The organism is Candidatus Kryptonium thompsonii, from assembly GCF_001535985.1.
Classification (GTDB): Bacteria; Bacteroidota; Ignavibacteria; order Kryptoniales; family Kryptoniaceae; genus Kryptonium; species Kryptonium thompsonii.
In genome coordinates, this window is the sequence record NZ_CZVS01000002.1 from 1 (window position 1) to 49,854 (window position 49,854).

The window sequence follows — 49,854 nt, forward strand, 5'->3', positions numbered from 1 at the left end:
GTTTATCTTCAAATATTTTGCGAAATCGAATTCCTCAGCATTTCTTTGACTTCAAGTTTGAGACTCTTGCACTACTATCCCTACTTTTGTTAGCCGTTTATTTTATCTTCACACTTTTAAAAATTGAATTACTAAAATTCCTCTCAATTTATTCTCTCGTCTTAATCGTCGGCGCCTTGAAATATACATCTGATACCAAATTTCAACCTAAAGATTCAATTGTTAATTTCACAGATGACACAGCGATTGTAAAAATTCAAGGTAAACTCATCTCGCTACCTGAAGTTAAAAATGGTAGAACAAATTTAGTCATCTCTACAAGCAAAGTTTTCAAACAGAACAAGGTGATTGATGTTTCAGGTGATGTGTTTGTTTCAATAAGAAAAGGGAAATCGCCATTTGATAGTTTACCCAAAATTGGATATGGAGATGAGATACAAATCATAGGGATTTTAAAAGAGCCGATAAAATCAAGAAATCCTGAGGAATTCGATTTCGCAAAATATTTGAAGATAAACGACATTGATGCAGTTTTACTTTCCTACATGTTCAGCCATATCAAAATCACGCAAAGATTTAATTTTGACATTCTCAGCCCTCTTGAATTCCTTCAAAGAATCACATTTACAGTTAGAAGTTATGGTTTACAAATTTTTGATAAACTTCTACCCCTTGAAGAAGCATCCTTTGTTAAAGGTTTAGTTCTCGGCTACAGGGGTGAAATTTCAAAAGATGTTCAGCAATACTTTATCAACACTGGAACATATCACATCCTTGCTGTTTCAGGGTTGCATGTCGGCATAATAACTTCAATGTTTTTCGCCTTAACAGGTTTTCTAAAGGTCAACCTTACATTCCGAGTTCTTTTGACCATATTCGGTCTAATTTTTTATGCCTTTACCGTTGGCTTACCACCATCGGTTGTAAGGGCGACTTTGATGGCTTCAATCTTTTTGCTCGGAATGGCAATTGAAAGAAGGGTTGATATCTTTAATCTTCTCGGTTTTTCAGCAATCATAATTTTACTTTTTGATTCAAAACAAATTTTTCATCCCGGTTTTCAACTTTCATTTTCAGCGGTTGCCTCGCTTGTTTATTTCTATCCCAAAATCTTCAAATTCCTTTCCAAAGCTTTTCCGTTCGTCGCTCGAAAATACATCCTTCCGGTTGCGACACTACTTGTGGTCTCGATGAGTGCACAAATTTTAACATTGCCCTTTACAATTTCATACTTCAACAAAATTTCCATTATCTCAATCGTTGCAAATGTTTTCATTGTCCCTCTCGTTGGACTTGCTGTACCACTTGGTTTCGCGGTGCTTTTATTTTACCCTCTATCAAATTTCGTTGCCCAGATATTTGCTAACAGTCTTTGGTTAGTTTTGAAGTTAACCCTTGCCATTGCGAAATTTTTTGCTCAATTTCCATTCGCTTATATTGAAGTAGATGAAACATTGACGATTTATCTTTTTTTACTTATCTGCTTTTTCATTTTCTTACTGACAATAAAATTTCAAAGCACCATGAAAAGAATAATTTTTGCATTTCTAATCCTGGCGAACATTTATATTTACTTTGCCCCGAACGGTGTTATCTCAACCTTAACAGATAAGTTTATACCTGAAAATTCAAACCTTGAGATCACAGTTTTAGATGTTGGTCAAGGCGATGCCATCTTTGTTCAATTTCCCGATGGGAAAAATCTTTTAATTGACGGCGGAAATAAAACCTTCAATTTTGACCCTGGACAAAGAATAATTGAACCATTCTTAAAGAAAAAAGGAGTTAAAAAAATTGATGCAATACTTGTAACACACCCGCACAACGATCACATTGGTGGAATTCCATACATCCTTGAAAAATTTGATGTCGGAGCTGTAATTGACAATGGTATGGATTACAATTCTTCAATTTACAAAAAATATATCGAGATCATCCAAAGCAAAGGAATAACTCACATGACAGCAAGGGCAGGCAATAGAATTGAAATAACAGAGCAAGCAAGAATTTATGTTCTTCATCCGATAGAGCCATTTATCAGAAATTTTGATAAAGAAGATAGATACGGAGCGGGACATGATGTGAATAATTCATCGGTCGTAATAAAAATCCAATACCGTGATAAATCATTTCTTTTTACAGGGGACGCAGAAAAGGAGGCGGAGGAGTCGATGATAAAAATTTATGATACATTTTTAAAAAGCGACTGGATAAAGGTTGGACATCATGGAAGCGAGACAAGTAGCTCACCTGCGTTTGTTTTAAAAGTAAAACCAGAATGGGCTGTAATTTCGGTTGGAAAGTATAACAAATATAATCATCCATCTGATATAGTTTTGAGAAGATATAAATTAATTGGCACAAAAATTCACAGAACCGACGAAGAAGGGGCTGGCGTTTTTAGGTCAAATGGAAAGGATATTGAGAAAATCCAATGGAGAAATTGATAAATCAAAGGTTAATTGTTATATTTACTTATGAAAACAAAAATTAACTTGGAACTCTTATGGCAGTTAGAATTACGGGCCATCATGTTGAAATGACAGAACAAATCAAAAATTATATTGAAAAAGAGGTAACACGACTTGATAAATTCTTCAATGGAATTATCGATGTCGAGGTAATACTCAGGCAGGACACAAAGCACAACCATTTAAAAGAAGTTGGGATAATGGTTAAGGTCTACGAGCATAAACTTACGGCAAAAGCTACCGACCAAGACATACTCAAAGCTTTTGATAAATCTTTAACAAAGGTTGAAAAACAACTCATAAAGTTCAAGGATAAACTAAAATCACACAGATAGAAAAATGTTCAATAAAGAATTCAAAGAAATCCAAAAGACGCATATAACTGTTGGTTTCTTTTACGAATCGGGGAAAGAACTATTTAAACTTAAATCGCTTAATGGTGAGGTTGGTTTTGATAGAAAAATCACAGATAAAAACATTCATCGCCCTGGGCTTGCGCTTGCTGGTTATGTCGAGCTATTTACATACAATCGAATTCAAGTGTTTGGAAATACAGAAATAAAATATCTTCAAAGTTTATCACCTGAGGAGAGAATCAAATCGATCAAAAACATTTTACAGTTTGAAATTCCTTGCGTCGTCATAACTAATGATAATCTCTTACCAGACAACTTGCTCGACCTTTTCACAGAAAAACAGGTAGCGGTTTTTCAAACGCCTCTTGAGACAACGAAACTTGTTTACTTCATCAGCGATTTTCTGGATGACCAATTCGCCCCTCAAACCGTCGTTCACGGCGACCTCGTTGATGTCTACGGCATAGGCCTTCTCTTCGTAGGTCGCTCTGGAATTGGAAAAAGCGAAATAGCGCTTGATCTCGTTGAAAGAGGACATAGACTCGTCGCAGATGATGTAGTCCTCATAACGAAAAAAGGCGAAAACATTTTAATTGGGACTTGCAATTCGGTGACCAAACATTTTATGGAAATAAGAGGACTTGGCATAATCGATGTGAAAAATATGTTTGGGATAAGGGCGATCCGTTACCAAAAAAGGGTTGAAGTCGTTGTTGAGCTCCTTGACTGGGATCCTAAGGAAGAATACACACGAACAGGGCTTGATGAAGAACATATTTCAATACTTGGCGTTGAAATCCCCCTCATTAAACTCCCCATTTTCCCAGGGAAAAACATCACTGTAATTGCAGAGGTTATAGCGCTTAATCATCTTTTAAAACATTACGGATATGATTCCGCAAAAGAATTTAACAAAAATCTTGAAACCATTTTAAGGCAAAAAGCGTCAACTATAAAAACCGCCGATATCCCGATTGAAAGAATAACAAGATATTTTGAACATGACTTTGAATAATAAAAAGATAAATTAAATGCGGATTAATCATCTTCTGTTCTTTTTATCATTGATCACACTAATTACCCTTGCAAGTTGCACAAAGGAAATTGAGAAAAATTACATAATAATAGGAAGTACGATTGATATTGATTCATTCAACCCTTATCTTAGCACTTCGCTTTTCACGCAAGACTTGCTTGATAGAGTATATTTGCGCCTCGCGACTGAACAAGAGGATTATAAGACATTTACCCCACTCCTTGCAAAGCGTTGGGAATGGTCAAAGGATTCAACACAAATAACCTTTTATCTTCGAAACGACGTTTACTGGACCGACGGGGTCAAAACAACTGCCTATGATGTTGAATTCAGTTTTAAAGTGGCAACATCACCTGAAGTCGCCTGGCTGAACGCTGAAGACATAATTAGAAACATCGAATTTGTAAAAGCCTTGAATGAAACAACTTTGATCGTTAAATATCGCTATGTCTACCCATATCAACTGACCGATATAAACGATGTTTGGATAATTCCAAGACATATTTATGAAAAAGTTCCTTTTTCTGAATGGAGAAGAAATGGTTATTTTGATGAAAAGCCAGTTACAAATGGACCATATAAAGTTGCCCGCTGGGAAAGAGGACAAGTAATTGAGCTTATAAAAAACGAAAATTACTTTGACAAAAATTATCCCAAAATTCCAAGGATTTTTGTTAAAATAGTTCCAAATGAATCAAATTTGCTTCTTCAATTCTTAAATGGTGAAATTGATGTTTTACCGTCAATCCCCCCAGCAGTTGCGGAAAAATACGAAAACAATCCAAATGTTAAATTCATAAAATATCCCTTCCTTGCCTATGAATATATCGGATGGAATCAAAGAAATCAGATTTTCGCTGATAAAAGAGTTCGACAGGCGTTATCCTATGGTATAAATGTTGACGAAATAATTAAAGTTATATTGAGGGGAAATGCAGTTCGTGCTACTTCACCATTTCCATCAATTTTTTGGGCTCACAATGAGAAATTGAAACCATATCCATATAACCCCGAAAAAGCCAAAAAACTTTTATCCGAAGCTGGTTGGAAAGACAGCGATGGCGATGGAATCCTTGACAAAATAATAAATAACAAGAAAGTCGACTTCAAATTTACACTGATAACAAATGCGGAAAATCTAACGAGGAAAGAAGTTGCAACTGCCATCCAAAATGATTTATTAAAACTTGGCATAAAAATGGAAATTCAAGTTTTCGAATTCAACACATTTATGCGTCATATACTAAACAGAAACTTTGATGCGGTTCTTTCAGGGTGGAGAGTTGCTACAAAACCAGACTTGGCAACCCTATTCCACTCCGAGGCAATAAAAACAGGGCATAATATCGTATCATATTCAAATCCATACTTCGATAAATTGAACGATTCAGCTGCGGTTTTGAACAATCTTTCACAAGCAAAGATATTATGGGATAAGGTTCAAGAGATAATTTACGATGATCAGCCTTACACCTTTCTCTATGAGCCAGTGCGAATAAATGGTATAAGCAAGCGGATAGATTTAAAAACAGTGCGGATGAACAGCATAAGTTTTCTCTATAACCTACACGAGTGGGAATTAAAATAACAAATACCCATGGGCTTCATTTTAAAACGGCTTATAAATTCCATATTTTTATCATTCGGAATTGCTATTGTCGTTTTTTTACTGTTAAGAATTTTACCATCTGTATCTTTCTCGGATATTTATCTTAACCCCAGATTATCCGAAGAGATGATCCGAAGGATAAAATCTGCATATGGACTTGATGAGCCCATCTCCATTCAATTTTTAAACTGGCTTAAAGAAATTATAACTGGAAATCTAGGCTTCTCGTTCATCTATCGCAAGCCCGTCATAAATTGCATTATGGAATCTTTAAGCTCAACTTTGACGATAGGAATTCCAGCTTTAGTTTTTAGCTTTGGGGTAGGAATTTTAATTGGGATTCAATCTGCTCGCAACCGTGGCAAATTAATTGACCGCATCACTACCTCATCACTTCTCGTTTTATATTCAATTCCGTCGTTCTGGCTTGGGATAATTTTAATTCTTCTGTTTAGTTACACATTTAGATTATTTCCGCCGTCGGGACTTCACTCTTTCAATTTCAACGAGCTGAATTTCTTTGAAAAAATTTTTGATCTTCTCAGACATATATTTCTACCAGCTTTAACATTGGGAACCCCACCAATGGCAGCAATTGCAAGATTCACAAGAAATACAATGCTAAAAGTTTTATCCCAAACATACATAAAAACAGCTATAGCAAAAGGTCTTGACCAGAAAACAATTTTTTACAGACATATTTTGCCTAACGCTCTTCTACCGGTCATAACCCTTTTTGGGCTTTATCTTCCAATTTTCTTTGCAGGTTCAATAGTGATTGAGGAAATCTTCTCAATCCCGGGAATTGGTAAATCAACGGTTGATTCCATCCTTCAAAGAGATTATCCCTTAACCGTTGGGATAACACTATTTGTTTCATTTATCGTAATCTTGGGAAACCTAATTTCAGATATTTTATATTCAATTTTTGATCCAAGAATAAGGTTGAAATGAAAACACAAAGAAAAATACTTGCGATTGCAATTTCAATTATTTTGTACCTATCTTTCGCCGATATAATAATTCCATTTGATCCAATCGCCTCACCTGATAAGCAAAACCTTTCAAACCTGCCCCCTTTTTCAAAAGCATATGAATTAACATTTGAAACCGGAGAAAAAATATTCGTTCTCAACTATAGAATTTACGATGGCTTTATATACTATGATCAAAAATTTTCATCTGGAAAGATTGAGATTAAGAAACTTAAAAAGATCAAAACGCTTTTGTTTATCTTTGGCACAGATAACCTTGGGAGAGATGTTCTCAGCAGAACAATTTATGGTGGCAAATTTTCATTGATAATTGGAATTCTTTCATCTTTGTTCGCTTTTTTGATGGGCACTTTTGTTGGAACTATTTCAGGGTATTTCGGTGGAATCATTGATAAAATTTTGATGCGGGCAACAGATGTGTTTCTTGCCTTCCCGAAATTATTTTTAATTTTAGTTATTGTTGCATTTATCCCCAATCAAACAATTTTCTCGCTCATACTCATACTTTCATTGCTAAATTGGATGTCAATTGCACGATTTGTAAGAGCTGAATTTCTAAGACTTAAAGAAATGGAATTTATACTTGCCCTTGAATCAATCGGTTTGCCTGGATTAAGAATAGCGATGAAACATATCCTTCCCAATGCTATTGCCCCAGCCCTAATAAATATTCCATTAATGGTAGGAGATATTATACTCACAGAATCAATTTTAAGTTTTCTCGGTTTTGGAATTCAACCGCCAACTCCAACCTGGGGAAACATGATAAGCGAAGCGGAGAAAAGCTTGATTTCAACTTGGTGGTTGCCAATTTTGCCTGGAATTTTAATTTCTGGAACTGTTTTGATAATGAATTGGATTTCAGACATAACTTTTGAATCAAGAACTTGATGTACCCTCCAAGCCAACCCCAGAATCAGATTACCTTTTGATTTTTTAACTTCTCTTTTTTAAACTTAATTAAATAAAAGATTCGTCCAAGAGCTATGAAATTTAACATGCTTATAGCAATTATATTTATAGCGTTTATAATCGTTGGATGCAGTTCGCTTGAAGCACCTGAAGATGAATATATTTACAGCAAGATTTCCATTGAAAAAGTCTTAATTAAAGATGAAACTGGTAAAATTACGGATACAATAAAAATTAATCATAGGTTCACAACTGAAATACATGGTTGGCTCCCAAACACATGTTGGGAAGTTTACAAAATTGATGTTCAAGAGTTTGAAAATGAATTTAAGATAACTCCCATGTCAAGAATGAAAAAATCTAGCGTTTGCCTCCAGATTATAGTCGCATGTTCAGCATCCGTTGACCTTATTGCCAGAACTACTGCTGATACGCTTAGAATTTCAGCTATCGGCGTTGATAAAACAATTACCAAAACAATTAAGGTCATACAAGAGTAAACATGCCACCTAATATTGAAATTGAAAAGCCTGATGAATTTTACCCTACAAGATGCGTTCAGCTTGCACTAAAAGGTATCAGCTCGGATTCACTGGTTGAACACATAATTGTAAAAACAATAGAAATTCACTCAAACTATAAAAATTTAACATGAACACAGCAATTATTTTCTTTACATCGTGCATAATCATCGGATATGCTTTAACAGAGGCGCAAGGCAATCAATATATTTACGATAAAATTTTAGATATTGAAAAAATCGTAATTAAAGATAAAACTGGCGAAATTATTGACACGATAAAAATCAATCACAAGTTCACACTTGAAATATATGGTTACCTTCCAGACCCATGCTGGGAAGTTTACAAAACCGATCTTAAAGAACTTAAAAATGAATTTAAAATAAACCCGATGGCGAGAAGGCAAAAAGCTAAAGTTTGCATTCAAGTTATACAACCATGCACTGTATCTGTAGATCTTATCGCAAAAAGCACATCTGATACGCTTAAAATTTCAGTTATCAGCAAAATTAAAACAGTTACTAAAACAATTAAAATCATACAAGAGTAACCATGCCTTCTCAAATTGAAAAGCGAGATGAATTTTACCTCGCAAGATGTATTCAACTTGCGTTGAAAGGTAAAGGTTATGTCAGCCCTAATCCAATGGTTGGATGCGTAATTGTCAAAGATAACAAAATCATCGGTGAAGGGTATCACGCAAAATATGGGGAAGAACATGCCGAAGTAAATGCGATAAAGAACGCCACTGAAAGCGTTGAAGGTGCAACTTTATATGTCAACCTTGAGCCATGCGTCCATTACGGAAAGACACCACCTTGTGTTGACTTGATCATCGAATCAAAAATTAAGAAAGTTGTAATTGGAACTCTTGATCCAAATCCACTCGTAAACGGAAAGGGGGTTGAAAAGCTTAAGAAAGCGGGGATTGAAGTTAAGGTTGGAGTTTTTGAAGAGGAATCAAAAAAATTAAACGAAGCATTTTTCAAATATATAACTCAAAAGATTCCATTTGTAGCTCTTAAAATTGCCCAAACAATAGATGGAAAAATCGCTGATATCGAAGGAAACTCAAAATGGATAACATGTGAACAATCACTTCACTTTGTTCATCAATTAAGAAGTGAATATGACGCCGTTTTAATAGGCAGTCGCACCGCAAGGCTTGACAATCCAAATCTCACCGTTAGACTCGTTGAAGGCAGAAATCCCTACAGAGTTATACTTGACTCCGCCCTTAGCTTACCACTTGAGTTAAATGTATTCTCGGATAAGTTCACAGATAAAACCATCGTCTTTACTTCGGTAAATTCGCTTAAAGCAAAAAAGGAAAAAATCGAAAAACTCAATTCACTTGGGATAGAAGTTTTAACCGCAAAATCAATGAGAAGAAAACTTGATTTAAAAGATGTGCTTGAAAAACTTGCACAGAAAGGAATAACTTCAGTTCTTGTTGAAGGTGGTGGGAAAATTTTCACTGAGTTTATAAAACAAAAACTTGCTGATAAGGTCTTTGTTTTCATCGCTCCCAAAATTCTTGGTAAAGGGATCCAAAGTATAAGCGATGTTGGAATAAAGTCAATTCGAGATATAATAACCTTGAAGGAAATCTCGGTTCAAAGCTTCGGGGATGATGTTTTAATAACAGGCTATCTTTAATGTTGTTTATGAGCATTAACAATATAAACTCCCGTAAAATATCCAATAGCAGAGCCAAGGAAAACATCCGAAAACCAATGCTGATTGTTATAGACACGAGCAAGCGCAGTCAAAACAGCTGGGGTATAAATTAAAAATTTGATAAATTTACTCTCAAATTTTGAAGCTATTACCGTTGAAACAGCAAAGCTCAAGGTTGCATGTCCTGACGGTAATGAATAAAATTTATTCCCACCGAAACTAAATGGATGAAATTTAAATTTTTCTCCGCTTACATATGGTCTCTCTCTACCAAAAGCAATTTTTAAACATGTCGTCACAAACCCAGATAAAGCACCAGCTTCAAAAACCATAAGCCCTGTTTCCCTGATTTTGTCATTTCCCGATAAAATTCCCGAAGAGTATAATGTTCCCCCTATTAAACCCCACATCCATACAGTTCCATAATAATTATCGATCTTCATCGCAGTTTTAAATGTGGCATTGTCAATTTTTTGAAAGTCTTTGTTAAAATGGTCGAAATTAAAAAGAAAAATTGTCCCAGCTCCTACAATGGATACACGAATGATATCCTTATTATCAAATCTTAACGGAGAAGATAGATAATTCACAGAATTCTTTGCGAAAATCTTAACATCATAATTCAATTTATCAAGCAAATTTTGAGATGAAGAAATCCCAAGCAAAAGTTGAAGATGTAAAATTAACGAAAAAATCAAAATTAAAATTTTTCTCAGCCTCATTTTTTACCTGCCTTTATTTGACTTTTACCTTCACCGAGTTTAAATTTTATCAAAAAACAAAAGCACAAAGAGATGAAAATTAAGAACCTTATCTTAGTCGTCCTTCTGCTCCTAACAAGTTGCAGTAAAAAAGAAGACATATCCTTGCTTGAAAGAGCCGACAAGGAATATCAAAAGAAGAACTTAAAAACAGCAATTGAGCTTTACAATAACTTCGTCCAAAAATATCCTCAAAATTTAAAATCAGCCGAAGCGCTTTTCAAACTTTCACAGATTTATTTAAGCGAACTTCGCATGCCAAAAGAAGCGATAAAATTCTTAGAACAAATCATTCAAAATTATCCGAACACGAAGGAAGCGATGAACGCCCTCTTCATGCTTGGTTTCATCCATGCCAATGAAATCCACAATTACGAAAAGGCAAAGGAATACTATCAAAAATTCCTTGAGTTATATCCGAACTCCGAGCTTGCAGTGTCTGCGAAATTTGAACTTGAAAATCTTGGCAAAGAACCGCAAAAAATCATAACCAAGTAAACCTCACAGATAAAGTATCTGGTGATTAAACTCGAACATCTCAAGATCATCAAACAGTCTATTTATTAAACTTGGTCCATATTTGTTGAGAAAATAGGTTATATTTAAAACTCTTTCTTGGAGTTCATCCTCAGGGAGCAAGTTAAGTTTTAGCTTTTCAATCTGCTTTGCTACAATTTCGTTTCGTTTTTGATTCATGTTTATCGTTTTTTCATAGATGCTATTTATGTGATAAAGAATTTTACTGCTCGAGTTATCAACGGCTCCACCAAGCGATGGTTCTATATTAGAAACGAAATCTTTGATCTCCCCAAGAAGTGATTCAATCCTCGATCTTACGGTATGGAAAAATCCATCGATGTCAACATCTAAACTCTCAGCCGTAATCTTCTTCGCAACAGACGGAAAATCGGAAAAAATCTCATGAATATTAATGTTGTATTTCTCTAAAACCTTTCTAACCTTTGGTTCAATTAGAGTTGCACTTATCCTTGGGAAAATGACAGGCATTGGAACTCCGAAGTAAACATAGGCAGGTTTAAGTTGTGCGAAGTAAGCAATTTCAGATGGACCCGCAATGTAAGAAATCGTCGGTAAAAGCGTATCTTGACATATTGGCCTTAAGATTACATTGGGGCTCAACGCCTGCGGATTTGTCTCAAGTATATGTTTAAGTTCCCCCTTGCTAAATTTAAACCTCACACCCTTCAATCTGAACATTCCTTCTTCATCGGCTGGTTCAATTGGATACCGCCCACCCCTGTAAAGTAAAAATAAATTAATAGCTCTGGGTTTAGCTTGAGCATGATAATTTCTTTTCTCAAGTTCAGCGCTTACATCAATTATTCGATTGGAAAGTTTCGGGTGCTCATCTATCTCTTTTTCAAAAACGGGTGTGAGAAGTTTCTTTAAATTAGCATCGTTTGGGTTCAAAAAGATCAGACCGAAATTTTTGAAAAGCTCACCAACATATCTTGCGAACGCCTCAACAAAGCTAATATCTTTTTGATACGCCGAGTTAACAAGGCTTAAAACAGCTTCTTTAAACTCGCTGTCTTGAAGTTCATCTTTAAGTTTTTGTAAAACATTTTCGATCCCGTCATCAAATTTGATTTCTCCAACAGGACCATAATTTTCCTTAAACCCATCGGCAGGGACAAATTCAACCTTAATTAGTTCGTTATTTGCATTAAAAATTTTAGCATGGTTTGCTTCAAAGAAATCATGATCTTCACTTTCAAGATAAAAAACTGGCACAAAATTATAATCGGGAAATTTTTCGGACAAAAAGTGAGAAAGTTTTATCGCCGTTATAATCTTATAAATCGTGTAAAGTGGACCTGAGAGAAATCCAACTTGTTGCCCTGTGACCACCGCAAGGGTGTTATCACGAGAAAGAAGTTCAAGATTTTCACTGGCGTAATGATTTCCATAAGAGAAGTTTTGCCTCTTTAAAACTTGGACAACTTCCCCCCCTATTTTTGTAATTCTTCAAAACCGTTTCAATTAAACTAGGCAAATTATCAAAATCGTTAAAATCATGGTTGTAAAACTCTTTAACGCTCTTAAAGTTATAGATATAATCAATGAACAAAAGCGTCAATCCGCCATAATTTGGAAAAAGATAGCGAAAATTTACAGGTTGCATTGTTTTAAATTTATATTTGATTTCAAATTTCCTCGACAATTATTTCAGGTTTAACAAGCTCCTTTGGTATCAGCGTTGGCCAATACGCAATGACTTCGCTTGGATGTGGGCGACCACCACCAAAACCAGTCACGCCAGGAGGACCTGTCAATATCAAAGCTGGCACCTCACGACCAAATCTATCAACAGCTTCAAAACTTTTACCACGAACAGCAATTCTTAACACAACTTCGTTTGGTTCTTCAATCTTATGCGCAAGAGGACCATGGCATGAATTATAACCAAGAAATTCTGTATGTATCTCTTCAAACTCAAGTCCGAGATCCTTCAACCTCGCCCTTATTATTTCATCCGCCTTTTTTGCCTTCTCGAGGGCATCAGGCCATGAATATGTCAAAGTTCCAACAGCCATGTAACCATCGAAATAAGACATCGAAACTTTATAAAATTTGGTTGGTGGTTTTCCCTTAACACCGTAAACTCTAACTCTATCTTTCCCTACCTGTTCAAGTTTTATCGTTGTAAAATCAGCAATAACTTCGGGGGTTATGTAGTTCGTCGGGTCGCCAATTTCATATACAAGCTGTTCTGTGACACTTTGAACGGTTACAAGTCCACCTGTGTTTTCATGCTTCGTTATGATGATCTCCCCGTTCGGATAAGCCTCGGCGATTGGAAAACCAATATGAGCCATATCCGGGACGGAGCGCCAATCATATGAAAAATTACCACCGGTTGCTTGAGCTCCACACTCAAGTATATGACCTGCGACTATTCCACTGGCAAGCTTGTCATAGTCAGTTTCGCTCCACCCGAATTCATAAATCATCGGTGCAAGCGTGATACCTGTATCAGTTACCCTTCCAGTAATTACAATTTGAGCGCCCTGTTTTAAAGCCTCAGCGACCGGAAAAGCGCCGAAATAAACATTTGCGCTTGTTATTCTGTCACGGATCTTTTCAATTGGTTCACCCGTGTCCATATTTTTGAAGTCAACGCCCATCTTGATGAAATCATCAATTTTATCAAGTATGTCATCCCCAAACACAACTCCTATTTTTAAGCCCCTTATCCCAAGCTTTTGTGCAACTTTAAAAATTACATCTCTACATGCGATTGGGTTAACACCTCCGCCGTTCGTTATAACCTTAATGTTTTTCTCAACAATTATCGGCAAAATTCTTTCCATCAAATTTACAAAATCACGAGCATAGCCAAGGTTTGGATCTTTTTTCTTTTGCTTCTGCAAGATCGACATTGTGACCTCAGCAAGATAATCCATCACAAGATAATCCACAGGTCCTTTTGTGACCTGATGGACTGGGGCTTCAAGCCAATCCCCCCAAAATCCCTGCCCCGATGCGATTCTTATTTTTTCCTTCATTTCACCAATGTTAATTTCTTTAAAATTCTATCCCCAAAAATTTAAGGATCTGCCAACGGTAAATTATGACTATGCAAGCAATAAGCCACAGAAAGATGTTAGCAATTATGCCAATATCGCCCAAAATCACATCTGTTGGATTTTCCCCGCTTTTCTTTTGGTAAATTAAATACATATATCTGAAAATCCCGTAAAGAACGAAAACAGTTGTATATATCAACGCTTCGGTTTTAAAAAGGGAAACTGTTCTTTCTGAAATGGTGTAAAGAGCGTAAGAGATAACCGCACCACCTGCAGCTATGCCAAGCATTTGATCAGTAAACTTTATGTTGTATTCATCGAGAACTTTCCTTTGCTCAGTTAAGCCTGAATTTGGATTTTGAATTGAAAAATAAAGTTCCATTCTTCTTTTTGAAATAGCAAGGAAAAGTGAAAGGAAAAGCGTCGTTATAAAAAGCCACTTTGAAACGACCACATTAATTGCATATGCTACCACAAGAACTCTAAACATAAAACCAATCGCTATGACAAAAACATCAACAAGAACGATCTGCTTTAATTTGAAAGAGTAAAGGAGCATAAGCAAAAAATAGAGAATGATCAAAAGTCCCGCCTTTAATGGAAGTTGCAAAACTAAAGCGAAACCAACGACAAAAAGCGAAATTGAAAATAGCAAACCCTGCCATACCTTAACACGACCAGAAGCAATCGGCCGATTTCTTTTTACGGGATGAGCCCTGTCCGATTCCCTATCAGCGATGTCATTTATCACATAAATTGATGAAGCTACCAAAGAAAAGGAAAGAAAGGCTATAAATTCAATTTTTACCTTTTCAAAATCTAACAAATGATGCGAAAAAATAAGCGGAGCAAAGATAAAGAAATTTTTTAGCCATTGCTTTATCCTTGCAAGCCTAACATAATCAAAAAACAAATCTTTTCCACTCTTTGGTTTGATTTTATCTATCAGCTTGCGTTTCAATCACAAACTTAACAATCAAAATACAAGTGGTTCTTGATAAACTCCCCAAACCTCCTTCAGCGTGGCTGTCATCTCACCGAGAGTACAATAAGCCCTCACACAATCAAGTATCTTTGGCATAAGCGGTTGATCCTCTTCAGCAGCTTTTTTAAGCTCAGCAAGCGCTCTCTCCACCTCCGCTTGATTTCTCGTCGCTCTTACTTCCGCAAGCCTCTTCTTTTGCTTATCCGCTACTTCTGGCGGTATCCTTAGAATTGGAATTTCAACGGGCTCATCCTCAACGAATTCATTTACACCGACAATTATTCTTTCCTTTCTGTCAAGTTCCTGTTGATATCTATAAGCTGATTCAGCGATCTCACGCTGGAAGAAACCATCTTCAATTCCTTTTATAACACCTTCAAGCATTGAACCATTTGATGAGTATGCCTCAATTTTTCGGAAATACTTCTCTACTTCCTCTTCAATTTTATTTGTCAGCGATTCAATGTAATAACTCCCACCAAGCGGATCAATCACATTTGCCACGCCAATTTCATAAGCTATAATTTGCTGAGTCCTCAAAGCTATCTTCGCAGCTTTTTCGGTTGGGAGAGCGTAAGTTTCATCCATTGAGTTTGTATGCAGGCTTTGTGTTCCACCAAGAACTGCAGCAAGAGCCTCAAACGCTGTCCTAACGATATTATTTTCTGGCTGCTGCGCTGTAAGCGAGCATCCAGCTGTTTGAGTATGGAATCTCAACATCCAAGATCTTGGATTTTTCGCTCCGTATCTTTCACGCATATATCTTGCCCAAATTCTACGAGCTGCTCTGAACTTGGCAATTTCTTCAAAAAAGTCAAGGTGAGAATTAAAGAAGAAAGACAACCTTGGAGCAAATTCATCAACATCCATTCCAGCATTAATACATGCTTCAACATATGCAAAACCATCTGCAAGTGTGAAAGCAAGTTCCTGAACAGCAGTTGCCCCGGCTTCACGAATGTGATAACCACTTATCGAAATCGGGTTCCACTGCGGGACATAATCTTTGGCAAATCTTATGGTGTCAACGATCAACTTAATTGATGGCTCAGGTGGATAAATCCACTCCTTTTGAGCAATGTATTCCTTCAAAATATCATTTTGGATTGTTCCTCTAAGCTGGTTAAATTTAACGCCCTGTTTTTCCGCCGTAACAAGATACATAGCCCAAATCATCGCAGCTGGAGCATTGATTGTCATAGAAGTTGAAACCTGATCAAGGGGTATATCTTTAAAAACGATCTCCATATCTGCAAGCGAACTCACAGATACACCACAGACGCCGACTTCACCTTCAGCCATAGGGTCATCTGCATCTATCCCCATCAAAGTTGGCAGATCAAAAGCAACACTTAAACCCGTTTCCCCGTGTTTCAGCAAAAACTTAAATCTTTGATTTGTATCCTCGGGTGTCCCAAAGCCCGCAAATTGTCTCATGGTCCATAATCTACCACGGTACATGTTATAATGGATTCCCCGGGTGTAGGGATATTCACCCGGAAAACCAAGTTTTTCCATATAATCAAACCCCTCAAGGTCATCAGGGGTGTAAAGCATCTGAACTTCTATATCGCTAATCGTTGTAAACTTTATCCCGGTTCTCTTCATTGAAGAATTTTCAGCTTTTTCAAGCCACCTCTTCTTTGCCTCACGGATTTTGTCCGTGTTGTTCATGGTGTTGCTCCTTTTTTCTTTTAGTTTTGCAGGTTGCAACTTCTTTTAAATTTACATAATTGCCATCCTTTGTCAAAACTTACTTCAGAGAGGAAAGAACTTTTTGCAACTCTTCAAAGTGTTTCGGGTCCCTAACATTATAGCGCCAATTTATATAAGCTATTTTCCCATTTTTATCTATGACAAAAATTGTTCGCTTGTTATATCCAGAAGCCTCATCGTAGGAATCATAAAGCTTTGCAACCTCATGTTTATGATCGCTTAAAAGCTTAAATTGTAAATTCAAATGCTTTGCCCATTCATGGTGCGAAAAGACATAATCCCCACTTATTCCGAGAACCTCTGCATCAAGCTTTGAAAGTTCAGCGAAGTTATCCCTAAATGTACACATCTCAGTTGTGCAACCGCCACTCCAATCAGCTGGGTAGAAAGCAAGAACAATATTTCTTTTCCCGATCAACTCAGACAAGCTAATCCCGCTAAAAACAATCGTGTCCTTTGTAGCATACGGCAATTTAAAATCAATAGCTTTATCCCCAACTTTTAAAGATTGTGAACTAACATTTAAAAAGAGAAAGATTAATAACAAAGTAAGATAAATTATCCTGCGCATAAGCCTTATCCTTTTTTGGTTTTAAATTTACATTTTTTCTTAGATAAGTTTCAACCTTCACATTATCAATCTATCCGACCGACAATGTCAAAATCACGGCAAAGTTTCAAAAAGACAATTTTATTTATCTCAAGCGGACCTATCAAAAAATTTACTTGAATAATTTCAATAAAAAATTTATCTTTTCAAAAAACGCCTTTTTGAAAATGCGATACCTTTACTTAATCATGCTTGCTTCTTTACTTTCAGCATGCACCACATCAAAGTTAACACTTACAAACGATGAAATAGTTTCAAAAATCAATCAAATCGGGAAAAAATACGGGGTAGGTAGACTTGGGGTTTCAGCAAAAAATTTCATCACTGGTGAAACAATTCAAATCAACGCTGACTCCCTTTTCCCAACCGCAAGCGTGATAAAGGTGCCAATACTTGTAGAACTATTCTATAAGTTTGAAGAAGGAAAATTGAAAAAAGACACACTCATTTCATTTGATGATTCGCTTAAATATGGTGGTTCGGGTGTTTTACAATACTTTTACGATGGAGCTAAGCTTAAGTTGATAGATGTCGCAGTTTTAATGATAATTTTAAGTGATAACACCGCAACGAATCTTGTACTTGATTGCTTTGCCGACGAACACGACGCAAAACTTGAAGCCGTAAATAACAGGATGAAGGAACTTGGACTTAACAATACAAAAATTTTAAATAAGTTAATGTCCTTCAAAACCAAAAAGAAAACACCAGAAGCAATGAGATTCGGCGTTGGCTATACAACCCCAAACGATATGGTTAAACTCCTCGAACTTCTCGCAAATGGGAAAGTTATAAACCCCGAGATATCTGCTGAGATAATTAACATAATGAAAAACAATCAAGACTATGAAATGATGAAAAGATATTTATCTGAAAATGTCACCGTCGCAAATAAATCTGGTTCAATTGATAAAATGAAAGCAGATATCGGGATTGTTTATGCGAAATGTGTTACCTATGCTGTTGCAATTTTTTGTGATGAGCTTTCTGAAGTTTCATACGCCGTTGACAATAAAGGACATCTCGCAGTCGCTGAAATCTCAAAACTTATATTCGATTACTTCACAAAAGGAAATTGCAAATAAACTATAAGACAAAAAATGAAACCGCCGAACTCATCCAATAATTTAAGCAAGTATGAACAAAGTTTTGCTGATTTCGCCTGCGATTATTCAATTAAAGCGAGGGCGATCGCCTCAGTTTCACTCGCATTAACTTTTATAGCTTTAAACTTCATTTTCAAACTTTCACTTCCAATTCATATCTTCACAATTGCTGCTTTATTTCAATCTTTGATAAACCAACCATATCGTTTTCTGCGAAATCTGTTAAAATCGAGCGACAAAGTTCTGTTTATAACAAACATCATCGACATAATTGTTATTAGCATCGTTGTTTACTATGTAGGGGGATTATCTTTTACATTTGCAGGTTTTCTTTATTTAATTGTCATAGTTTTTAATGGAATTTTTGGGGGAACGACAAGAGCGTTGGTACTGGCAATTCTAAGTTCACTTGCAGTTATATTTCTTTACATCTTTGAAACACTTGAAATCCTTTATCACCCTACACTTATCACATTTCAAATCTCGGAACTTCAAAAAGTTGTACTTTTAATATCTTATATAGCCATTTTCTTTATTTTCGCAGTTCTTGCTCATATACCTTCGCAAAGGTTAAAACATGAACTTGTAAAACAGCGCGAAATTACCGCACAACTCGAACAGGAACATTTTATAACTGAAATGCTTTATGAGATTACAAACACAGTTATACGAGCCGAATCAATTGAAGAAGTTTATCAGCAAACATTAGATGGAATCACAAAAGCTTTAAATATAAACAAGGCATCCATTCTTTTATTTGACCCTGATGGTATTATGAGATTTAAGGCATGGGTTGGGCTATCGGAAAATTACAGGAAAGCAGTTGAAGGACATTCGCCATGGAAACCGGATGATCCCAATCCACAACCAATCTTTATAAGCAATGTAGAGAAGGATAGAACTCTTAACGAGAACCTAAAAAAGATAATTTTAAATGAAGGAATTAGGTCGCTTGGATTCATACCACTTGTTTTCAAAGGTAAGCTTCTTGGAAAATTTATGATCTATTATGAGCAACCGCACGAATTCACGCAGAGGGAAATAACTTTAATTCTCGCAATAGCAATACAGATATCTCTCTCGATAGGAAGAAAATTAATTGAAATTGAACTTACAAACTGGAGGGACAAATTCGAGAAGATAGTTCTTGCAATGAAAGAGGTCGTTTATGAATGGGATTTTGAGAATGACACGACAACTTGGGAGGGGGATCTCGAGGCTATCTTCGGTATAAAAAAAGAAGAGCTTAAAGAAAGAAAGTTTAGTTGGCAGGAATTTATTCACCCAGATGATGTTAATCTCATTATGCCAAAAATCAGCGATGCAATAAAAGGCACCGTTTCAACACTTGAGACGGAATACAGAATTAGAAGGAAAGATGGCAGTTCTATTTACTGCCTCGATTACGCTTATATAATTCGAGATGAAAACGGGAAAGCTATCAAAACAATCGGAATAATTTTTGATATAACCACACTTAAAGAAACGGAACAAAAGCTTTTAAAGAGAGAGAAAGTTTTAAAAGTGATAAACTATGCAGCGGGCATTTTAATAAAAACGATTGACTGGGAAAAAGAGATAGGCAAACTTATTGAAGCCCTCGGGGAATCAGCAGAGGTAAATTCTGTTTATCTATTCAAAAATCAGGAAAGAAACGGAGAACTTACAACAGGTTTAGTTGCAAGGTGGTACTCCTCAAATTTAGAGAAACAGGTAGAGGATTCACAATTACAAAACATATCATATAAGCTGAGTGGATTTGAAAGATGGCTTGATGTACTTGGAAGAAAAGAGGTTATACATGGATTTGTAAAAAACCTTCCCTTTAGAGAATATCTATTTTTAAGCTTTCTTGGAGTTAAGTCAATCCTTGTGGTTCCAATTTTCGTTGGTGATAAATGGTGGGGCTTTATAAGCTTAAACGACTGCAGGATTGAAAGAAAATGGGATGAGGCAGAAATTAATGCTATAAAAACATTCGCAGATATACTTGGGCTTACAATTCAAAGAAGCGAAAACGAAAAAGCGCTCCGTGAATCAGAGCAAAGATATAGAAAATTGTTCGAGGATTCAAAGGACCCAATTTACATAAGCACACCCGAAGGAAAGCTCGTAGATGTAAACCCAGCGTTTGTTGAACTTTTTGGATACTCATCAAAGGAGGAAATTTTAAAAGTTGATATACCAACAGAACTATACGAAAATCCAGAAGATAGAAAGAAAAATCTTGAAGCGATTGAAACACAAGGATATATAAAAGATTACGAACTTCATCTTAAGACAAAAGATGGCCGTAAACTTATAGTTTACGACACATCAACACCAATTTATGATGACAAGGGAAATATAATTGCATATCAGGGGATATTGCGTGATGTAACAAAAATTAAAATGCTTGAACAACAACTACTTCAATCTCAGAAAATGGAGTCGCTTGGAAGATTAACCGCTGGGATTGCTCATGACATTAACAATGCTTTAACTGTTATACTTGGAAACACACAGCTTGCAAAGCGACTTCTCACCCAAGGGGATATTGAAAAAGTTAATGAAAAATTTACAGAGATTGAAAATACAATAAGAAGAACAGGTGAATTTACGAAAAAGCTCTTGATATTCAGCAGAGAACAACCAGCAGTAATGAAAATAAGCGACCTGAATAGCATAGTAAATGATTTCACCAAAGTCATGCTAAAAGCTCTTCGTGAAAACATTAAAATCGAACTCATACTTGCACCAAAACTTCCAAATGTTAAAGTTGACCCTGCGCTGATAAATCAACTTCTTTTAAACCTTATAATTAACGCTCAAGAGGCAATCTATGGCGAAGGAAGGATAATAATTGAAACATACACAAGGTATATCGATCAAGAATATTGTGATTATCACCTCGAAGCAAAACCCGGCGAATATGTTGTTCTTTCAGTGTCTGATACTGGGATTGGAATAAGCAAAGAGATACTGCCAAGGATCTTTGAACCATTTTTCACAACAAAAGAACATGGAACGGGGCTTGGACTTTCAATAGTCTATGGAATTGTGAAACAACATGGTGGATTTATAAATGTTTACAGTGAGGTAAATCAGGGAACAATCTTCAGAATTTACTTCCCCGCGGTTTATGAATACGAAGAAGAGCGAGAAGCTAAAGAAGAAGCGAAACCTGAAATAAAGGGTGGCACCGAGACAATCCTTATAGCAGAAGATGAGGAAAAACTAAGAACAACCGTGATAGACATGTTACAAAGCCTTGGTTATAAGGTTTACTCAGCGAGCAATGGGCTTGAAGCAATTGAGATATTCAAAGAAAAAGCCAACGAAATTGATCTTGTCTTTCTTGATATTGTCATGCCAGTTTTAGGTGGTTACGAAGCGATGAAAGAAATCGTAAAAATAAAACCATCGATTAAGGTAATCTTTGCAACTGGATACAGCTTAAATGGGCTAAATTTAGAGTTTATTAAAGGTTTTGACCTGATTCAAAAACCATATTCCTACGAGACAATCGCTGTGAAAGTCAGAGAAGTTCTTGATAGAAAATGAACCTGCCAAAGAAATCAACGGCTAAGTTAAATTAAAAAATAAAAAGTTAAGAGAAATGCTAAAGGGACTAATTCCCATTATCTTTATTGGAATTGCAAATCTTGCACTCTCACAAAGAAAAACGGAAGTTGACACGGTAACATCGATCCTCGACTCATTAAGCACAATTTCAATCCGAACCTGGAAAGCCAGCCCTGATATTAAATGTCTCACCGGTGAAAAAGCCGAAGAAGTATTTACCAAAATTAACTTTGACGATTCAAAATGGGAGACATTAAGAATAGGGCAACGGATTTATGTTGATTCATGCTGGTTACGAACAAAGTTTACGCTACCTGAAAAAATGTTTGGGAAAGATGTAAGTGGAAGAATTATTTTCAAAGTCACTGTTGATGATTTGGGCTATCTGTGGGTAAATGAAAAGTATATTGGCTACATCCAATGGAGTGCGGAGTTTGATTTAACAGATATAGTTAAACCAGGTCAGGAATTTTTAATTGCAATTAAAGCGATCAATAGAGCAGGTCCCTTGAGAATTATAATGGCTGAGTTTGAAGTTGAAAGCTTAAAAGATTTTCTAAAGGAAATAAAAAATTTCTCACTTAGTTTAAAAGTTGGGCAAAAACTTTTAAGTTTTGATACCTACCAAGCAAATGATATGACCCGATACGATCCTGGCATAGATCGCTCAACGATTGATAAAAAAGAAAGAATAAAACTTAATTCTATTCTGCAAAGCGCAGTTAAAGAAATTGATTTAAATTCACTTACTTTGGGAGATGTTGAAAAGTTTAATATCTCACTTGAAAAAACAAGAGCGAAGTTAAAACCAGTTAGCGAATTCGCTAAAAAATTTACGCTTGTTTTTGTGTCCAATGCTCACATAGACGCTGCATGGCTGTGGCGTTCAAAAGAAACCGTCGAGGTGTGTAAAAATACCTTTAACTCTGTGATCAACCTTATGAGAAAATATCCACATTTAACCTATACACAAAGTTCGGCGGTTTACTATGAGTGGATGCGAACGCTTTACCCTGAACTTTTCAATAATATCAAAGAACAAATAAAATTGGGAAGATGGGAAGTTGTCGGTGGAACATGGATTGAGCCTGACTGCAATCTCCCAGGGGGTGAGTCATGGATGCATAACCTTTTGTATTCACAACGATATTTTAAAAAAGTTTTAGGTGTAAAACCCATTATCGGTTGGTTCCCCGACTCCTTCGGATATAACTGGAACTTGCCAACATTTCTCGCAAATGCAGATATAACTTATTTTATAACACAGAAATTAAACTGGAATGAAAAGAATGTTTTTCCCTACCGATTTTTCTGGTGGGAAAGTTTGGACGGTTCAAGGGTTTTGACTTACTTCCCATTTAGTTATGTTAATACGATTGAAAATCCATTCCGTCTTATCGATTGGCTAAGGCAGTTTGAGGCAAACACCGGGTTAAGGGAACTGCTTGTCCTTTTCGGGGTTGGCGACCATGGCGGTGGGCCAACGGAAGAAATGCTTAAAAGAATAGATGAACTTAAAAAACTTGACATTTTCCCAAATGTTAAATTTTCAACGGTTGAGGATTACCTTAAAACGATAGATAAAGAAATCCTAAAAAAACTACCAGTATGGAAGGACGAACTTTACCTTGAATATCACCAAGGTACATATACAACGCAATCAGACATCAAAAAATATAATCGTAAACTTGAAATTGCATTATCAAACGCCGAAAAATTTTCAACAATTGCAACACTGTTTAATTCAAATTATGATAATGAACTTTTTGAGAAATACTGGCTCAAATTTATATTTAATCAATTCCATGACATTCTGCCCGGTTCAAGCATAAGAGAAGTCTATTTTGATGCAAAAAAGGATTATGCGGAGATTGAGGAATTTACGAACTTTCAAATAAGAAAATCGCTTGACAAAATCGTTCAAAACATAAACACAGCTGAACTTAAAGAAGGAAACCCGCTTGTAGTTTTTAATCCAAGCTCTTGGCCAAGAACAGATCTTGTTGTAATTGAACTACAACCATTTGATAAAAATGAATATTCTATTTTCACTCTTTCCGGTGAAGAAATACCAACTCAAATAATAACCGATGGAAATAAAGCAAAGCTTATCTTCATAGCTGAAAATGTTCCACCACTTGGCTACAGAACCTATATCATAAAAAATCAAAAACCATCTGCGTTTAATAGCGAGATTAAAATTTCAAATAGAAGCATTGAAAATAAGTTCTTCAAAATTGAAATCGATACATCAACCGGATGGATAAAGGAAATTTTTGATAAAAGATTTAACAGGCAGATTTTAAATGGACATGGCAATAAACTACAACTTCTTGAAGATAAACCCACTGCATGGGATGCATGGAACATTGGTTTAACTGGGGTTGAGTTTGAGTCAAACTTTAAAAATTGTGAAGTGATTGAATCAGGACCAGTTTGTGCAGTCTTAAAACTTGAAAGGGAGTTTAGAAAACCAGATACGAGGTCATATCCACCCACTGAAACATTTCCAACAAGCTTTTTCACCCAGTATATAATTCTCTACGATAAAATCGAAAGGATAGACTTTACAACGGACGTGGATTGGTGGGAAGAGAATGTAATGCTCAAAGTTGCATTTCCGCTTACGGTTAAAGATACATTTGCAACTTATGAAATTCCCTACGGGCATATTAAAAGGTCAACCCAATTAAAAAATTCGTGGGATAGTGCAAAAGTTGAAGTGCCTGCTTTGAGGTGGGCTGATTTATCAGAAAAAGATTACGGGGTTAGCTTAATTAATGATTCAAAATATGGCTACGATTGTAAAGGCTCAACAATGCGTTTATCACTTCTGCGTTCACCGAAATGGCCAGATCCAACTGCCGACAGAGGTTTTCACAGAATTAAATATTCACTTTACCCACACAAAGGGACATGGAAAGAAGCAAAGACGCCAAATATCGCCTACGACTTCAACAATCCTCTCGTTCCAATTTTAACCGATAAACACGCTGGAAATCTACCACTTGAAAATTACTCTTTTATTAAACTCTCACCTGAAAACTTGATTTTAACAGTTTTGAAAAAATCGGAAGATTCAAATTCATGGACAATTCAATTTTACGAATCCCAAGGCGAGGAAACCGAAGCACAACTTGTTTTACCCTTCATCCCCTCGAAAGTTTTCAAATCTAATTTCCTTGAAGAAGATCGAGAAGAATTAAAATTCAATGGGGAAAGAATAACTCTTAAAGTTAAAGCAAACTCAATTACAACCCTAAAAATTTACAGATAAACAAAAAGGGCGTGGGAAACCACGCCCTTAACCAAATCTTACTTGACTAACATCATTTTCCTCGTTTTCTCAAAATTACCAAACTTAAGCTTATACAAATAAATCCCACTTGAAACTGGTTTCCCGTTTTTATCTTTCCCATCCCACGTCACCGTATGCTTACCTTTCGGGAATTCCTGTTCATCAATTAATCGGACGACCTCACGACCAGTGACATCATAAATTATCAAGCTGATTTTCTTATCAACTGGCAGATAGAAAGATATATTTGTCGTAGGGTTAAACGGATTTGGATAATTCTGGTAAAGTTCATAATCATCTAGGGTTATAACTGTGATATCTCTAACCTTTACGCTTGTTGCAACATCAGATTCAATAACTCTAATTATTCTTCTATTGAATGTATTTACAGTTCTAACAACCGAATCAGTTACATATGCGTTTGTGTTCGGGTCAAAACGCATATATTTTATTGTTATGCTATCAGGAATACTTTGATAGCAAAAGGCCAACTCACGCTTCATATTGTTATCAAGGTCAATTCCACCAGCAACTAAGCGAGGAACGAAAAATTGTTCATTTCTAAGAACTCGCTTTACCTTAATCCCAAGAGAATCTATCACATAAAGGGTATCTCTTGGATTATGTGTTGGAGTTATAACATCCAGAGAATCTCCTGAATATAAAACTCTGATTGAATAGCTACTTGAATCTAAAATATTGCCACCATTGTAAGTTATTTCAATTATATCAAACCCAGTTATACCGGCAACATACAAATTGGGTTTATTATCCCCATCTTGATTTCCAGCGAAAACAGAAAACACAGTACTCCCACCTGATACATGCTGGAATAGTTTAACAACTTTTGTCGAATCCACTTCAAGCACATTATCCCCAGGGCTATAGTTAACAATATATAATTCATCTGCTGGATACCTAACAAGGAAAACTTCATCGTTTCCATCTTTATCAATATCTGCTACAGCAGCTCCAAGTAAGCTAACACCGTCAAGACCAGGAGATGCTTGATAAAAGCGTTTCGGTGAGCTTGTATCCGCAAGAACATAAGTATCAGGGCTTGGAACCTTAACTATGAAAACATTTTGATAGTTATATGAATTAAAAACAATCTCCTTTTTCCCATCGCCATCAAGATCTGCCACAGCAAAAGTCCAAGGACTACCGCTACCATAACCAGCCCTGGGACTGATATAAAACTCAGTTTTTAAGGTAGCAAATGGATCATTAACCTCAGTGCCATCAAGGGAATAAATTATATAGACATCTTCTCTAGTAGTGTTGGCATCATCTTTAGCTACAATTAATTCCTGTTTATTATCCCCATCAACATCATAAGCCGCAAGTGCTTGAACTGTAAATCTAGCAAATGAATCTGGCGGGGCGTAATAAAGAGATGCATAGAAAAATTGTTCCTTCGTTGGATCTCCATATTTATTTTCTCCCACATTACCATTCCATTCATAAACATATATCCCCCTTATAGGTATTTCCGATGCATCAACATTACCTATTGCAAAAGTTATTTCAGGAAGCCCATTGCCATCTAAATCTGTGATAACAACATCTCTTGGCGTTGAATTACGACCAACCCTTGCAGCTCCGATTGGCGGGGATGACCACACAAGTTCAAGTGTATCCTTTCCAACATACTCAAACAGATGAACTCTGGAGTAATAGTAATCAGTTGCTATCAGTTCTAATTTCCCATCTTTATCGGTATCAAATCCTGCCTTTATGGAGCGTACGTGTAAAGGTCCACCAGCAGCATACCATTTAGTCGTATCTTTAACAGGTGGAGCATAAGTAGCTTTCCAATGAAATCCTGTCTGTGATACGACAACTTCAGATAACAAGAACAAAATAGTAAGTAAAGAAATTAACCTCTTCATTTTTAACCTCCGCAAGTTTGTTTGTCAATAACCATCTTTGAACTTAATATAAGAAAGCATATATTGAATGTCAACAAGAAAATTCAGAATTCCCCCATAATTAAAAATTTTTCATTTGAGCCAGTGAAAAAACAAAAAAGGGTGTGGCAATTCAACCACACCCCAGTTATCTTAATTCACTTCAAAAGAATCATTCTCCTTGAAACCTCAAATTTACCCGCTTTAATTTTGTAAATATAAACTCCACTTGCAACCCTTGCTCCACTTTCATCAGTTCCATCCCAACTCAACCTATGTCTTCCAGCTACGAAATGCGTATTTTCCACCAAGGTTTTAACCAATCTTCCATCGATTGTGTAAATTTTTAATGTTACAAATTCATCCTTCGGCAAATTGAATTCAATCCATGTCGTCGGGTTAAATGGGTTTGGATAGTTTTGAGCAAGATAATAACCCGTTAAAATTTCGTCATTTTGGGCTTGAACCTTCACAGCCACATCACTTTCAAACACAATGAAAAATCCCCTCGTTGAATCAGGTCTTTGCAATGAGCCAATGACAACTTCTCTTTTACCGTCTCCATCCATATCTACCCCTGGAATGCTAACATAATAATATCTTGGGGTTCCAATTGTATCATCAAGGAATACACTCCATTCCCAACTTGTCGAGTCAGCGAAAGAACCAGAACCTTTATATTCAATGTGGTAAACATTTCGATAATTCCCAGCCACAATTATATCTAAATTTCCATCACCATCCAAATCCCCATAATCAGCTCCTCGAGTATAATCCCAACCACCAACTTTACGGAAGTAGGTTGAATCAATCTCACTCACATCATTTGGTTTCTTATTCTCAATAAATACAAGCTGCCCATTTGTTGCCATTGCAAATCCTTCTGGGTAACCATCGTTATCCATATCCATAAATTTCAAATTTCTTAATGTTCCAACCGTAGTTCCTGAACCAATGTGCGAATTTCTGACAACTTTTTTAATAACATAATTATCAGGTCCTTCAGCTTCAACTATTACCCATGTAAAATCAGTCCATGTTCCAAACCAAATTTCCTTCTTCCCGTCTTTATCAAAGTCTGTTACCGCAATATCAAATGCCCAAGTTGCGGTAAGAGAACTATCTTTAAATTCAACCTTGAATGTAGAAAAGGGTCCAAGGTCATTTCCATCAAGTGAGATTATCCAAGTGTGAATTCCTGATGTTCTGTCTATCAATGCTATCTCTTGCTTGCCATCGGCGTCAAAATCATCAGGCAAAAGATATGTTAACCTAAACCCAGCATCGCCATCCGCCGAATAGTCTAAATTCCAACTGAACGTTGGTTCACTTGGGAATGTTCCAGATTGAGAATCAAATTCATAAAAAAATATCTTATCTGGATTTGAAATCCCTGAGTTAGGGTCAGCATTAGAGGGGTTAACAAAACAAATTTCATAATTCCCATCCCCATCAACGTCTGTAATATTTACGCCAGGAAAACTATAACCCGTCGTAACCGATGTCAAAGGTAATCCAACAGACCACAAAAGTTTGTAATTATCATTACCATTATTCTCAAACCAAAAAATCCATTTCGTCGTATCTCCCGAAGATGGGCTTGAAACAGTCGGATCATTTATCGCAAGTATTTCAAGTTTCCCATTCTTGTTTAAATCTAAACCAGCGATGACGTCATCACAACCATCAATCTTAGGGATAACTGGATAATTCGCTACATAAGAGACATGGAAACCTGATTTCAAGTAATACAATGGATATTGAACTTGAGCCAAGGAAACTGAAACCAACGAGAGTAAAATAAGTAAAGCAAGAGTTTTTTTCATATCGTCCTCCCATTTTTAGTTTTAACTTTAGAACCAGAGTGTGAAAAACAGGTAGGTGCTTTTGATTATCTTCCTACTTTAAAAAATGATATTAAGGTGCTACCTTCTAAATCTAAAAATAGAAAACCCGATAAACTTTGTCAAGGGAAAACTTATAAATTTCAAGGTACTTAAAAATTCTCTAAGAATAACCCTCGTTCGAGTCCAGAAGAGGGTGTGATTTTATCTTTGCATTAAAAGATACATCCACTCTTCATTCTTTATCTCGCCGACAAGCGTTGAATGCAAAAGCTCATACGAACCAAAACCTGTTCTATCTCCAAATACAAATATAACTCCGCCTTGCAAATTATAATAATGCCAAATTTCATACGGTTTCATATTTTCAGAATATGGATACCTTTCTACTTCATCGGGGGGTCCGTAAATAATGTAAACTCTTCCTCTATCAGTTCTCCAGCCTGGTGTCAACCTGGTTGCAAACTTTACATTTGCTTGCTCAACCCTTTCAAGGTATTTTTTTCTAAATTCAACACCGCCTCTCCTTGCCCAGAAAGCCCCAAGAAACCTACGCTTTGCATCAACACCTTTTAATTGCGAATATATACTTGCTTCCTCCTGAGTTGAGATATAAACTGCCTTCGAAAATTCGTCATCAAGGGATTTCTCATCAATCCCCAATAGTTCAGCTGTGATCGATGATGTATCAATTCTCGGCGCTACACTAGGATTATAGATGAAAAATTTTCTCCTGTTTTCTGCAAGAATTGACCCATCAACTTCAGATATAACGACATCAAGATAATAAATACCTGTTGGCAACATATTAACATTAACAGTTCCAACCTCAACAACAGAATTGTAAACTTTATTCCTTACAAATTTTCTTTCCCTGATATCAGGCACTTTGTTTTGATTATTGTCAAGAACGCTTATGTTAATATGAAATTGCTCTCCTTTAACCCCACTCAAAACATTGTAAAGTTCAAAATAGTAATAAAGCACTGGAACATTTAAACCGTATAAAGCCGTTGGATTTGGAACAACCCTATAAGAATTCTTGTAAAAAACATCCGTTGTGTCCGTTGACTTGCTTATCGAGTAACAAAATTCTAAACTGCTTATCATTAATTTATCCTTGCTATCAAACACAGGGACATTAACATCAAATGAGACACTATCATAATTTTGAGTATTGTGAAGGTCAAGAGCTCTCATAATTATCCGATATTTCCCGCTTGGGACATAAAACCTCAAAACATCCACAATATCCTCGCCAGCAACTTTACTTGTATCTTCAAAGCTTGTCTCCACCTTCCAACCTTTTCTAATCAAAGTTGAATCTTTCTCAATATTAATAACATCAAGCCGTAAATATGCTGAAATGTTATATCTACCATTTTTAAATTCGTATAAAAACTTTGACTTCTGAAGCGAATAAAATATCTCAAGGTAACTTTCTCTTTCGGAATGACGAAATACGGAGTAATCAACATTTAAACCAAGTCTTCCCTCAACGAAAAGATTCGCAAACAAACCAATGAAGGTGAAAAGCAATAGATTCATCGTGATTTTTTGGCTTTATTTAGTTTGGCAAATTTGTACTTAAATAAAAAAGGGTGAGCCCAGAACTTTATTCCGAGCCCACCCCAAACCTCAACTTAACAGTTCAGAGAAAGTAAGGTTACATTGCAACTCTAACTGTAAGGAATTGATTGTTGTTGAAGAATTTAACCTTTCTGTATGTATACTCAACGCTTGCCTCAAGAGTTCCACCAAGCGGTATATTTAGACCAACGCCAAAAGATGGCGAATTAAATATGTAATCAGCTTCATTAACATAAGAATACCCAAGCCTCAGGAAAAGCATATTGTTGAACGAATACTCAAGCCCTCCCTTATATTCATCAAGCGTGAAGTTATTATTTTGGAAGCTTCCAGCAAGTGTAAGCGAATGTGCCTCACCAACTTTCAAATTGTAAGCAAATCCGAGCTCAAACGCAGCAGGAAGCTCAAATTCTTGAAGTGGCACTCTTAAAGACCTCACGGGTGCACCTGGTTCAGAACCTGGGATAACAACACCCCATTCAAGGTCTGGTCCATCAAATCTCATGTTTCCACCCACATTTTTCATAACCGCACCAAATCTCAAACCGCTTTCAAGGCGATACTGTAAACCTATATCAACCGCAAAGCCAACTGCTGACTCTCTTAAAATTCTCTCGCTTATAAGTTTGAAGTTTGCTCCAACATAAATTCTGTCAGTCATCCTTCTTGAATATGAAAGCGCAGCTGTAAGATAGTTCGGGCTAAATGTTTCACCCGTCCCATCAGGTGCATCAACGGTCGTAAGTGGAATCTGACCGAAATCAAGCGACTTTAAACTTAAACCAAATACACCAACACCACCAAAATTAGCAATCACAGCGAGATAATTCACCTTCAAATCAGCGATAAATGAAACATGTGAAAACATTGCTTCTGCTGACTTATTCACAAAGCTTGCTCCAGCTGGATTCCAGAACAATGCATCAACTCCATTTGCTTCAGCAACAACTCCACCACCAAGTGCGACACCTCTTGAACCCACAGGAATTCTCAACTCCTCTGCCCCTGCTGTCCCTTTACGCTTGCTTGTCCCTGCTTCAAGCGATGTCAAAATTATTGCTAAACTTATGAATATTAATGTTATTTTTTTCAACATCTCTCTTACTCCGTTGTTTATTTTTTAATTTTTAAAACCTATAAAAAGCCCCGGCGCAGGCAAATGCACCGGGGAACTCTTTATTAGAAGTATCTCAATCTCTCCTCTCTCTGGAAGACAACAACTTTCAAAATCTTGCTGCCAACGCCAGGCACATCAACATGAACGATATAAATTCCGCTTGCCACAGGCACACCAGCTTCATTTCTCAAATCCCACCTCGCATAAGGACTATCGTCATCCTTCTGAATTGTTCTAATAAGGTCTCCAGCAACTGTGAATATCCTTATTGTGCACTTATTAGGTAATCTTGTGAATGTAATGAATGCTTCGGTTATATCCTTCTCAAGTGGTGATGCTCCAAAGTATGGATTCGGGAATGCATTAACTTTTTCAAGGTCAGATTTCGCAGTCTCAACTGAATATGTCGGTGCAGAAGGAGCAGTTATCTCGAACACATCGTTAACAGTGTTTGGATGATTCGCATATATCTCTAACTCATCACCACTGCTAAATGCAACATTACCCCTGCGATTCCATGTAGCCATATACATAACGGGCAAATCGTTGTTAAATATATCCACTGATAAATTCGGATCTTGTGTCTCACTATAAGCAACATCAAATATAAACAGCCATTCACGAGGTCCTGAAGCTGCAATATTATCATAAACATTAAAATCACCAGGCCAATATTTTCCGTCTACAAGTCCGTTTGTAGCATTATTCTCCAAAAATCCAACAGCAAGTCTCCTTGGTGGATTCGCCTCTATGTCATACACAGCGAGCGGAACATTCTTTTGTCCATTCAAACCGAACTCCTGAAATGCATATCCTCCAGCTGGGTTCTTTATATATGGCGCAAATTCTGGCTTTGCCGGAGCTGCATTTGCCCTTCTTAAATATCTATACCCAAACGATGCATTTTCTGGAGCACCTGTAATATTACCATCAGTATCAGTATTAGCGAAGACAATTCTTATATTCCTTAACTTATCAGGAGTAACAACATCACTGTGCTCATTACCGCTCACAAACAAGCCATATGGTGAAATATATCCAAATGCACCATTGAATGTAAACAAATGTTCTGGCAAACCAAAACCTGTCATAATATCCGCATTAGCCCATGTCAACTTTCTCGTTCCCTTGGTCCACGCCCAACCTTTCGGCCCAGGTAGTGGTCCAACAACTTTAAATTGAATTCCATCTACAACGGTATAGTTACCATCGCCACTCTGATTTGTCTGCCCGCTTAACTTAACTTGATTTGTATTAAGATCAATGAGTTTCCATGTGATTTCACCAGCCACTTCTTCAAATCGTACTTCATACTTATGTCCGGTTAACTTTGTCGGATCAACCACAAGACCAAACACTTCACCATCACTCACACCTTGCTTGTGAATACCTCTTACAGTATCACCAACCGCGCTTGTATACCTTACACCAGGGCTAACAGGCTTTGGCGTAACAGTTATTATATTTCTTGCGCTTTCATAGAATCTTGGCACGCCATATGGGTTATATGCATAGGCAGTTACCGCAAAGTAATAAGGTCTTCCATTGACGAGAGGTTTATCATTAAGGTAATCTTTCTTTATTCTTATAGTTCTTTCAATTCCACTGTCAGTTCCTTTGACAACGGTAACTTCAATATTTTCACCTCTCGCTGGATCAAATACCCAATCCTTTATGTCCTTAACATCATTCACAACATCAAAAACTGCAATCCTTGTCCATTTTGTTGGTTGAGTTGGTGAATCAAACTGATAAACAATAAATCCTTCAAAGTTATATCTTGTCGGATTTCCATCTGGATCACGGTCAATTAAGTCTATCTCGCTATATTCATCGATATTTTTGTCATAAGGCCAATAGAGAATGATCTCTCTGTCAAGCTCTGCAACTTGAACATTTGGAGCTGGTGGTGTCGGTGGAAGTTGGAAATCAATATCATAAGCTATCTGCGCTTGCCTGTCGACAAGTTTTAAAACCGTCACACTATTAACATTGCTTGAACCTCTCGCAATAAGCAAACCGAAAACGATTTCCTGTGTATCACCAGGGGCAAGTGTAAATGGACCATTTGACATCAAAAATCTTCTATCACCCGGCGATAAGGTCGTAGGACCAACTCTTGTCCCATCAAGCCAACCTGTTCTTGCCTCTGGATCGCCTGGGAAAACAAATCTCGTTGCTTGATTTGTGTTAGGATCAACATAAGGTGTTCCATCTGCAAGATATCCTTTCATAAAGTTATACGCTTCATCTGCAAATTCAGGATCACGATACGGGAACGGTGCACCATTCCAGTAGAATGTAAACGCATACATCGGGAGGTTCTTATATCCTTTCCACCATTTACCAAATGCCTTTGCTGAATCATTCGGATTGCCAGTGTATACTCTTACCCCTTGGAAGAAGTCCCTTCCAATTGCTGGCGGTGCAGAACCATAAACATTATCTGTATTACTTGCGTTATAGCAATATCCCAAGCTCAATGTTGTATCACATCCAACATAATCATCACCTGCATATCCAAGGTCAGGGTCATCCCAAAGTGCGACAAATGTTGAATCGTATGTATTGTTGCCTTTATTGATTATTAAACACTTCACAAACATCATATCACCAAATGCGTCAACCCTATTATATCCCCAAATCGTCATTTGAACTTCAAGTCCCATCGGTGCAGTTTTAAAGATATTGTGCGCAGCTGGATTAGCATCATTAAATACCATCCACAATGTTTGATCACCCATCAAAAGAGGGTCTATCAACGCCCCTTGTGAAAACACCATCACCATTAACATCCTCCCATGGAGCTCCGTCCTCAACGGGCCAATTCAGGTAATCATCACTTGGGTTATAAAGATCTGTCTTATTGATTTTCCAAATTTTATACCTCGGATTATCTGGATTATCCGGCTGACCATTCGGAAGTATCTTACCAGGTTCAAATTCAACTTGATATTCAGCAGCGGCTGTTCTTAATTCACCTGTTCCTCTTACTTTACCTGCAACCCAAACTCCAGCAGCAAAATCGGCCGTCTTATGAGACCCCTTGGGCCACTCAAGTCCAGCATCACCCGTCCTGTGATAGCTCACATATTGACCGGTATTTTCAACATCATTTGAAATTCTGTTAACATCAAATTTTTCCAGAACTAAAACATTTGATTTCAATATCGATGCAATTTTCCCACGTTCGCTGTTTCTTTCTTTAGCTGCTACTGTTAAGGTAAAGGCAAAGATAAACAATGTTAAAATTACAATTAACCTTCGCATACTTGTTCCTCCGGAATTTATTTTTTAAAAATCAACCGAAAGCGGGCACGCTTTTTAAGGCGTGCCCGAGGTAACTAAAAAATCTTACAAATCAATTCTGAACCCAAATCTTACTTGTCTTGGCTCGCCCCAGTTATATGGATGTGCAAGCATATAATTATACAACTTCACAGCCTCTGGACCATGGTTCTCAGCCCATGTAGCACCTTCAGGTGTTCTAAACCATCCATCGGCATCAGGCAAGCCAGTTGAGTTGTAAACACTCAAAACATTCTTGCTGTCGAATAAGTTGATCACCCACAGATAAACGTCAAAATTAACTCTTCCGATCTTAATTAACTTATCAACCTTCAAGTCAAGCTGGCTGGTCCAAGGACCATAACCTGAGTTAACCGCTGCCTTCGGAATCTGCCATCCTGGACCATAGATATAGCTCCTGTACTCAACTGGTGTGTAAGGCAACCCACTTCCAAATCTGAACAAGAGGTTAATTCCAAAGTATTCAAATGGCTTAACTCCAAATACTGTTGGACCATCACCTTTTTCAGTTCTAAAGTCAACATTGATGCTACCCGTATGACGCTGATCGAAATCAAGTGGCGCTACAAATGTCGGGAAGTTTCCACCAAGCCATGCGATGTTAAAGTTCGTCGTCGCTGCTGAACCAGTTCCAGCAGCATATTGCAGTGTGTAGTTTACAACAGCAGCAACTCTATTTGTACGTCTCAAATTGAAGCTAAACGATAATCCCTTTATCGTTCCATAGTCGCCGTTTACATACATTGCGTAAGCCGTTGGAGTGGCAAGAATATTTTGTATCTGGATAAGGTCTCTTGTTTCCTTATAGTATGCGGTGATATCAAGGCTTGCATTTCTTGTAATTTGTTGAGCAAAGCCAACCTCATAAGCAATTGTCTTCGGAGGTCTCAAGTTCGGATTACCAGCACGGATATAGTTACCAGATCTAATGTACTGCGCAAACAATATCGTGCTTGTGTAGAACAAGTTCAACTGTGGTGCTTGGCTAAACACACCATACTGAGCATGGAATACCGTTCTGTCTGTAACAGGGAATGAAATACCTAATCTCGGAGCAAAGATATAATATGGCTTCGATGCCTTAAAGTTGGCGTCCGCCATATCATACCAGTCACCCTTTGACTCAAGGATAATCTTGGTAGGATCGACAAGCTGATCCGTATTTGGGTTGACGTAATCAACACGCAAACCAAGGTTCAAGATCAACTCCGGCAACTCAATTTTATCCTGAATATAAGCTGCTCCAACGATCGGATGCTTTGCTCCATTTCTACCAGTGTTAATTTCGGTCTTACCGGTTACATCATAACCAAGCGTGTTAACGAAAGCTGTTTGATAAATATTTTCATTCGAACCAGTTGGATTGTTTCTTCTGTTGTTCGCTATATCAAGTGCCCTCAACCCATAAACTCTAATCGTGTTATACCTTAAATCAAATCCAGCTTTAATTTCATGCACTCTTCCAAGCTGATGCAAGATATCAAATTTAACTCCAACATAGGAAGACAGGTTCTTTGAGTAGTTTGGATAAACTGTGTTTTCCTGAGCAAACAATGAGAATGGTCTAAATGGCTGATTTCTACCCCAATCTCTAAGTTGTGGGTTCTTATTCTTATCACCATATGATTCAATATCATCCCACCAGATATTATCACCTGATTCTGTAAATGTCCTATACCAGCTGAACATTAATGTGTAAAATGTTGAGGGTGAAAGCGTATGCGTTAACTTTGCATAATAACCATGTGTTGTTTCTTCAGTTCTTGGCATCCTTCCATAGTTAAATGCAGAATAAGAATGGATGTATTCCCTATCCGTTCTGAAAAATGAAGTTCCCCCAATCCTCAAGTTAATTGGCTTAAAGTCAAACACCACATTTCCATTAAATAACCACCTCGAGGTTGAGTTACCTCTCAAAATCCCAGCTGGTATGTTAATGTTAAATGTATCTTGACCTTCAACAACTGTCGCTTGAACACCATTATAGAAAGAAGGTCTCCTATTTCTCATAAATGTTCTCTCAAGGGCAGCAAAAAACCTTATTTTATCAAACCCTGGAATTAATGGACCACCAAGGCTAATGGAGTACAAACTATAACCTTGTGAATAAGCCCCCGTTAAAACATTTTTCTTGTAGAAGTTTGGATTTCCTGTTTCTCTGCTTCTAAAGAACCCACCATATTCATCGGTTATCATTTCAAGTGTCGCTGAATATCTCGTTCCACCTGTCTTTGTTGTCGTAATGACAACACCAGACATCGCATATCCATACTCTGCGTTGAATCCACCTGCCTGATAAGAAACCTCTTCAATTGCCGTTGTGACGACTTCACCCGTCCTTGCGTAGTTATATGGGTTATTAAAGTAAACACCATCAACATAGTATGCAACCTCTTCGCTTCTTCCACCTCTAACATATATTGTTCCACCGACCTGGACTACACCAGTTTGAATTGCGACGACGCTTGTATAACCACGCAAAGGCATATTTTGAACATCTTCAGCACGAACAACTCTTATCTCATTTGTCGCTGTCTTTTCAATTAATGGCTTTTCCGCTACAACTTCAACTGTTGGAACCTGAATTGCCTCACTTGGTAATTCAAAGTTGACCTCGGTAGTTAAACCAACGGTTACCCTGACATTTCTGACCGTTATCGTTTGATAACCAACATAGCTTGCCTTAACGGTGTAAATCCCAGGAGGGACATTTAAAATAACATAGTTACCGTTCAAATCAGTTGAGGCACCAAGTAATGTTCCTTCAATTATTACGTTGGCCCCAATTAAAGGTTCTTTTGTTTCCATGTCAACAACTTTACCCGCTATTTTACCAACCTGTGCCAAAATTAACCCCGGCAAAATTAGCAACAACGATAAAATTAACAGTTTGCGATACATATCTTTATTCCTCCTGATATGTTTGTTTTGGTGTGTTTAGGAAACAAATGGAAGAAACTTTTAATGGTGAGTTTAAAAGTAAGTAGCAGTATATCAACTTGCTATCAGAATTTTGTTTTTAGTTTTGCATAATAAATATAACACTTGAAAACAACTTTGTCAAGATTTTTTTAAAGAAACAAAATGTGCGATATGCAAAAACTGTGCCAAAAATTAAAACCTAACAACCCTTACATCGAAAATACCATCTATTGCCGAGATCTCACGCAAAACATCTTGAGGTATCTCGTTGTCAAGACTCATCACAGTTAAAGCTTTTTGACCAATCCCATATCTCCCAAGTGATAGATCAGCAATGTTAATTTCTGAACGAGCAAGAATTGCACTAACCGACGCAAGCATGCCAGGCCTATCAATATTTGAATAAACAAGCAAAATTCCCTCTGGCTTAAAATCGAAACGAAAATCGTCAACCCCAACGATCCTAATATCATTATTCCCAAAAACTGTCCCAGAAACAGTCCTTGTCTCCTTATCTGTTTTGACTTCAAACTTTAAAAGATGCGTGTAATTACCTTTATCCTCACCAACCTTTTCATTCACAACAAGCCCAATCTCCTTTGCGATCACAGGGGCATTAATGTAGTTTATAGGCTCACTCATAAGATAGTTTAACATCCCTTTCAAAAACGCAGACATTAAAATCTGCGAGGAATTTTTTAACAACTCTCCAACAAAGATACCAGTCACACTTGTTATTTTCCCTTTCAAAATTTGAGCCTGAAATAGACCGATCTTTTCAGCAAGCAAAAGATAAGGTTTTATTTCTTCGTTCATCGCAAACTGCAAAATTTCAGCGTTGACAGCACCAACAATCGCTCGCTCCTTTAAAGCATCGGCAATCTGGTGTGCTATTTGAATTGCAACTTTTTCTTGGGCTTCCTCTGTAGCTGCACCAAGGTGAGGTGTTACAATAACTTTTGGATGCTTAATCAAAGGATGATCTTTGGGTGGGGGCTCCTGAGCAAAGACATCAAGTGCAGCACCAGCAACATGTCCGGATTCAATTGCTTCAAGCAAAGCCATTTCATCAATGATCCCACCACGAGCACAATTTATTATCCTAACCCCGCGCTTACACTTTGCAAGTTCATTTCTACCTATCATCCCACGCGTTTCATCGTTTAAAGGTACATGAACAGTTATAAAATCACTTCTTCTATAAATTTCATCAATCTCAGAGACAAGCTCAACTCCAAATTTTAAAGCAATCTCAGAAGAAACTACGGGATCATAACCAATCACATTCATGCCAAAAGCTTTACACCTTATCGCCACCTCACGTCCTATCCTCCCAAGGCCAATTATACCAATGGTCTTACCGTAAAGTTCCACTCCCATAAACTTCTTTCTCTCCCAATTTCCCATTTTTAAATCATTGCACGCCTGTGGTATATTTCTTGCAAGCGCAAGTATTAAACTCATTGTATGCTCAGCCGTTGAAATTGTATTCCCCCCTGGTGTATTCATCACAATTATACCGCGCCTCGTTGCAGCTTCAACATCAATGTTATCAACTCCAACCCCAGCTCGAGCAATCACCTTCAAATTCTTCGCCTCATTAATTATGTCCGCCGTTATCTTAGTCCCACTCCTAACTATTAAAGCGACATAATTGTTGATTATCTTTTTAATCTCCTCCTTTGAAATCCCTGGCTTCAAATCAACTTCAAAACCTTCATCTTTTAAGATGTTAACACAACTTTCCTCAATCGGATCTGTTATCAAAATCTTCATTTGCTTTTCATGTTTATTTTTAATGACAACAGCTTAAAAATTCATCATTTCCACCTTGTTTAACCTCGATTTTCTCATATTCAGCAAAAACTTTCTGCACAGCCTTTACCCCATCACCAAGTTTAAACTCATCAAAACCAACTTCTGCCAACGCCATCTCAAGCGCAGAAATTACACCGACGATGTCAATTTCATCATAATACCCAAGGTGAGAAATTCTAAATATTTTATCCTTCAAATGCTCTTGTCCGCCTGCAACAGTAATGCCATATTTGTATTTCAAAACTTTCTGAAACTCTTTTTTGTCAATTCCATCAGGGAAATAAACTGCAGTTACAGCGTGTGAAGGTGGATTTCCAAAAAGTTTCAACCCAATCGCTTTACATCCTTCCCTCACAGCTTTCGACAGCTTTTCATGTCTCTTCCATATATTTTCAAGCCCTTCGTCTTTTATCATTTTCAAAGCGACATCAAGAGCAACTATTAAAGCAATTGCTGGGGTCCACGGTGTATCACCATTTTGAAGAGCTTTCCTTGCTTTTTTCAGGCTGAAATAATACTTCGGAAGATTTGACTTTTCAACCATCTTCCAAGCCTTCTCGCTCAACGCTATAAATGAAAGACCAGGCGGTATCATCAAGCCTTTTTGCGAACCTGTTATCACAACATCAAGCCCCCAATCGTCCATATAAAGTTCATGCGCCCCGACGGATGTGATTCCATCAACCACAATAACCGCATCCGAATTTTCATGGACAACTTCAGCCAACTCCTTTACATCGGTGAAAACACCCGTTGATGTCTCGCTATGCGTTACAAAAACTGCTTTCACATCTCGATGTTTTTTCAATTCATCTCTAACTTCTTCAGGTGTGACTGCCCTACCCCACTCGATTTTAATCTCAATTGCATCAACGCCGTAAGCACGACATATCTCCCCCCATCTCTCGCCGAACTTCCCACCATTTACAAATATTGCTTTATCTCCAAACGATAAAAGATTAGCAACCGCCGCCTCCATCGCCCCAGTTCCACTGCTTGTCAAAGTGTAAACATCTTGTTTGGTCTGAAAAAGATATTTCAAATTCTCATTAACTCTTGAAAAAATTTCGATAAACTCAGGATTACGATGATGAATTATCGGCTGTGCCATTGCAAGTGCAACATTCTCTGGAATTGGCGTCGGCCCAGGTGTAAAAAGTCGTTTCTTCATCCCACACCCTTTTGTTTTTTAAGGAAAATAAAAAATTTTTTCAATCCTTGTCAAGAGTTTTTAAAAGATTTTCGAGTCCAGATTTTTTCAGGACATCAATAGCCTTATAATCAGTCAAATCAAAATGTATCGGCGTAACTGAAATATAATTATTCTGCACAGCGGTATGATCAGCGCTTAGATCGTCAACTTCATAATTTATGAATTTGCCAGTAAGCCAATAGTATTCCCTCCCATTAGGGTCTCTACGAAGATCAAAATAATCATCCCAAAAAGCGGAACCTTGATGAGTTACAAGAACCCCCTTTATCTCGTTTTCTGGAACAGGTGGAATATTAACATTCAAAAGTGTGCCCTTTGGCAAGGCATTTTTAAAAACAAATTCCGCAAGTTTAACGGCAAATTTTGCAGCAAAAGTAAAATCCGGATTGGGTGCATATGTGGCAAGCGAAATCGCAATTGATGGTATCCCAAGTATTGTCCCCTCGGTCGCAGCTGAGACTGTGCCAGAATAAATTATATTGATTGATGTATTAGTTCCGTGATTTATTCCAGAAATTAAAAGATCAATTTTTTTATCTTTTAAAAGCGCCTTGACGGCAAGCTTCACTGCATCAGCAGGCGTCCCATCAACAGCGTATCCGAAAAATTCACCATTTTTATAAAATGGGTTAACTCTTAAAGGATATTGAACCGTTATCGCATGACCAACTGCGCTCATTTGTTTCTCAGGTGCGACAACTGTTACATCAGCAATTTTTTTAAGCTCTTTCACAAGCAAATAAATACCTTCAGAATTTATACCATCATCGTTCGAAACAAGTATGTGCATTTTCACCTTTTAAATTTATTTGCGTTTTAGCCTACTTTTGTTTCTTTAAATTCTCTACTTTCTTCAACTCTTCATAAGCTTCTTTTCTATCAGGATTTATCTCTGCTGCCTTTTTCAAAATCGCCTCAGCATCAGCAAATTTTTTCATATTTGAATAAACAACACCAAGATAAATATACTGTTCATAATTCAACGGGTTATAATTTATTGCCTTAAGAAATGATTCAACAGCATTATCATAAAGTTTAAGCTCATTATAAACCTGACCAAGAAGAATTCTAATTATCCAAAAATCATTTCTTTTCGAAAGAGCAGATTCAAGCACTGTCTTAGCTTCAGACCAGTTGCCCTGCGCTTTGTAAATGTCAAAAAGACGCACATAGGCGGGAACAAAATTGGAATCAAGAGAAATCGCTTTTGAAAGGTAAACTATCGCCGGATAAAAGTCACCATCTTTGAAATATTCATTCCCAAGCACATAATTTGCAAGTGGAAACCTTGGTTCAACTAAAACAGCTCTTCTGACGGCATCAAGCCCACCAACTTTGTCTCCAGATGTTAACTTCCTCAAACCCTCACGATATAACTCAACCGCTTCAGATGATAAATTTTGTTGCTTTACAAATATCATACCATGCAAAACGCCAAGTCGTCGTATAAGCTCATCATCTGTTAACTTCACCAATGCTCTCGCAATATAATTCCTGCTTTCGAGATAATTTCTCTTTAGGTAGTTATCAACTGCTAAGAAAATTTCATAATATGGTTGGGGCAATAGAGATGAATTGTTCAAAAGATTTACAAGAAATTTTTCTTCAAATAAAGTTCCACGATTTTTAAGGTTTGAGATGCAAACACGTTGAAATATATTGTAATCTTTCTCAACCCCAAAAATCCTCAAATTTGCAAGGACTGTATCCGGCAATACAAATTCAAATTTAGTCGTATCAGGGTTATCCCAAAACGATTCGGAAGTAAAAGCATAAGCAAGAGCATCGATTATAAGACGATATTTGAAATTTAACCCACTTTCAGTGTTGAGCCATGAGATACTTTTAATATCAAGACGATATTTTTCAGCTTGGACTTCATTTTCAAGTTTTTCAAAGTATCCATTCGCACGCGATAACATTGCAAAGACAAGTGTATCAGAAAGAACATTTAGTTTCGGAGTTAGAACGGAATTAACATAATTTTGAAATTGAACCTTTAAACTATCATACTTCACTAATTTATCCTCTGGTTCCATCGCTGAAGCAACGACGGAATTAAACTTGTCAACAAGTGCAACCAAGATGTTATCCAAAGATTTTATACATTTCTCGCGCGCATCTTTATAAAACGAAAACTTTTTTGCCTCTTCATTTGCAACGAGTTCAAACAAAACATCCGCTGAATTTTGATAGTTTCCATCATTGTAAAGTTTAATTCCATCCTGATAAGTTTTAAACGCTTTAGAATAACCCGCCCATAAATTTTCGGGCACCTTTACCTCTGCTGATTCTACAACTTTCTCCGAGATCGGATAAACAATTTCAAACGGCTTTTCGATTTTAAATTTCTTCTCAAATCCAACTATCAACCCTACATTTTCACCAATCTTTAAAAGATCATAAACCTCAGGATAGTAAACATTGCCATCTTGGCGAATTAAAACTTTCGATGTAAACTCTTGAGCAAACTCTTCATCAATTTTCCAGTTTCCTTCCGGCAAACAGACGAAATAATAATATCCTCCCTTTGCCACATCAACATCAGTGAAATTCTCCTTTCCCCCCTCAACAGAAAATTTAACAGTTACATACCTCTCCCCCCTTAAAATCGTTTTTTCCCGAACTTTCAAAGTGACACTTTGCGGAAAAACGACATAAAATGACAAAATTAAAAAAAGGGTTATAATTAGCACACGTTTCATCATTGTGCCTTTTTTTATTTTTTGTTCTATTTGAAATTATGAAAACTCACCTTTAAAATCAACTCGATTTAACGCGTCCTCTAAACTTCTTGAAAAAGTCACAAAAGTGTGATAAATTATTTTAATTTAAAATAAAAGGTGAAAGAAAAATGATTGAATATGTCAAAGCAAATGTAAGAATTCCAGATTATCTTTATCCAAGGAAGGGTTCTGCTCAAATGTTTAAAAATAGATTTCTTGAAGCGTTAACAAAAACGCATCCGTTAACGCCATTTATTGTATATTTCCCTGTGGTTTTATATTTGATTTTCTACTCATTAAATAAATTAAACTTTAAGTTCATCATCGCTGGTGGACTCTTCGTAGGTGGAATTTTCTCCTGGACACTTGCGGAATATCTTTTGCATAGATTTCTATTTCATTTCCAACCAAAAACAGAACTTGGTTTTAAAATACAATTTATGATTCATGGAGTCCATCACCAATATCCAAGTGATCCCAAGCGTTTAGTTATGCCCCCAGCGGTTAGTTTAATTTGGGCAGTTATCTTTTGGCATCTTTTTAAGTTTTCAATTGGAATTTACACTTTTGCATTCTTTCCAGGCTTTGTGGCAGGATATATAATCTACGATATGACACATTACGCAATCCATCATTTCAAACCACCTAAGAACAGACTTCGCTACCTTTGGAAACATCATTTACAACATCACTATAAAGCGCCTGATAAATTCTTCGGAGTTTCTACCCCAATATGGGATTATGTATTTGGGACAAATTAAATAAATATCTGGGTGGGCACCATTTGTGCCCACCCGAAAATTATTTTAACTACTCTTTATAAGTATCAATTTGAGCTCTTTGCAATCTATCGCTGTAATCAATATAAACTGTTTTAATTTCGGTGAAGAAATCGAAAACAGTCCAACCACCTTCACGGTGCCCGTTGCCTGTCTGCTTAACTCCACCAAAAGGAAGATGCGTTTCAGCTCCGATCGTCGGAGCATTTATATATGTTATCCCAGCTTGAATATCTCTTATCGCTTTGAACGCCTTATTAACATCCCTTGTGTAAACTGAAGACGACAATCCATAACTGCTATCGTTCAATACCTCAATTGCTTCCTCAAATGATTTAACCTTTATAACACATAAGACAGGGCCGAAAATTTCTTCCTGCGCTATCCTCATCTTCGGGTGAACATCGACAAATATCGTCGGAGCATAAAACCAACCCTTGTCATACTCTCCACCCGTTAATCTATGCCCACCGATTAATAACTTAGCACCTTCTTGCTTACCGATTTCAACATACTGATGAATTTTGTTAAGTTGGGCCTCGTTTATAATAGGACCCATCTCTGTTGACTCATCAAGCCCATTTCCAACTTTTAACTTTTTGACTCTTTCAACAAGCATTTCAATAAATTGATCATAGATCGCCTCATGCAATATCAATCTGCTCGTTGCCGTGCATCTTTGTCCCGAAGTTCCAAAAGCACCCCAAAGAACACCATCAAGGGCAAGTTCAAGATTTGCATCCTCAAGAACTATCTGCGCATTTTTACCGCCCATTTCAAGCGAAACGCGTTTTAACGTATCTGACGCTTCCCTTGAAATCACCTTTCCAACCGCTGTCGATCCAGTGAAACTAATTAAATTAACATCGGGATGCTTTACGATCGCCATTCCAACTTCATTCCCTCCACCATGAACAAGGTTAACAACACCCTCGGGAACTCCAGCCTCCTCAAGAATTTGAACGAGCGTCGTCGCTGTTTTCGGTGTGTCAGATGCAGGTTTAAATACAACGGTGTTTCCAGCAACAAGAGCCGGGAAAATTTTCCATGTCGGGATAGCCATTGGGAAATTCCATGGCGTTATAACCCCCGCAACTCCAACGGGAAGCCTGATCGCCATAGCAAATTTATTCGGCAACTCCGATGTGGTTGTATAACTAAATAATCTTCTACCCTCACCAGCTGCATAATATCCAGTATCAATTCCCTCCTGAACATCACCTCGGGTCTCAAGCAAAATCTTTCCCATCTCACGCGTCATCTCGCGTGCAATTTCTTCTTTGCGTTGAACAAGTAAATCAGCTGCTTTTTTAACTATGTCAGCTCGTTTCGGTGGCGGAACAAGTCGCCAAGATTCAAATGCTTTCTTTGCTGCTTTTACAGCTTCTTCAACATCTTCAGGTCCGGATTTCGGGAATACGCCTATCAAATCATCCCAATTTGCAGGATTTCTGTTTTCAAATGTTTTGCCAGATTTCGCATCAACCCATTTTCCATTGATGTAATTTTTGAAGACCTCAGCCATGTTGATTTTCCCTTTTTGTTTTTACATGTAAAATAGATTTATTTTTCAATCCCAATTTTCTCAAAGATGAAATCGATCTTTTCAAGCACACTTTTATAGTCAAAAATTTTGTCAATTTCTCCATCGCTCATATATCTTGAAATTTCCTGATCCTCTTTCAAAAGCTTTGAAAATTCCTCACCCGTCCTCCAGCACCTCATCGCGTTTCTTTGAACAAGTTCATATGCTTTTTCACGCGCCAAGCCCTTCTGAATAAGTGCAAGCAAAACCTTCTGCGAAAAGATTAAACCATTTGTCAAGTTTAAATTTTTAAGCATTCTCTCCGGATAAATGAGAAGTTTTTCAATTATATCAATCATCTCATTGAGCATGAAATCAAGAAGCGTCGTGCTATCCGGGATGATTATCCTTTCAACTGAAGAATGAGAAATATCCCTCTCATGCCAAAGCGATATATTTTCAAGTGATGCCAAAGCGTTTGCCCTTATAACCCTTGCAAGCCCGGATATCCTTTCACATCTTACTGGATTTCGTTTATGGGGCATCGCCGATGAGCCTTTTTGCCCTTCAGAAAAATATTCCTCAACTTCTAAAACTTCAGTTCTTTGCAAATGTCTTATCTCGGTTGCAAATTTTTCAAGCGATGACGCAACGATGGCAAGCGTTGTTAAATATTCTGCGTGTCTATCCCTTTGAATTACCTGCGTTGAAATTGGCTCAACTTTTAGACCAAGTTTCTCACACACATATTTTTCAACAAATGGAGAAACATTATCATAAGTTCCAACTGCGCCAGCAATTTTACCATACGATATATTTTCAACTGCTCTTTTCATTCGCTCAATGTTCCTCTTCGTCTCCTCATACCAAAGTGCAAATTTAAAACCAAGCGTTATAGGCTCAGCATGAACCCCATGCGTTCGCCCAATCATCACAGTGTATTTATGTTCAATCGCTTTCCCTCTTAAAACCTGAGCTAATCTTTCAAGGTCATCAATTATAATCTCACCTGCCTGCTTCATTTGAACAGCAAGACAAGTGTCAAGAATATCAGAAGATGTCATCCCATAGTGAATATACTTTGCGAATTCGCCGACATTTTCAGCAACATTTGTAAGAAAAGCGACGACATCATGCTTTACCCTTTCTTCAATCTCAAGAATACGATTTATATCAAATTTTGCCCTGCGTTTTATTTCCCCAACAGCCGATTCTGGCACAAGCCCAAGCTTTGAATGAGCCTCAACAGCAAGTATCTCGATCTGAAGCCAAATGTTGAACTTATTCTCATCTGACCATATTTTCTCCATTTCGGCTCTTGTGTACCTTGGAATCATAACTACATTCCTTATGATTTTTCAAGTTTTAGTTTAAGTCCAATCGTTTTCCCGTCGCGTATAACTTTAAAGTTCAAAACATCCCCAACTTTCGCTGTTTTAATTATTTCAATCAGCGACTGCTCATCCTTTATAGGCTCACCGTTGACTTCAACAATTAAATCACCTTCTTTAAAGCCAGCCCTTTGAGATGGGCTTCCCGGAGATACATCTGTGACAATTACACCTTCAGCCTTTGGAAGATTAAAATATCTCGCAAGGTTTTCGTCAATGGTTTGAACTTTCATCCCAACTCTGAAATCGCGATCAATTTTACCTTTCTTAATTAGTTCATCAATTATCGCCTTTGCTCTATTTATAGGGATGGCGAAACCAACACCAACATTGCCCTGATTTGGCGTGTAAATAACAGTGTTAATTCCTATTACTTCGCCCAACGCGTTCAAAAGCGGTCCACCACTATTCCCACTGTTAATCGCAGCATCCGTTTGAATCATATCTCTATAAACCCTTCCTTCAACCGAATGAAGATTCATCTTAACCGCACTTATCACACCTACTGTGACTGTCGGTTTATTCCCAAGCTCAAATAAACCAAATGGATTGCCCATCGCAATTGCCCATTCACCGATAATGACATCGTCAGAATTTCCAAGTGTAAGATATGGCAAATTCTTTTTTGCATCAATTTTCAAAACAGCAATATCAGACACAGGATCCCTACCCACAAGCCTTGCTTTGTATTTTTCACCCGTTGAGAGGGTCACAACTATTTCTTTAGCATTTCCAACCACATGATCATTTGTAACGATATAACCATCTGGCGAAATTATAAATCCTGAACCAAGACTTCTGACCGGAACGCGATATTTAAACCTATCCCCAAAGAAATACCTGAAAAACGGGTCATCCTCAAAAAATCTGAAAAATGGGTCGGTATACTCTTCAATTGCAGTGACATTTATCCCAACAACGCCGGGGCTTGCCTTAGCAACTGCTTTTGTTATAGCGTTATGTCTCTCATCGTAAATGTTCTGTACAACATCATAATGAAGGTTTTCAGCGTGATTTGATGACTCTTGATAAATCTTTTCAGCCGTTGGTAAATCTCTAAAAGAATTTTTAGCCTTTCCTAAAAGCGAACTTACAGAATAGCCAATAAGCATTCCAACAACAAGAACCGTAATAAAGCCAAGCCATAAAAATTTTGCGTTATGACCTCTACGCATCGCTTTTTTGAAATTTGTTTTGTAAAATTTTGCCCTCCTTGATAAGTTGAAGAAGCGGTTTAAGATGCTTTATAAAGATCAATGCTGAAATTGAAATAACGAAAACGAGTAAAGTTTCATCACTTACCTTCACATAACTTAACGAATTAAAAAACTTTAAAACGGGAATCATTATGACTGGTGTAAAAACAGTTGCCCATATATTCCCAACATGAATATTGTGAACCTTAACATAAGCAATCACCCACAATATACACCACAAAAAAATTAAATAAGGATTAACAACTGCGAAAACACCAAGCGATGTCGCAAGCCCACGACCACCGTAAAAACTTATCCAAACGGAAAAATTATGTCCAAGGATAGCCGAAAACCCCGATATCAAAGTTGTAATCTCATCCCCACCAAGCAAAACTTGCGAAACTTTAACTGAAAAAATACCTTTTAAAATGTCAATCAAAAGAACGGAAATCCCAATCAAAGCCGAGCCAGAAACTTCATATGCATTTAAAGCCCCGACATTCCCACTTCCTGCTTTACGAATGTCAATCCCTTTAAATGTTTTAACAAAAATAAAAGCAGTCGGAATCGAACCTAACAAATACCCAATCAAAAAACCACCAAAATATCTGATCATGACAATCCAGAATAGGGTTGATTCAATTTTAATGCTTCTCTTTACAAAAGTTAATAAAACAAATCTACATAACCAAAGGTTTTAAACTTGCACGAAATTGTAAAAATCTTGTCTCTTATTTTCAATGTATAATTGATCTTACAGAAAAAGGTTAACTCCCATTGTTTTCGCACTTTTTGCAAGACCGAGAAAAAGTAAAAAGACGGGATAAAAAGATTGTCAAGTACAGGCATCTCACAAACCGCTCTTACTTCAAACCCCTCTCTATTTATAGAGAGGCTTGGGGGTAAGTCACCTCAACATACCTATCATTCAAACTCACCTTGTTTATTAACTCCGCTTGGCATCCATCGCCTTCCCAAATTCAACTGGCTTTCAATTTGCTCTTTCTAAGTTAAAACGATAATTGATAAACCACCGAAAATCCAAGTTTTGTAACAGGCAAATTTTCACCTGTAATTGAAATCCCACTATACTCATATTCCTCCTCCGGTCCATAAATCGTTCCCAACTTACACCATAAAGATAAAGGTCCAGATTTGTAATTGACATAAGGTAGCAGTGATAATCTATTTCTTGATCCCTCAAAGAATTCGCCGTCTATCTTTAATTTTGTTATAGATGTATATACAACGTCAACCCCAAAACCAATTGAAGCTAACTTTGATAAACCAACTTTATATCCACCACCAACTGCTAAAATAATGTGATCCCCCCAATCAATGGT

Annotated in this window: 37 protein-coding genes; 14 read left to right on the plus strand and 23 right to left on the minus strand. The window is 37.1% G+C overall.

The window, feature by feature from the left end; translation table 11 throughout:
- From AWW78_RS00250 to ribD, 9 genes are all read left to right on the plus strand, one after another.
- Positions 1–2,447, plus strand: a 2,447-nt coding sequence (locus AWW78_RS00250; RefSeq protein WP_047133693.1) for a DNA internalization-related competence protein ComEC/Rec2, incomplete at its 5' end; no start/stop codon positions are given.
- Between the two features lie 59 nt (positions 2,448–2,506).
- Entirely contained in the window at positions 2,507–2,806 is a 300-nt protein-coding gene (gene hpf, locus AWW78_RS00255; protein ID WP_047133694.1) for a ribosome hibernation-promoting factor, HPF/YfiA family, read from the plus strand.
- 4 nt (positions 2,807–2,810) lie between these two features.
- On the plus strand, positions 2,811–3,842 hold the full coding sequence (gene hprK, locus AWW78_RS00260; RefSeq protein WP_047133695.1) for an HPr(Ser) kinase/phosphatase: 1,032 nt from the start codon (positions 2,811–2,813) through the stop codon (positions 3,840–3,842).
- A gap of 16 nt (positions 3,843–3,858) precedes the next feature.
- Positions 3,859–5,451 (plus strand): ABC transporter substrate-binding protein, encoded by a 1,593-nt coding sequence (locus tag AWW78_RS00265; RefSeq protein WP_047133696.1) that lies wholly within the window; start codon positions 3,859–3,861, stop codon positions 5,449–5,451.
- 9 nt (positions 5,452–5,460) lie between these two features.
- Positions 5,461–6,426, plus strand: a complete 966-nt coding sequence (locus AWW78_RS00270; protein WP_047133697.1) for an ABC transporter permease — start codon at positions 5,461–5,463, stop codon at positions 6,424–6,426.
- Positions 6,423–7,358: an ABC transporter permease gene (locus AWW78_RS00275; RefSeq protein ID WP_075425984.1), complete on the plus strand. Its 936-nt coding sequence runs from the start codon at positions 6,423–6,425 to the stop codon at positions 7,356–7,358. The genes AWW78_RS00270 and AWW78_RS00275 overlap by 4 nt, the downstream gene beginning before the upstream one ends.
- A 107-nt stretch (positions 7,359–7,465) precedes the next feature.
- Complete coding sequence (locus tag AWW78_RS00280) at positions 7,466–7,879, plus strand: hypothetical protein (RefSeq protein WP_075427522.1); 414 nt, start codon at positions 7,466–7,468, stop codon at positions 7,877–7,879.
- A gap of 151 nt (positions 7,880–8,030) precedes the next feature.
- Positions 8,031–8,450, plus strand: a complete 420-nt coding sequence (locus AWW78_RS00285; protein WP_047133699.1) for a hypothetical protein — start codon at positions 8,031–8,033, stop codon at positions 8,448–8,450.
- Positions 8,451–8,452: 2 nt separating this feature from the next.
- Complete coding sequence (gene ribD / locus AWW78_RS00290) at positions 8,453–9,559, plus strand: bifunctional diaminohydroxyphosphoribosylaminopyrimidine deaminase/5-amino-6-(5-phosphoribosylamino)uracil reductase RibD (RefSeq protein WP_047133700.1); 1,107 nt, start codon at positions 8,453–8,455, stop codon at positions 9,557–9,559.
- Here ribD and AWW78_RS00295 read toward each other — a convergent pair.
- A complete protein-coding gene (locus tag AWW78_RS00295; RefSeq protein ID WP_047133701.1) occupies positions 9,556–10,302 on the minus strand; it encodes a phosphatase PAP2 family protein in 747 nt (248 codons plus the stop codon). The genes ribD and AWW78_RS00295 overlap by 4 nt on opposite strands.
- A 72-nt stretch (positions 10,303–10,374) precedes the next feature.
- Between AWW78_RS00295 and AWW78_RS00300 the strand changes: the two genes are divergently transcribed.
- Positions 10,375–10,839 (plus strand): tetratricopeptide repeat protein, encoded by a 465-nt coding sequence (locus AWW78_RS00300; protein WP_075425985.1) that lies wholly within the window; start codon positions 10,375–10,377, stop codon positions 10,837–10,839.
- A 3-nt stretch (positions 10,840–10,842) separates the two neighbouring features.
- On the opposite strand, the gene bshC is transcribed toward AWW78_RS00300, so the two are convergent.
- The 6 genes from bshC to AWW78_RS00330 all read right to left on the minus strand — a co-directional run bounded on the left by bshC (position 10,843) and on the right by AWW78_RS00330 (position 17,164).
- On the minus strand, positions 10,843–12,327 hold the full coding sequence (bshC, locus tag AWW78_RS00305) for a bacillithiol biosynthesis cysteine-adding enzyme BshC (RefSeq protein WP_082359524.1): 1,485 nt from the start codon (positions 12,325–12,327) through the stop codon (positions 10,843–10,845).
- A complete protein-coding gene (locus AWW78_RS00310) occupies positions 12,251–12,487 on the minus strand; it encodes a hypothetical protein (RefSeq protein WP_075425986.1) in 237 nt (78 codons plus the stop codon). The genes bshC and AWW78_RS00310 overlap by 77 nt, the downstream gene beginning before the upstream one ends.
- A 22-nt stretch (positions 12,488–12,509) precedes the next feature.
- The gene (locus tag AWW78_RS00315) at positions 12,510–13,871 is read right to left on the minus strand and encodes an acyclic terpene utilization AtuA family protein (protein WP_047133705.1); all 1,362 of its coding nucleotides are present in this window, start codon (positions 13,869–13,871) and stop codon (positions 12,510–12,512) included.
- 19 nt (positions 13,872–13,890) lie between these two features.
- Complete coding sequence (locus AWW78_RS00320) at positions 13,891–14,853, minus strand: decaprenyl-phosphate phosphoribosyltransferase (RefSeq protein ID WP_082359525.1); 963 nt, start codon at positions 14,851–14,853, stop codon at positions 13,891–13,893.
- A 15-nt stretch (positions 14,854–14,868) separates the two neighbouring features.
- Entirely contained in the window at positions 14,869–16,551 is a 1,683-nt protein-coding gene (locus AWW78_RS00325; protein WP_047133706.1) for an acyl-CoA mutase large subunit family protein, read from the minus strand.
- 79 nt (positions 16,552–16,630) lie between these two features.
- Positions 16,631–17,164 (minus strand): redoxin domain-containing protein, encoded by a 534-nt coding sequence (locus tag AWW78_RS00330; RefSeq protein WP_082349305.1) that lies wholly within the window; start codon positions 17,162–17,164, stop codon positions 16,631–16,633.
- Positions 17,165–17,370: 206 nt separating this feature from the next.
- Here AWW78_RS00330 and AWW78_RS00335 point away from each other — a divergent pair, with 206 nt between their 5' ends.
- Genes AWW78_RS00335 through AWW78_RS00345 form a run of 3 tightly spaced genes read left to right on the plus strand, consistent with a single transcriptional unit; the run spans position 17,371 to position 25,150 of the window.
- Positions 17,371–18,288, plus strand: coding sequence for a serine hydrolase (locus AWW78_RS00335; protein ID WP_047133707.1), 918 nt, complete (start codon positions 17,371–17,373; stop codon positions 18,286–18,288).
- A 15-nt stretch (positions 18,289–18,303) separates the two neighbouring features.
- Positions 18,304–21,852 carry a PAS domain S-box protein gene (locus AWW78_RS00340; RefSeq protein WP_047133708.1) on the plus strand — a complete coding sequence of 1,183 codons (3,549 nt, stop codon included), beginning with the start codon at positions 18,304–18,306 and terminating at the stop codon, positions 21,850–21,852.
- A 55-nt stretch (positions 21,853–21,907) separates the two neighbouring features.
- Entirely contained in the window at positions 21,908–25,150 is a 3,243-nt protein-coding gene (locus AWW78_RS00345; protein WP_075425987.1) for an alpha-mannosidase, read from the plus strand.
- A 38-nt stretch (positions 25,151–25,188) separates the two neighbouring features.
- Here the strand turns inward: AWW78_RS00345 and AWW78_RS00350 are convergent, their stop codons facing one another.
- The 11 genes from AWW78_RS00350 to AWW78_RS00400 all read right to left on the minus strand — a co-directional run bounded on the left by AWW78_RS00350 (position 25,189) and on the right by AWW78_RS00400 (position 43,602).
- Positions 25,189–27,063 carry an FG-GAP repeat domain-containing protein gene (locus tag AWW78_RS00350; RefSeq protein ID WP_047133709.1) on the minus strand — a complete coding sequence of 625 codons (1,875 nt, stop codon included), beginning with the start codon at positions 27,061–27,063 and terminating at the stop codon, positions 25,189–25,191.
- Between the two features lie 176 nt (positions 27,064–27,239).
- The gene (locus AWW78_RS00355; protein WP_047133710.1) at positions 27,240–28,907 is read right to left on the minus strand and encodes an FG-GAP repeat domain-containing protein; all 1,668 of its coding nucleotides are present in this window, start codon (positions 28,905–28,907) and stop codon (positions 27,240–27,242) included.
- A 222-nt stretch (positions 28,908–29,129) separates the two neighbouring features.
- Positions 29,130–30,473 (minus strand): GWxTD domain-containing protein, encoded by a 1,344-nt coding sequence (locus tag AWW78_RS00360; RefSeq protein ID WP_075427020.1) that lies wholly within the window; start codon positions 30,471–30,473, stop codon positions 29,130–29,132.
- Between the two features lie 118 nt (positions 30,474–30,591).
- Positions 30,592–31,611: a PorV/PorQ family protein gene (locus AWW78_RS00365; RefSeq protein ID WP_047133712.1), complete on the minus strand. Its 1,020-nt coding sequence runs from the start codon at positions 31,609–31,611 to the stop codon at positions 30,592–30,594.
- Positions 31,612–31,694: 83 nt separating this feature from the next.
- Positions 31,695–34,415 carry a hypothetical protein gene (locus tag AWW78_RS00370; protein WP_218059840.1) on the minus strand — a complete coding sequence of 907 codons (2,721 nt, stop codon included), beginning with the start codon at positions 34,413–34,415 and terminating at the stop codon, positions 31,695–31,697.
- A complete protein-coding gene (locus tag AWW78_RS00375) occupies positions 34,369–34,902 on the minus strand; it encodes a hypothetical protein (RefSeq protein ID WP_047133714.1) in 534 nt (177 codons plus the stop codon). Before AWW78_RS00375 ends, AWW78_RS00370 begins: the two co-directional genes overlap by 47 nt.
- Before the next feature lie 84 nt (positions 34,903–34,986).
- Positions 34,987–37,842: a TonB-dependent receptor gene (locus AWW78_RS00380; protein WP_047133715.1), complete on the minus strand. Its 2,856-nt coding sequence runs from the start codon at positions 37,840–37,842 to the stop codon at positions 34,987–34,989.
- A 213-nt stretch (positions 37,843–38,055) separates the two neighbouring features.
- A complete protein-coding gene (gene serA, locus AWW78_RS00385) occupies positions 38,056–39,639 on the minus strand; it encodes a phosphoglycerate dehydrogenase (protein WP_047133716.1) in 1,584 nt (527 codons plus the stop codon).
- A gap of 19 nt (positions 39,640–39,658) precedes the next feature.
- The gene (locus AWW78_RS00390; RefSeq protein ID WP_047133717.1) at positions 39,659–40,852 is read right to left on the minus strand and encodes a pyridoxal-phosphate-dependent aminotransferase family protein; all 1,194 of its coding nucleotides are present in this window, start codon (positions 40,850–40,852) and stop codon (positions 39,659–39,661) included.
- A gap of 40 nt (positions 40,853–40,892) precedes the next feature.
- Positions 40,893–41,684: a 5'/3'-nucleotidase SurE gene (surE, locus tag AWW78_RS00395; protein WP_047133718.1), complete on the minus strand. Its 792-nt coding sequence runs from the start codon at positions 41,682–41,684 to the stop codon at positions 40,893–40,895.
- Positions 41,685–41,715: 31 nt separating this feature from the next.
- A complete protein-coding gene (locus AWW78_RS00400; RefSeq protein ID WP_075427016.1) occupies positions 41,716–43,602 on the minus strand; it encodes a tetratricopeptide repeat protein in 1,887 nt (628 codons plus the stop codon).
- Positions 43,603–43,748: 146 nt separating this feature from the next.
- Here AWW78_RS00400 and AWW78_RS00405 point away from each other — a divergent pair, with 146 nt between their 5' ends.
- The gene (locus AWW78_RS00405; protein ID WP_047133720.1) at positions 43,749–44,381 is read left to right on the plus strand and encodes a sterol desaturase family protein; all 633 of its coding nucleotides are present in this window, start codon (positions 43,749–43,751) and stop codon (positions 44,379–44,381) included.
- Positions 44,382–44,430: 49 nt separating this feature from the next.
- Here the strand turns inward: AWW78_RS00405 and AWW78_RS00410 are convergent, their stop codons facing one another.
- The 5 genes from AWW78_RS00410 to AWW78_RS10450 all read right to left on the minus strand — a co-directional run.
- On the minus strand, positions 44,431–45,924 hold the full coding sequence (locus tag AWW78_RS00410; RefSeq protein WP_102134794.1) for an aldehyde dehydrogenase family protein: 1,494 nt from the start codon (positions 45,922–45,924) through the stop codon (positions 44,431–44,433).
- 38 nt (positions 45,925–45,962) lie between these two features.
- Positions 45,963–47,261 (minus strand): adenylosuccinate lyase, encoded by a 1,299-nt coding sequence (gene purB / locus AWW78_RS00415; protein ID WP_047133722.1) that lies wholly within the window; start codon positions 47,259–47,261, stop codon positions 45,963–45,965.
- A gap of 11 nt (positions 47,262–47,272) precedes the next feature.
- Positions 47,273–48,490, minus strand: coding sequence for a S1C family serine protease (locus tag AWW78_RS00420; protein ID WP_082359526.1), 1,218 nt, complete (start codon positions 48,488–48,490; stop codon positions 47,273–47,275).
- Positions 48,483–49,127, minus strand: coding sequence for a glycerol-3-phosphate acyltransferase (locus AWW78_RS00425; protein ID WP_047133723.1), 645 nt, complete (start codon positions 49,125–49,127; stop codon positions 48,483–48,485). Before AWW78_RS00425 ends, AWW78_RS00420 begins: the two co-directional genes overlap by 8 nt.
- Before the next feature lie 394 nt (positions 49,128–49,521).
- Positions 49,522–49,854, minus strand: a 333-nt coding sequence (locus AWW78_RS10450) for a hypothetical protein (protein WP_047133724.1), incomplete at its 5' end; no start/stop codon positions are given.

What these genes read in the sequence shown, in the direction of transcription:
- hpf (WP_047133694.1), top strand. Translation starts at nt 2,507, where the DNA reads ATGGCAGTTAGAATTACGGGCCATCATGTTGAAATGACAGAACAAATC.
- hprK (WP_047133695.1), top strand. Translation starts at nt 2,811, where the DNA reads ATGTTCAATAAAGAATTCAAAGAAATCCAAAAGACGCATATAACTGTT.
- AWW78_RS00265 (WP_047133696.1), top strand. Translation starts at nt 3,859, where the DNA reads ATGCGGATTAATCATCTTCTGTTCTTTTTATCATTGATCACACTAATT.
- AWW78_RS00270 (WP_047133697.1), top strand. Translation starts at nt 5,461, where the DNA reads ATGGGCTTCATTTTAAAACGGCTTATAAATTCCATATTTTTATCATTC.
- AWW78_RS00275 (WP_075425984.1), top strand. Translation starts at nt 6,423, where the DNA reads ATGAAAACACAAAGAAAAATACTTGCGATTGCAATTTCAATTATTTTG.
- AWW78_RS00280 (WP_075427522.1), top strand. Translation starts at nt 7,466, where the DNA reads ATGCTTATAGCAATTATATTTATAGCGTTTATAATCGTTGGATGCAGT.
- AWW78_RS00285 (WP_047133699.1), top strand. Translation starts at nt 8,031, where the DNA reads ATGAACACAGCAATTATTTTCTTTACATCGTGCATAATCATCGGATAT.
- ribD (WP_047133700.1), top strand. Translation starts at nt 8,453, where the DNA reads ATGCCTTCTCAAATTGAAAAGCGAGATGAATTTTACCTCGCAAGATGT.
- AWW78_RS00295 (WP_047133701.1), bottom strand. Translation starts at nt 10,302, where the DNA reads ATGAGGCTGAGAAAAATTTTAATTTTGATTTTTTCGTTAATTTTACAT.
- AWW78_RS00300 (WP_075425985.1), top strand. Translation starts at nt 10,375, where the DNA reads ATGAAAATTAAGAACCTTATCTTAGTCGTCCTTCTGCTCCTAACAAGT.
- AWW78_RS00310 (WP_075425986.1), bottom strand. Translation starts at nt 12,487, where the DNA reads ATGCAACCTGTAAATTTTCGCTATCTTTTTCCAAATTATGGCGGATTG.
- AWW78_RS00315 (WP_047133705.1), bottom strand. Translation starts at nt 13,871, where the DNA reads ATGAAGGAAAAAATAAGAATCGCATCGGGGCAGGGATTTTGGGGGGAT.
- AWW78_RS00325 (WP_047133706.1), bottom strand. Translation starts at nt 16,551, where the DNA reads ATGAACAACACGGACAAAATCCGTGAGGCAAAGAAGAGGTGGCTTGAA.
- AWW78_RS00330 (WP_082349305.1), bottom strand. Translation starts at nt 17,164, where the DNA reads ATGCGCAGGATAATTTATCTTACTTTGTTATTAATCTTTCTCTTTTTA.
- AWW78_RS00335 (WP_047133707.1), top strand. Translation starts at nt 17,371, where the DNA reads ATGCGATACCTTTACTTAATCATGCTTGCTTCTTTACTTTCAGCATGC.
- AWW78_RS00340 (WP_047133708.1), top strand. Translation starts at nt 18,304, where the DNA reads ATGAAACCGCCGAACTCATCCAATAATTTAAGCAAGTATGAACAAAGT.
- AWW78_RS00345 (WP_075425987.1), top strand. Translation starts at nt 21,908, where the DNA reads ATGCTAAAGGGACTAATTCCCATTATCTTTATTGGAATTGCAAATCTT.
- AWW78_RS00350 (WP_047133709.1), bottom strand. Translation starts at nt 27,063, where the DNA reads ATGAAGAGGTTAATTTCTTTACTTACTATTTTGTTCTTGTTATCTGAA.
- AWW78_RS00355 (WP_047133710.1), bottom strand. Translation starts at nt 28,907, where the DNA reads ATGAAAAAAACTCTTGCTTTACTTATTTTACTCTCGTTGGTTTCAGTT.
- AWW78_RS00360 (WP_075427020.1), bottom strand. Translation starts at nt 30,473, where the DNA reads ATGAATCTATTGCTTTTCACCTTCATTGGTTTGTTTGCGAATCTTTTC.
- AWW78_RS00365 (WP_047133712.1), bottom strand. Translation starts at nt 31,611, where the DNA reads ATGTTGAAAAAAATAACATTAATATTCATAAGTTTAGCAATAATTTTG.
- AWW78_RS00370 (WP_218059840.1), bottom strand. Translation starts at nt 34,415, where the DNA reads ATGGTGTTTTCACAAGGGGCGTTGATAGACCCTCTTTTGATGGGTGAT.
- AWW78_RS00375 (WP_047133714.1), bottom strand. Translation starts at nt 34,902, where the DNA reads ATGCGAAGGTTAATTGTAATTTTAACATTGTTTATCTTTGCCTTTACC.
- AWW78_RS00380 (WP_047133715.1), bottom strand. Translation starts at nt 37,842, where the DNA reads ATGTATCGCAAACTGTTAATTTTATCGTTGTTGCTAATTTTGCCGGGG.
- serA (WP_047133716.1), bottom strand. Translation starts at nt 39,639, where the DNA reads ATGAAGATTTTGATAACAGATCCGATTGAGGAAAGTTGTGTTAACATC.
- AWW78_RS00390 (WP_047133717.1), bottom strand. Translation starts at nt 40,852, where the DNA reads ATGAAGAAACGACTTTTTACACCTGGGCCGACGCCAATTCCAGAGAAT.
- surE (WP_047133718.1), bottom strand. Translation starts at nt 41,684, where the DNA reads ATGCACATACTTGTTTCGAACGATGATGGTATAAATTCTGAAGGTATT.
- AWW78_RS00400 (WP_075427016.1), bottom strand. Translation starts at nt 43,602, where the DNA reads ATGATGAAACGTGTGCTAATTATAACCCTTTTTTTAATTTTGTCATTT.
- AWW78_RS00405 (WP_047133720.1), top strand. Translation starts at nt 43,749, where the DNA reads ATGATTGAATATGTCAAAGCAAATGTAAGAATTCCAGATTATCTTTAT.
- AWW78_RS00410 (WP_102134794.1), bottom strand. Translation starts at nt 45,924, where the DNA reads ATGGCTGAGGTCTTCAAAAATTACATCAATGGAAAATGGGTTGATGCG.
- purB (WP_047133722.1), bottom strand. Translation starts at nt 47,261, where the DNA reads ATGATTCCAAGGTACACAAGAGCCGAAATGGAGAAAATATGGTCAGAT.
- AWW78_RS00420 (WP_082359526.1), bottom strand. Translation starts at nt 48,490, where the DNA reads ATGCGTAGAGGTCATAACGCAAAATTTTTATGGCTTGGCTTTATTACG.
- AWW78_RS00425 (WP_047133723.1), bottom strand. Translation starts at nt 49,127, where the DNA reads ATGATCAGATATTTTGGTGGTTTTTTGATTGGGTATTTGTTAGGTTCG.